Raw genomic sequence first — 54,280 nt, 5'->3', positions numbered from 1 at the left:
GTGCCCCATGCCGGACGGCGTCTACCGCCGCTCCCGCGTCGTCCAGGAACAGCTCACTGCCAAGGGCGAGCACCGCAGCGCGGGCCCCGTCGATCTCCTCGTGGCCGCCGCCGCCGAGGAAGCGGGGCTCACGCTGCTCCACTGCGACCGTGACTTCGACACCATCGCCCGCACGACGGGACAGCCGGTCCGCATGATCGACCTCAGGCAGTAGAGCCTCCACAGCCACACAGACGGAAAGCGGTCCCCGCGGCGTGCCGCGCCAGACGAACGGCAGCAGTCCTGCCGCCAGGACGATTCTGAGAGTGTCGGTGATGAGGAACGGGGTGGCCCTGCGGCAATGGCCTGTCGAGGACTCACCGAAGCCCGGCTGCCCGAGCCGGCGAAATGGCTGGCGAGCCAGGGGACTCACGCGTGGCCCGTACCGTTCGTCAACCGTGCTCGCGGTTCCGGTTGGCCGAGGACGGGCACTCCGGACGCGTGCCGGGTACCCGTGGCGCTGGGCCCACACCGCACACTCTGCCCTGAGGTGACCTCGACGGCAGGCGTCGCGATACCTGCGTCCTCGCAGTGTCCTCAATTTCGCCCCGGCGCCTCGTCGACGGCCTCTGTCGAGTCTCTCCCGCACCCCGCTCCCGCCGCATTCGCGCAGGTCAGCACAACGCCCACCGTCATCCGTCAACTCGCCGCCGAACTCGCGAGCAGCGGGTTCAGTCCGATGAGCCCGAGTTCATGTTCCGACACCTCAGAAGAGACGTTTCCGCAGGTCAGGGCCCTGCACTGGTGGGGCGGGTGGGACTCGAACCCACGGCCGACGGATTATGAGTCCTTGCGGGTGTTTCGCTCCCGTCCGGATTCCTTCCCTTACCTTCCTGTTTGTGCAGGTCACAAGGGTGGCGACTGCCGCTTCCTGCTCCGGTCTTCCTGATCGTTACCGGTCCTTCCGTCCACTGCGTGTCCACTACGGGCCCACCATGCAGCCCTCCGCACGGCTACGGTTCCCGCAACCGGTCCCTCTCCGGCTTCTCCATCTGCCGCACGGCGACGACTTTGTGTGGGGAGAGAGACCCGGTGCGGCCCTGTCCGCGAATCTCTGACGACGGCCCTGCGGCACCCGCCGGATGCGCCATGCTTGGAGGCCGTATGGCACGGCGCGTCTCGCCCGGCCTGTGGGCGCGAAGCGTGGCGTTTCCCTTCAACGAGGTGCACTGATCAGTGAAGTCCGGTAAGTCGACCCTCGCAGCATGGCTCCACCGCCTCAGCGCCGAACACTTGGAGCGGGTACTCGCGGCACGGCAGGATGCCGTGTCCCCGCCGGAGCCCCGCTCGGTGAGCGAGTTGGCCGATCGCCTGCAACGCCCGGGCTCGGTCGCGCTCGCGCTGCCCCGGCTCCCGCTGCCCGCCCTGCAGGCAGCCGAGGCGCTGGCGGCACTGGGTGCGCCGACCTCTCGGGACGTCCTGGCGGACCTGCTGGACGCGACGGAGGGCCGGGCCGCACGCGGTCTGGAAACGGCGCTCCAGACGCTGTCCACGCATGCGCTGGTCTGGCCGGACCGCGAGGGAGCACTGCGCATGGCCGCTCCCCTGCGGCAGGCGTGGGACACGCCGCTCGGGCTGGACCAGCCGCTGGCGGCGCTGTCGAAGGACACGACCTCCGAGGAGTTGCGCCGCATGCTCACAGCTCTGGGCGTGCGGCCTCCCGGCACCAAACCGCAGCGCCTCGCGTCGCTCGTGGAGCACCACAGCGACCCGGCACGTGTCGCCGCGGTGGTAGCCCAGGCACCGGCCGACACCCGGAAACTGCTGAAACGCAGGGCGGACCCCGCGTACCGACCCCAGGCATTCGTCCTCTTCGGGAGCCAGCCCGCTTCTGAACCGGGTGCGCGCTGGGCGCTGGAGCGGGGGCTGCTGGTCCAGGGCCGATACGGCTACGGCCCTGTGCGGATGCCCGCCGAGGTGGCGCTCGCGCTGCGCGGGCCAGGCTGGCATGCTCCGTTCGACCCCGCGCCGCCCGTCACACCTCTGGTGCCCGTCTCCCCGGTGGAGGTCGACAGTGAGGCGTCCGCCGCGGCCACGGCGTTCGCCGCCCACGCCGCGTCGGTCCTGTCGGTGTGTGCGACGGCTCCGCCCGCCCGGCTGAAGTCCGGCGGCGTCGGAGCACGCGAACTGGCCAGGATCGGCAAGGCAGCACGCTGCGAGGAGACCGTCGTACGTCTCACCCTCGAGACGGCGTACGAAGCCGGTCTCATGGCCCGTGACGGCGACCGGGTCGCGACGACGGACGCCTACGACACCTGGGCCGAGTCGGAGCCCGCAGAGCGACTTCCGGTATTGCTGCACGCCTGGTGGACACTTGGGCTCACCCCCTCGCAGGCCCGCGACAACGACAACAAGGTGCTGCCCGCCCTGGCCGGGACCCCGTCCTGCGCCGGCTGTCTCCAGGCCCGGAAGGGGCTGCTCACCGCCGCTTCCCGGCTTCCGGCCGGGCAAGGCGCGAAGAACGCAGCCGAACTGGGTCCTCTCGCCCACTGGTCACGGCCACTCGCCGAGATGCTGCCACAGGACGCGACGCCGTTCGCCACCGTGGTCCGGGAAGCGGAGCTGCTCGGTGTCCTCGCTCGCGGTGCGCTGTCCCCGATCGGCGCCGCTCTGCTGGCCGACAGCACCGAGGAACTGGCCGCCGCCTGCCACCGCTTGCTTCCCGCCGCCACCGCGACGGCCCGCTTCGGCAGCGACCTGACCGCTGTCGTCACCGGCACGCCCGCCGCGCGGCTGGTCACGCTGCTGGACTCGGTCGCCGACCGGGAGACCAGCGGCACGGCCTCGCTGTGGCGGTTCAGCCCGGCGAGCGTCCGCCGCGCCCTGGACGCCGGCCATAGCCCGGACTCCATCGAGGCCGACTTGGGTGCCGTCGCCGCCAACCCGGTGCCCCAGCCCCTGTCCTACCTGATCACGGACACGGCACGCAGCCACGGCCGGATCCGCATCGCCTCGGCCGCCTGCGTCATCCACGGCGAGGAACCCGCCCTCCTCACCGAGATCGCCGCCCACCGCAAACTCTCCAGACTGGGCCTGCGGCACCTTGCCCCGACCGTCCTCGTCAGCCGCACCCCGCTGGAGAAAACCCTCGCCGCACTGCGGATCGAGGGATACGCGCCGGTCGCGGAGACAGCCGACGGAACCGTGCGCGTCGAACGACCCGGCAGCCCCGGGGCGACCGCGCCGGTACCGCCTCCGCGCAGAGCGGTCAGCAGGCCCAGCACCCCATCCCGCACGACCGCCGCCCCGAAGCGGGCCGAGCTGGCCGCTCTGGCCACCCGACTCGCGGGCGCCCCACTGGCCCATCCCGCCCCCGACCCCTGCAACGGCATCCCCTTCGCCACCGATACCGAAGAAATCATCGCCGGATACGCGACCCAGATCCCCTACGCCGATGTCCGCCAACTCGCCCACGCCGTCGACAGTGGGACGGCGGTCACCATCGAGTACGTCGCCACCACGGGCAGCCGCACGATCCGCACCATCAGCGGCCTCGACCTCGACCCTCCGTATCTGTATGCCTGGTGTCATCTACGCGATGCGGAGCGGGTGTTCACCCTGTCGCGGATCCACGGGGTGATGCCCCCGGCATAACGCCCGGGCGATGGGCCCGGGCGTGCGAGGCTGCCGTACCCATCCCGGAGGGTCGTCGGCACTCGCGTTCCGGCCGTTCCGCTGGGATACCGAATGAGCGGCACCGTCCGTCGCCGACAGCCTAGGGTAGTAACATGTACTACATGGAGACCACTGCCCGCGAGTTCAACCAGAAGTCCTCGCAGATCCTTGCCGCCGCGGCCCGTGGCGAGACCGTCACGGTCACCAAGAACGGCACCCCGGTGGCTCGGGTCGTACCGATAAGCGACACCGACATCCCCCCGTACCCGACCGACCCCATGGGGGACCTCGACCTGCCCGACCTCGGCCTGCCCGATCTCACCGACGACGAGATCGAGGACACGCTCAAGGGGATGGGCGCGTGACGATGATCGCCATCGCCGACACCAACGGCCTGTACCGCCTGCTCGATCCGAACCTCACCGGACACCAGGAGCACAGGAAGGCACTGGCAGCGACCAGCCACCTGGTCATCTCCCCCCTGGTTCTGGCCGAGTTGGATTACCTGATCGCGACACGCGCCGGAGCCCGCAAGGCTCTGGCGGCGGCCCGGTTCATCGAACGCAATGTAGCGACGCGCCGATTCGAGGTGCCGCCTGTCAGCACGCACCTGAGTGCGGCGATCGCGGTCGCAGAGGGGTATGCCGACGCCGACGGCGGCAAAGGCATCGGACTGACCGACGCCATGAACGTCGCCCTGGCCGCCGCCTACCGCACCGACGCCCTGCTCACCACCGACCATCACTTCCGCATGGTCCGCCCCCTGACCGGCCATCCTGCCTTCCGGCTCCTGCCCGACGACCTGTAGCCCGCACCGCTGGCGCGACACCCAGCACCAGCACCAGCCGATCACGTCGGTGCGGCGTGCTCCTGGCACAGCCGCTTCCGTCAGATCGCGGCGAAGACAGTCGGCCAGCGTGCGACCTCGCCGTTGGTCAGCACGAGCAGGGCGCGCTACAGCGTGATCCCAAGCCGGGGCAGCGGAGGCCGCGCGGGGCCTCGTGTCCACTCAAACTCAGGTACAGGCAGCAATGACGCCTGCTGCGTGCCGCCTGCCGGCGCGCTCGGTCAGGGCTGTCTACAACGGCGGTGGCCACCGCCCTGTTGTGCCGCCTGGGCGGCAGCTGGCATACGTGATGCTTGCAAGCCAACCGCGTTGCATGGAGGACCAGATGCCTTCCGGGGTGGAGGTCGGGTGTGCGGGGCGGCACGTAGTACACGGTAGCCACGTCCGGGGTGGCGCCTCACTCACCCGCGGCTTTCATGGATCCGCTATGACCGAAGCGGCTCTTGAACTCGGACAACCGCCCCGACGATCCTCTTCTTCCTCGAACCGGCCATGCCGCTCTCCAACCAGCTCCACGCCCTCGCGTCCACTGTGCGTCCACTGGATCCTGGATCACAGAGCCGCCAGGCGGCCTCCAGTACACCTGAACGCTCGCGTCACTGCAGGTCAGAGCCCTGCCAGGATCAGCCAGGCGATCCTCTGCAGCTTCGGACCGTACCCCTGAGCAGCGGATTCTCTCCGTTGGGCCGGAGTCCATGATCCCTCTACCAGGAAGGGACGTTTCCGCAGGTCAGAAGCCTGCACTGGTGGGGCGGGTGGGACTCGAACCCACGGCCGACGGATTATGAGTCTCCGGTAGCACTGATACGCCTGATTCCGCCCTGTGTCGACTCCTGCCGGACAGGTTCGAAAAGTGCTGGTCACGGCAGGGGTGCGCGTCACCCTCGCCTCTCTCTGATGCCGCCTTATGCCGCCTTCAATCGGCTACTTCCGGAGCGTTCGGGCCAGCAGCGGGCCAGCAAGAAGGCCCCCGCCACCTGCGATGACGAGGGCCTTGCTGTCCACTCCCAGAGTACCGCTCACGCCCCCGCAGGGGCAGTCTCGTCGCGCGGCTTCCGGGCCCGCGGCACGAGCGCGGCCGCCTTCTCCGCGATCTCCAGATCGACCTCCTTGAGCAAGGAGGTGTAGGTGTCGGACGCCAGCTTGATCGTGGAGTGCCGCAACGTCTCCTTGATCGCATGCAGGTCTCCCCCGCCCGCATGGATCAGGGTGGCCGCACAGTGCCTGAGATCCCGGAGATTGATCGGAGGCAGGTCGGCCCGCCAGCAGATGCGGCGGAACTCGTCAGAGACCTTCTCCGGGTGCAGCCACGCCCCGTCGATGTCCGTGAAGACCTTGCCCGTGTCGACCCAGTCCGCGGTGTCCTTGCCCTGGGCACGCTCCTCGGCCGCGTGCCGGTTCCACGCCTCCCGCTCCTGCTCCTGGCGCTCGCGGTGGGCGCGGAGGACGGCCACGTTGACGCTGTCGAGTGCGATCGTGGCGGCCGACCCGTCGGTCTTCGGGTCGTCCTCGATGGGCGTCCAGCCGTCGACCACGATCTCTTTGGCGATGGTGATGGCGTGCCCGTCGAGGTCGACGTTCACCCAGTCCTGGCCGACGCCCTCGCCGCGGCGCAGCCCCCGGAAGGCGATCAGGTGGAAGAACGCGTACAGGCGGGACGACTCGGCCTCGTCGAGGAACGCGCCGATCTGCGGCGGCGTCCACACCATCACCGCGCTCGGCTTCTCCCCCGCCTTCCGCCAGTGCGCCACGTGCTGGTCGGTCCACAGCACGGCCTTGGGCCGCTTCCCGGAGGCCAGCTCGACGTGCGCGGCCGGGTTGAAGGTAATGAGCTGCCGCTTGATCGCCGCGTTGAGCGCGGTCCGCAGCGTCGCCCGTATCCGCTGCTTCGTCGCCGGGCCGGTGATGGTCCGGTACGGGGGCATCGCGGCGAGCTTCTCCCGCTCGCGCGCCAGGCGCTCGGACTCGGCGGCCGGCGGACGGGAGTTCTTGCCCCACTTCGCTCGTGCTTCCTGCTCGCGGCGGGCCTGGTTCTCGGCGCGCACGACTTCGTTCTGCTCGTCGATGCGGTCGAAGAACTCCTGGACGTGGCCGACGTTGAAGCGGTCCAGGCGGTAGTGGCCGACGCCGGGCTTCAGGTGGACGCGGATGTGGGAGCGGTAGCCGTTCGTCGTGGTCGTCTTCGTCTTCTTCGAGGAGACCCAGGTGTCGAGCCACTCCCCTACGGTCATCGCGCCGTCGAGGGGGACGCCGACGCCGATGCGCCGGGACACCTCGGCGGCCTCCGGGATCGGGGCCCGGTCGCGCATGACGTTCTGGAGGAGGTCGCCGACGCGGCGGGCGGCGTCCTCGTCGTCGCCGGGGAGGTCGAGGATGGCCTGCAGCTTGGTGAGGTCGGCTTGCGCGTCGGTGACCTTGGTGTAGCCGGTGCGGCGGAAGGTGCGCCGCTTGCCCTCGGCGGTGGGGGGGAGTTCCTGGCGGATGAACGGTGCACCGTGGTTCTTCTTCGGCAGTTGCGGGCACGCCTTGCCGAGCAGCTTGCCGTCCGGGCCGCGGCACTCGCAGCGTTTACTGATGCCGCCAGCGCGGCGAGGTGCAGGCATTCCTATGCGCTCCCATCTGCGAGACTTGCCGAATAGCTGCGCCCAATTTCGTCTGGGGAGACACCAACAGCGCGGGCGAAGGCCCGAAGGTAAGCTTCAACCTGCTCAACCTTCTTGCCTTTCAGATACTCGCCAGATTCGATTTCTTCCACCGCCCGCGGGCGCGCCATGATCGATTCGGCCACATCATCGATGGACATGCCAGCGGTGAGTCGTGCAGCTCGTAGTGAAGCGCCAATGTCTTCCAAGGCTTTGGCTGCCTTACTCTGCTCCACATTGAATCGCTGAACCTGGCCCTCGCGGCGACGTTGCCGCAGTTCCAGGCCACCCCTAACACTGGCATTCACTGTCCACTCGCGCAATTGCTCAGGATCATTCCAAATGGTAGCCAACTGGCCAAAAACGCCGTCCAGTTCCGGCCACACGCGCAATGCCTCCGCCTCAAGTTCCGCAGTCAGGTCACGGGTGATGTGCCCCTTGGCGCTCTGGAGGGCGCGCCCCTGCAAGCCCTCCCGCTGGGCCGCCCGCTCGTCTCTCTCGGCCTCCAGCGACTGCCCCCACAAGGCCCTGGAGAGAACGTTTACGATCCCCCAACTCGGCGGACCATCGTTAGGAAGAGTGAGGCGCTTAGCGACCTTTGCCACTAGCTCCAGATCCTTCCCGAGGTTCATCCCGTGGGCCACGTCTCGAAAGTTGAGCTCTGGGTAGACGCGTGAACAGAAAAGCTTCCACGCGGTCTCTTCGGCATGCCGCTGATAGGAGTACAGATCTTGGTCCGGCGAGGCATCTTCCTGCGTAGCGCCCCGGATACCGTAGCTGCTTTCACTCAAAGGGCTTTTTTCCGTGAGCGACGCCGTCTCTGACGTCAAGCCGTTAGCGAGCACCGGGATATACATTCCCTGGATGCCGCTCTTCGATGTAAGAGCGATATCAGCATCGTCTGGAACCAGGGGCTTGTCCCATCCGCCGAGTTCTCCCATGACGAGCGGTAGCATTAGCGCTTCTTCGATCGACAGATTCCGGCTGCCGCCCTCCAGGGCGGCCACGCTGGAGCGCGCCCACGGCAGTCCCCACTCTGCGGCAGCGGCCGCCACATCGGCCTGACGGAGACCACGCTCTTGCCGGAAGAGCTTGAGCCTCTCACCAATGATCACCGCTAGTGGCCGTTCCTTGTCATCGTTCGCCATGCCCTCAAGGTACGGGCCGTGCAGCGTCGGACGCCAGACGCTGGAGGATGCAGAGTTTGAAATGAAACGCTTGACGCGGCTGATGCGCGCGTGCTGGAGTTGCAGCGTCAGAGACCAAACTCTGGAGGACGGCAACTGATGCCAACCAAGGAGAGGGCCCGCGCTGCCGTGCGGCACGGGGCCTGCGATCACACCTGGGTGTCCGTCGACGACCTCGCCGACGAACTCCAGATCCCCAAGTCCACGATCTACGGCTGGAAGACCCGCGGCCTCGGCCCGACCTGGGTCCGCGTCGGAAAGCACCTCCGGGCTCGCCGGACGGATGTCGACTCCTGGCTCGACAGCCTCGCCAAGGTGTCGGCATGACCACGCGCACCGCAGTCCGCCGCAAGGCGCTATCCGTGGCCGAGGTTCTCGCCCTTCCCGCCATGCCCGACGCCTGGCCCGACGGCGCCGGCGCCTGCGGCGGCATCAGCCGCACCGTCTGGTACGAGCTCATCGCCAAGGGCGAGACGCCCGTGCCCGTGATCCGCATCGGCAGGTCCCTCAAGGTCCGCCGCAGCGATCTCCTGAACTTCCTCGGTCTTCAGGACCAGGCCGCCGCCGAGGTCGAGTCGGCAGCGGCCGCAGAGGAAAACGGCGACGCCCCGGGGGTCGAGCCCGGGGCGCCTGTCGAGCACGCAATCGCACCTACCAGCAAGTAGAGAGAAGCGCATCGACATGACCAGCGTAATCCCCGAGGCGTCAACGGCGACGCCGGACACCAGAGAACAGCGCACTGGCGTCACCGTCGCTATCGGCGCCACTTACGGCCCCTCCACCGAGAGGGCGGCCCTCGACCTCTGGGCCACCCCGGACACGGACGCCTACGCCTACGAGGCCATCTACGACCCGGCCCGAATCTCCCTCGCCGACGCCGAGGCCAGCATCCGCACCCAGCTCGCCGAGTTCAGCGTGCACGTCGCCGGGTTCCTCAACGAGGACGGCCCGCTCACCGCCGCCCAGCGCGGCCCCGCCTGGATCGCCCGCTACGGCTGCAACCCCGAGTGCGGGCTCGACCACGCTGGCGCCGACGGCGAACCCGGCTGGCACTCCACCACGCCGATCGAAACCGAGCTGCGCAACATCGACGACAACTACAGCACCGCCGAAAACGCCAAGGTGCCCTTCCTCGGTGCCCAGGTCGTCGTGGACAACTACCGGTCCCAGGCATACGGCCGCCGCACCCTCGTGTGGCTGCACTTCGGCACCAGCACCGGCACACTCACGCCCGCCAAGGCCCGCGACGCGCTGACCGCGATGCGCGGCTTCGTCGCCGAGTTCGAGGCCGTGGTCGACCAGGCGGCGGCGACCGCCGCCGACGACTTCGAGGGCGACCCCGAGGTCGCGCGGCTCGACCGTGAGGCCGAGGACCGCCGCATCGCCGCCGTCTCCAAGGCGCACGCCGAGGCACGGGCGTGACCGCCCCGACGAACACCGTGGCGGCCGGGGGTGTGCAGCTCGTGGACACTCCCGGCCGCCCGGCCGTCTCGTTCCACGACCCCCAGGACCGGAGGGCAGCAGCGTGACGCGCACCCCACAGGACACGTTCCTGTCCGACCAGGCCCTCGCCACCGCGCGCGACGCCGCCACGGATCCGGACACCGTGCCGGTCGCGGTCACCGCCGCGAACGACGAGCAGTGCACGTGGTGCGACTGCCCCGACGGCCCCGGCTCCCCGCACAACCAGGCCGGCTACCGCTGCCCCGGCTGCCCGACCACGGCGAAGTACGTCGTCAGCACGTTCGCCGGGCCCAACCTTCGGTACGACTTCCCCGCCTGCGACCGGCACCACGCGGACATCGTGGCCGCCGTCGCCCGGACCGTGGCAGGTGCCCGATGACCCAGCCCCGCCCTGGCCAGTGGCCGGTCGACAACCCCGTCGACCTCGACCCGACGCCCCCCGCCGTCGACGACGAGCTGTACATGCGGCGGGCCGCCGAGAAGGCGCTGCACGAGATGGTCCTCGACTCCATCCGGCACGACCTGGAGCAGCAGCCCAGCCCGCTGTCCGTTTTCACCGCCGCCCGCAACTGGTGCACCCGCATCACCGCGGCCGCCGAGGACATCGCACGCGAGAAGCGGAAGGCCGCCTGAGCCGCGGGCGGGCGCCGTACCTCCCCCGCGGCGCCCGCCCGCACCCACGAACCACCCGATCCAGCTCGTAGAAGAGAGCAAGTTCGTGACCGTCGGCCTCCGTATCCCCGCCAAGCTCCCGGCCGCCGCCGAGACCTACGCTGCGGCGGGCATCAAGGTCTTCCGCGTCCGCCGGAACAAGACCCCCTACGCCAACTGCCCCCGCTGCGACCGGCAGAGCAGCCTGTACGTCAAGCACCGCCCCGAGGAATGCCAGTGCGGCGTCCCCACCTGCCACGGCTTCCACGCCGCCACCACCGACATCGACCTCGTCCGGCGCTGGTGGCGTGAGGAACCCGACGCCAACATCGGCGCGCCCTGCAAGCTCAACGGCTGGGCCGTTATCGACATCGACCCCCGCAACGGCGGCCGGGAGTCCCTGCAGCTGCTGGAGAAGCGCGTGGGAGTGCTCCCCGGCACCACGATGCAGATCACCGGCGGCGACGGCCTGCACATCCTGTACCGCTCACCCGACTTCGACCTGCCCGGCCTGGGCGGGCCCGGAATCGACTTCAAGCACAACGGCTACATCCTGCTCGCCCCCTCCGTGCACTCCTCCGGTGGCCGCTACCAGTGGGCAGGCGTTGGGACGTACATCGCGCCGACCGTCGACTGGCCTGCCGCGCTGCTGCCCCGCAAGCAGCGCCGGCCGGTCCCCGTGCCCCGGCCCGCACCGCGCTACCGCTTCCCCCCGCAGGAGCACGGCCGGCAGCGGCCGGGCGGCGGCCGGATGTGGACCGTCGCAGACCTGGTCCAGCACGTCATGGACGCGCACGAGGGCGCCCGCAACAACGCCCTGTACTTCGCCGCGTGCCGCGCGCACGAACTCGCCGAGCAGAACCTCATCGACCTCGCCGAGGCCGAGCTCGGGCTGCTCTCCGCGGCCTCCGCAGTGGGCCTCACCGACTCCGAGGCCCGCGCCTCCTTCGACAGCGCGTCCACCCGGCCCAGCGACCGGGGGTGGGTGGCGTGACGACCGACTTCGACCAGACCATGGACGCCTACTTCGGCCCGGACGGCGACGAGCCACCCGTCGACTGGGGAGACGTGGACGCGGCCCCGGCGTCTGCCACGGCAGACGCGAGGGAACCCGCGCCGCGCACCTGGGGCGCCCAAGACCTGCGGTCGGTCCTCGACGGCTCGTACCGTCCACCGCAGCCCACCGTCGGCCGCCGGGACGACGGTGTCGGCCTGTTCTACCCGGGGCGCATGAACAGCGTGGCGAGCGAGTCCGAGGCGGGCAAGACGTGGTTCGCCCTCATCGCCTGCCTCCAGGAGATCAACGACGGCAACCACGTCCTCTACCTCGACTTCGAGGACGACGCGGGCGGGGTCGTCGGCCGGCTCCTCTGCCTCGGCGCACGCCCCGACGACATCCTGGAGCGCTTCCACTACGTCCGCCCCGAGAACCAGCCCAGCGACATCGACCTCATCGACCTCGCAATGGTGCTGGAGCACAGCCCCACGCTGGCCATCGTCGACGGCGTCACCGAGGGCATGAGCCTGTTCGGCCTGGAGCTCAAGGACAACACCGACATCGCCAAGTTTGGCCGCACTCTGCTGCGCCCGCTCATGAACTCCGGGGCCGCCGTCGTCACCCTCGACCACGTCGTGAAGTCCTCGGAGAACCGCGGTCGGTACAGCATCGGCGGCGTCCACAAGCTCAACGGGCTCAACGGCGTGATGTACATGCTGGAGAATCGGCGCCCCTTCGGCATCGGCGTCACCGGCAAGTCCACGGTCCGTGTCGCCAAGGACCGTCCCGGCCAGATCCGCCGCAACGGCCTGTCGCACTCCAGCGGCATGCACTGGTACGCCGACCTCGTCGTCAAGTCCGAGACTCAGGAGTACGCCGAGGCCCACCTGTACGCGCCCACCCAGCGCGACGAGGAGGACCGCGAGGCCGACGAGGAGCAGCGGCGCCTCAACGCCCTCAAGCGCAAGGTGCTGGACGCCCTGTCGGGCGCCCGCGAGCCGCTCACCGGCAAGGGCATCGAGGACCGTGTGAGCGGGCGCGCCGCGGACATCCGGCAGGCCGTCGCCGCCCTCGTCGACGAGGGCCGGATCAACACCGAGAGAGGCGCACGCGGCGCCACCCTCCACAGCCTCCCGACGTCGAGCACAGAAGCGGACAACTCACCCGAACCGGAGGCCGCTTGACCTCGTCCCGGGCATGGGACGAGGTCGATTGCCTGGCTTTGTCCACCTTTGGCTACCGGCCGTGATCCACAACCCCCGTAAATGACCTCGTCCGACCTCGTCCCACCTCGTCCCGGACGAGGTCGTGTGACCTCGTCCCTCGTCCCACTTCTTTAGGTGGGACGAGGACGAGGACACGCAACAAGCCCCCGAGGCGGCAAGCCGCCGGGACGAGGTGAACCACCAGTCACAGGAGCGCGCTCAATGCCCGTCCTCAACACCAACGGAGCCGCACGGTGAACGTCGACGACGTCGTGGCCGAGAAGATCGCCGCCGCCCGCGCCCGCGCCGAAGCAGCCAAGCGCCGGCGCGCCGCCCTTGCCGCGGCGCGGCAGCGCGGCCTCGCCGCCCGCCACGCAGCCAAGCTCCGCAACCTGCGTGGTGCAGAGCCCCACGCAGGTGCGAGCCAGCCGCCCACAACCGTGACCGAGACGGTCACGGTTCAACCTGAGAAGGAGACCCCCTGATGTCCGGAGAGACCGTCATCACCGTCGTCGGGAGTGCGTCGTTCTGGCAGCGCGTCGACGCTGCGGCGCCCTGCTGGGTCTGGGGCGGGAAGCGCCACCCGCGCGGCTATGGGATCTACAACTGGGCCCGCGGCAAGGAGATGCTCGCCCACCGGTACGCCTGGCTGTCGCTGGTCGGAACGATCCCGAGCGGTCGCACGCTGGACCATCTCTGCAAGAACCGGCTGTGCGTGAACCCCGACCACCTCGAACCGGTGACGGTCGGCGAGAACACCCGGCGCGGCTGGCGCAACAACAAGACCCACTGCAAGCAGGGCCACCTACTCGACGACGCCAACACCTACACCTACGGCCCCGGCTACCGGCGTTGCCGTACCTGCAACCGTCTGAACAAGAAGAGGAGCGCTGCCTGATGGCTTGCGAAACTGTGATCACTGTCGTGGGCAATCTCGTGGACGACCCCGAACTCCGCTTCACCCCGGCCGGCGCCGCCGTCGCCAAGTTCCGCATCGCCTCCACCCCGCGCCGCTTCAACAAGACCACCAACGAGTGGGAGGACGGCGACAGCCTGTTCCTCACCTGCTCCGTGTGGCGGCAGGCCGCCGAGAACGTCGCCGAGTCCCTCACCAAGGGCATGCGGGTCATCGTCCAGGGCCGGTTGAAGCAGCGCTCCTACGAGGACCGCGAGGGCGTCAAGCGCACCGTGTTCGAGCTCGACGTCGACGAGGTCGGGACGTCCCTCGCCCGCGCCACCGCCAAGGTCGAGAGGAACCCGGCGGGCGGCGGCCAGCGCGCGGCGTCCGCGCCCCCCAACGGCCAGCAGCAGGGCGGATGGGGTGCCGCGCAACAACTGCAGCCCTCGGCCCAGGGCGCCGGCTACTCCGACGAACCCCCGTTCTGATCAAGGAAGGAGACACGGCCATGTCCGACAACGACATCTCGATGCTGGCCATCGGCGTCACCCTCGGCGCCTACCTGATGCTCGCCGTCCAGATGGTGTTCCAGGCCCTCGACGACCGCCGCGACCGCAGGATCGCGCACGCCGCCCAGGCCAAGCTGAAGGCCGCACGCGACAGGGCCGGCGCATGAGCGCCTCGTGCGGGCTATGCGACCGCGACCTGGTCGACGGCTACCTCTGCCCTGGGGACACGCTCGCCCTCGCCGGACGCCTGGAGCGCATGCCGAAGCTGTACGCGGCGCTGGCCGGGTTCCTCACCCCGGCCGCCCACGGCGGCGCCGAACGCGTCTCCACCGGCCACACTGCCGCTGCCCTGCCCGTCGACGAGACCGTCCTCGACCTCCGGTACGGCGGCATCGCCCTCGTCCTGGAGGCGTGGCGCTCGGACGTGCAGCGCGTGCGCGGCTGGGGTGAGCCCGCCATCGTCGGCGACGTCGAGGAGCGGGTACGCCGCGCGGCCCGCTGGCTGGGCATGGATCTGCCGTGGATCGCCGCGAGCTACCCGGCTGCCGGTGATCTGGCGCGGGAGGTCCGGGAGGTGGAGGGTGCGGCACTGTCGATCGTCGGGGCTCTGCCCGAGCGGGGCCGCGTCGTGGGCCAGTGCGTGGCGGTCGACTCCTCGGGCGTCGTGTGCGGGGCCGTGATCCGGCACCAGGCCGGGCAGACCAGGCTAGTGTGCGACTGGTGTCACTGCGTGTACGCGACTGAGCAGGACTGGCTGCTACTCCTGCACTACCAGCCGAAATACCCTGTCGATGCTGCCAGTTGATAGCGCGTCACTACCTGGCAGTGATACGCTCCTCGTGATGAACACGAAGCCCTGGCGGCAACGTGTACGCGAGGAGGAAGAGCTGCTGGAACAGCTCCGAACCCAAGTGTCCGAGGCAGCCAAACGACGGGCGGCAGCCCTCGCCGAGGGCGTCGCCGAACTCGGCACCGTGGCCGCGGTCGCGAAGGACCTCGGCAAGCCGTGGACCACCGTGGACCAGGCCATCAAGAAACACGGGCCCGCTGGAACCGGCCCCGACACAACCGAATAGGCAGCGAGGGCCGGACAGCAGCTCTCCACGGTGCTGGAACACCGAGGAGGCGCGCGCGCCGCCCGACCCTCTACCGAACATCCTGACCTAACCAGGAGTCGGCATGACCGATCATTTCGCGTGCCCGAACAGGCCCGCAAGTTCCACGCTGGCCGAGCCCAGCGACCTCACCGTCGCCATCCGCGTCGCCCGGCGCCTCCTCGCCGACTACAGCGACAGCAGCCGCGACGGGTTCTCCTACCCCGAGGCGTACGGCGCCCTCCGCGAAAGCCTGCGCCTCGTCCTCCGCGCCCACGGCGCCGACCCCGTCGACGAGGACGAGCGCGCCCGCCACTTCCCCCACACCACCGCGCTCCTCACCCCCGAGCGGGGTGAGCACCAGTGAGCACCGAACCCCGCACCGTCACCCTCGCCACCCAGGACTTCGGCCCCGTCACCCTCCCCGAACCGTCCTGGTGCAAGGGCCACGCGCGCCACCGGCCCGACAGCTACCGCTGCGACCTCACGCACTACAGCGCGGAGACCGTCCTCGCCTACCAGGGCGACGAACTGTTCCGCGTCATGGTCACCGAGTCCCCGTACGCCACCAGGCCCGAGGAGCGGCCCGTGTGCGCCTACATCGAGGACGGCGGCTTCACCGGCAACTTCAGCCCGGCCGGCCTGTACGACCTGGCCGCCACCCTCGACGCACACGCCGACCGGCTCCGCGAGTACGCCGACAAGCTCGCCGACCTGGAAGCCGGGGGTGAGGGCCGGTGAGCACCAAGCCCACCCCGGCCGCGTCCGAGGCCAGTCTGCGCGCGCTGCTGGAGACCGTCGTCACCGCGCTCACCCTGCCGTACGACGACCCGGACTACGACCGGCGGATCCTCGACCGGGCCGCGCTCGCCCGCATCGTCGCCCGCGAGACCCTCGCCGAGGACGACGAGAACCGTGCCCAGAGCATCGGCTACCTGCAGCGCAAGCTCGCCCAGGAGGAGGAGAACGCCGCCGAGCGGGAGCGCCAGCGGTGCCGCCGCTGCCGCGCCGATTTTGACCCCGCCGACACGGCGTTCGACGGCCGCGCCCGCCACAGGGACACGCCCTGGTGCCGGCGCTGCGTCGACAACTGTCACGAGGGCGGCACCGAGCACGTGTGCGTCATCTGTGAGCCCCAGCGGTACGGGGGTGAGGGCCGGTGAGCACCCCACAGCCGTACGACGCCCTCTACACCCCGGGCAAGGACCGCACGCCGGACGCCTACGACGTCGACTTCGCGCTGCGCAGCGCGCGTGCGTCCCTGGACCGCTGCGCCAGCAGCAACATCCACTCCTACGGAGCGATGTTTACGGCCGCGGTTGAGCTCGACTGGGCACTGCGCCAGCTCGTCACCGCGCTGGACGCCAAGCGGGGTGAGAGCCGGTGAAGCGGGACCCGCTGCTGTGGGCCGCGCTCGCCGCGGTCCTCGTCGTCCTCGCCTCCGCCGAGTACGAGCTGGCAGTCGCGTGCGGCTTCGGCCAGTACGTCGCCGCCGGCGTCCCCGCCGCCCTCGACGTGTACGCCCTCGCCGCACTCCGCGCCCGCCGCGACGTGTTCGCCGTCGTCCTCACCCTGATCGCCGTCAACGCGGCCAGCCACCTCGTCGAAGTCGGCCTGCTGCCCGTCTCCGTGCCCCTCGTCGTCTCCGTGTCGGCAGTCGCCCCGCTCGTCCTCTGGCGCGTGCACCGGCTCTCCGAGGAGCGAGCGGAACCAGCGCCGGAACCGAGTACCGCCCCGGCGGAACCGGCGGAACCGATCACCGTCAAGCGGGCGCCCGAGCCGGTCGACGCGGCCCCCGCCGGACCCGTCCTCGGCCCGTGGACCCCAGTGGCGGAACTCGCTGGCGGAACCGGCGGAACTGCCCTCGGCCTGCGGCTACCCGAGGGGTACCCACTGGCGGGTACCCCTGCCGGAACCGAGGCGGAACCGGCACCGGAACCAGTTCCGCCCGCAGTTCCGCCCACCGGAACCGGCGCCGCCGACATCGTCTCCGAGGACACCGCCAACACCACCTTCGCCAAACGCGTCACCGCCGTCCGGAACTGGCTCCAGACGGAACCGGAACTCACCGGAACCGACATCGGAACCCGCCTCGACGTCTCCGACGGCTACGGCCGGCGCCTCCTCCGCGCCGCCCGAGGCGACTCGTGATCCTCGCCGTGCTCTTCCCGCTCGCCGCGCTCGCGGCCCTGCTCGGCCTCGCCCTGGTCGACACCCGCACCGTCCCGCCCATCAGCGGGACGTGCGCCCTCATCCTCACCCTCGCGGCCCTCACGGTCGCCGTGCTCCGCTGAAGGACCACCCGTGAACTACGTGACATACGGCGGTGTCACCGTCGGCCTCTGCCTCCTCGCCCACCAACTAGTCACCTGGTGGCCCGGCCGCAAGCCCCTGACCAAGGACCCGCTCCGACAACTCGCCCGACTCCTGCCGTTCCTGCTCGGCTGGGTGTACGGCTGCCTCACCACCCTCGGCGTCGGCGGCCTGGTCGGCCTCATCTCCGGCACCGTCCTCGGCCTGTCCAACTGGCTCGGCGACGCCGCCCTCGTCTGGGGCGTCGGCGGACCGGGCGGCCAGTCCGCCACCACGGCGACGTTCCGTCCCCTGTCCGGGCCCGGGCTCGGCGTCGTGCTGATCATCACGGTGGCGTTCATCGCCGCGGTGAAGAAGTCCGGGTCCGGGCCGGAGCTGAAGCGGGGCGCCTGGTGCGGCATCACCCTCGGCACCTCGGCCGGGGTCGCCGGGTTCGCCGCGGTCCCGCTCGCCCAGGCCGCGACCCTGCTCGGCGACCGCGTGTACGGGGTGCTGTGATGGCGGCCGCCGAAACGCCGTCGCGCGCGGCCGGCGCCGTCGTCCTTGTCGTCCTCGGCGGGGTCGTCGTCGCCGTGGCCTACGCGGTCGACGAGGCCGCAGGCACGCTCACCGTGGTCGCCGCCGGGACCGTCGCCCTGTGGCGAGCCGCACGCCGGATGCCCGATTCGTCCGCCACTCCCCCACCGCAGCAGAAGCGCCCCTCCTGCCGTGAATGCGCAGGTCACGAGCTTCTCAGCGTGACCCCTCTCGAAGGTCAGAAGGGGATGTTGATCTACACCAGTGCCCCGCCAGGACAGTCGAACTACACCCACATCCACGTCGCCGAGGGGGTGACAGAGCAATGATCCGCCGCCTCCTCACCCGCGTGCACGAGTACTGCGCCGACTGCGGATGGTGGGTGCAGAACTGCCCCCACAAGAACTGAACCCAACCTGCCACGCCCAAGGTGGCCGCCTTTGTGAACTAGGGGTTTCAACCCCAGACCACCCCCTTACCCTTGAGAGGAAACGGCCGCGCCTTGCGTCGCGTGATCGCGAAGCGAAGCGCGGCCGTGACCACAACTGAACAACAACAGAAGATCGGATACGTCAATGACCGACCCCGTCGAGCGGAAGCGCATCATCGCTCCGGTATGCAAGTGGATCGCCCGCGAGTCCTTCCGCCTCCTCGCACGACTCGTGATGGATCAGGACAGCCCATACATGGAACTGATCAAGGCCACCCTGCGCTGGTTCCACCTCGACTCGTGAGCGCCACCAACGCAGCCTGAGGCACGATGGACCAGTGGAATCACAGCTGATCCGCCCAGGCCACCTCACCGCCCACCAGACCGCCCGAGCCCTCGGCATCACCCTCGGCGGCGTCCGCCAGCTCGTTCGCCGCGGCAGGCTCCAGCGGTCTGGTGGCAGCCCCCGCCAACCGTGGTACGCCGCCGAGGAGGTCACCGCCCTGATCGTCGAGCGACAGCAAGCCAAGGCGGCTTGACCGCAGGTCAGACACCGTGTCACGATCTCGGTGTACAGCTGTGCCCTCAGGAAGCCCCTGAGGGCATCGTCGTATCAGCCCGTCACAGGCTCGTCACAGCGCCTCCACACCCCCCACGCACCCCAGATGATGGCCCCTCAGCCACACATCCCAGGGGGGACCATGCGCATCCGTACCACCGCCATCACGGCCGCCATCATCCTCGGCGCCACACTCACCGCCTGCAGCAGCAGCCCCGAACCCGACGCCACGGCCACGCCGACAGCCTCGGCGCTCACCGACGAGCAGAAGGCAGCCATCCGCGAGGCCGCCGGCCTCCCGCCCACGCCCCAACCGGCCGAGTGGTCCGCCTACATCAAGGCCCTGAACGCCATCGACACCGACATCGTCCACGGCAAGGAAGAGAAGGCGGTCAGGCGCGGCATCGACACCTGCAGCGGCATCAAGCGGTACCCGGACGACACCGCCAAGCAGATCGCGACCACGGGGTCACGCTTTTCGTCGCCGACCCATCCTGAGGGACGCCCGAGGGCGACTGCCGAGAAGATCCTGGAAGCTGCCCACAAGTACATCTGCCCCGACTTCTGACCGGGGCCCAGCGCCACCACACGCGGCCCTCGTACTCACCATGTGCGAGGGCCGTGCGCATGCGTGGAGGTGACCATGCCCCGCAAGGCCCTCCAGGTGTGCCCCACACCGGGGTGTCCGACCCTCACCCCAGGGGGCAAGTGCCCGCCCTGCGCAGCCAAGGCCAGGGCCGCCCGGCCCACGCCCAGCAGGCGCGGCTACAACACGGCCTGGCGCAAGGCCAGCACCGCATACCTGCAAGACCATCCCTGGTGCGAATGCTCCGAGTGCTCGGCTCTTCCCCTGCTGCAGCGTGACCTCGCCACCGAGGTCGACCACATCGACGGCCTCGGCCCGCTCGGCCCCCGCGGCTTCGACCCGGCCAACTGGCAGGCGATGAGCAAGAGGCACCACAGCGCGAAGACGGCGAGGGAGACGTTCGGGACGTGACCGATCGTGACCGGACCCTGGGGGGTGACCCCCGGCTGGCCTGGGGGGACAGAGCGCGGGGGAGGGCGCTGGATGGTCTGTCAGGTTCAAAGGGTCGACCGCTGTCACGCAAGGTGACGGCACTGAGGGCCGCGCAATGCGGCACGCAGGAGGGAGTCCGTCATGGCCCGTGGAGGAGCCCGCGTCGTCTCCGGACCGGCCCCCGATCCGATGGCGCTGCGCCGCAACCGGCCCTCGGACAAGGCTGGCTGGACGCTGCTGCCCGCCGACGGGCGTCAGGGCGAGCCGCCCGAGTGGCCGCTGACCGAGGCGGCCGAGCGTGAGTGGGAGCTGTGGGGTGAGCTGTGGGAGCGGCCACAGGCGGTGATGTGGGAGGAGCTCGGGCAGTACTTCGAGGTGGCGCTGTTCGTCCGCACGCTCGTCGAGGCCGAGCAGCGTGAGGCGAAGGTCGACGTCCGCAAGCTGGTGCGCCAGTACCTCGACAGTCTCGGCCTGTCGGTGCAGGGCATGCTCCGCAACCGGTGGAAGATCTCCCCGGGCGCCGAGTCGACGGCGGCCGCCGAGGAGGGCGAGCTCGAGATGCCGGCGCCGCGGCGGAAGTCCGCGCGCGACCGTATGAATGTGATTCCGTTCCGTGGCCCGGGGGCGTGAGCCGGAGGCCGCCGAGTTCGCCGAGTTCGTCGTCGACTTCCCCACGCTGTGGGTGGTGCCGGACTGGATTGAGGCGCACTGCCCGGTCCCGGACGGGTTCCGCGCGGGCGAGGACCTGGAGCTGTATCCGTGGCAGCTGTGGTGCACGGTCAACCACTACCGGGTGCGCCCGGAGGCGCGCGTCGGGCAGATGGCGCCCGCGTTCCACTACCGCCGCTCGCAGGTCGTCGCGCCGCAGAAGACGGGCAAGGGCCCGTGGTCGGCGACGATTGTCCTCGCTGAGGCCGCGGGGCCGGTCGTCTTCAACGGCTGGGCGCGGGGCGGGGAGCGGTTCTCCTGCTCGGACCACGACTGCGGGTGCGGCTGGTGGTACGAGTACGAGGCGGGCGAGCCGATGGGCAGGCCGTGGCCGACACCGCTGATCCAGTTGACGGCCACCTCGGAGGACCAGGTCGCCAACGTCTACCGGCCGCTGCAGAGCATGGTGAAGAAGGGCCCGCTCGCGGAGCGGATGCGGGTGGGCGAGGAGTTCACCCGCATCGGCGAGGACGGCCTGATCGACACCGTCACCTCCTCGGCGATGAGCCGTCTCGGCAACCCGATCATCTTCGCGATGCAGGACGAGACCGGCCTGTACACGAAGGAGAACAAGCTGCGCCGCGTCGCCGAGACGCAGCGCCGCGGCGCCGCCGGCATGGGCGGCCGCTCGATGGAGACGACGAACGCCTGGGATCCGGGTGAGAAGTCGGTCGCGCAGACGACGAGCGAGTCCAAGCGGCGGGACATCTTCAAGTACCACCCGCAGGCGCCGAAGTCCCTGTCGTTCAAGGACAAGCGGCAGCGGCGCCGGATCTTCCGGCACGTGTACGCCGGCTCGGCTCACGTCGACCTCGACGCGATCGAGGCCGAGTGCGCCGAGATCATGGAGCTCGACCCGGCGCAGGCCGAACGCTTCTACGGCAACCGGTGCGTGGCCGGTTCCGACGCGTGGCTGGACGTGGCGAAGTGGGCGGCGAAGGCGAAGAAGCGTCGGGTGCCGCCGGGCACGCGCATCGTCCTGGGGTTCGACGGCTCCGACGTCGACGACTGGACGGCGATCCGGGCGGAGACGATGGACGGCTATCAGTTCACGCCGCTGTACGGGCCGAACGACGAGCCGACCATCTGGAACCCCGCCGACTACGACGGCCAGGTCCCGCGCGCCGAGGTGTGCGCGGCTGTCGACCAGCTGATGCGCCGCTACGACGTGGTCCGCATGTACGGGGACCCGCCGTACTGGGAGACCGAGATGGACGACTGGGTCGACAAGTACGGCGAGGAGCGTGTCATCCGCTGGCACACCCGGCGGATCATCGCGATGCACGCGGCGGCGCAGCGACTCAAGACCGACGTGCTGAAGCGGAACGCCGGCACCGGCACCGACTTCACGCACGACGGATGCCCGACCACCTACGAGCACATCGGGCACACGCGGGCGGCCGCGCGCCCGGCCGACCGGTACGTGCTGAAGAAGGCCGGCCCGGCTCAGAAGATCGACGCGGCTGTGACCTCGATCCTCGCCCATGAGGCGCTCGGTGACGTGATCGCCGCGGGCCTGGCCGAGCCGGAGACGTCCTACTACTACGGCAGCTGAGATGGGGGTGGGGTTGGTGGCGACGGAGGCTCAGGCGCTGCAGCTGGTCAGTCTGCTGGAGAACGAGCTGATCCGCAGGCGCGGGAAGATCGACCTGTACAACGACTACTACCGGGGCAAGCACCCGCTGAAGTTCGCCAGTTCGGAGTTCGCGAAGTTCCACGGCCAGCGGTACCGGGACTTCGCCGACAACTGGGTGCAGGTGGTGGCCGACAGTCCGGTGGAGCGGCTGACGGTGACGGGGTTCCTCGCCGACGGGGAGACGACGGCGGACCGGGATCTGTGGCGGGTGTGGCAGGTCAACGGCCTGGACGCAGACTCCCAGCTGGGGTTCCTCGGCGCGGTCACCGGCGCGCGGTGCTTCGTGCTGGTGTGGGGCGACCCTGACGACCCCGACATGCCGGTCGTGACGTTCGAGGACGCATCGCAGTGCATCGTCGACTACGAGCCCGGTTCGCGCCGGCTGCGGCGGGCCGCCTTGAAGCGGTGGCAGGACGGCAATCAGGACTACGCCACCCTGTACCTGAAGGACGAGGTGTGGAAGTTCTCGAGGCCGCTGCAGCAGCAGGACAAGTCTCCGCAGATGGCCGACGTCGACGAGGAGTTCAAGCGGTGGCAGCCGCGCGACCCTGAGGAGCTGAGGGAGCCGAACCCGCAGCCCAACCCCATGGGCGTGGTGCCGATGGTGGAGCTCCCCAACAAGCCGATGCTGGTCAAGGACCCCATCTCGGATGTGGCCGGTGTGGTGGCCATGCAGGACGCCATCAACCTGCTGTGGGCGCAGCTGTTCACCGCGTCGGATTATGCGTCGTTCCCGCAGCGCGTCGTCCTGGGCGCCGAGCGGCCGATGATCCCGAAGCTGAACAGCGCTGGGGAGATCGTCGGGAAGCAGCCCGTCGACCTGGACAAGTTCATGGTCGACCGGGTCGCGTGGATCACCGGCAAGGACGCCAAGATCGCCGAGTGGCAGGCCGCCAACCTTGCGATGTACACCAGCATCATTGAGGTCGCCGTCGGTCACCTCGCCGCGCAGACGCGCACGCCGCAGCACTATCTGATCGGGAAGATGGCCAACCTTGCCGAGGGTGCCCTGCTTGCCGCGGAGACCGGTCTGGTCAAGCGGTGCGACGAGAAGATCCTGTGGTACGGGCAGGGCCTGCGTGAGGTGGGGCGGCTGATCGCGCTGGCCAAGGGCGAGTACGGCAAGGCGCAGGCTCTCAGGTCCGGGCGCGTTTTGTGGGCGGACACCGAGTCCCGCAGCCACGCGCAGATGGCGGATGCGCTGCTGAAGCTCAAGGCGCTCGGGTTCCCCTTCGAGTGGCTCGCCCTGCGCTACGGCCTCACCCCGACCGAGGTCGCGGACGTCGTGGCGATGCGGCAGGCGGAGGCGGAGATGGATCCGGTGGCGGAGATCTCCCGCATGATGGCCGAACGCCCCTCCCCGCCCGAGGGCCGGGGCGACGGCGAGGACGACGGCCAGGACGACGCCGACGAGGACGGGTCGGCGGAGGCTGCGGCATGAGCCCGTCGCCCGCCGCGGAGAAGCACAACGATGCCCGACTGCGGCTGGCCGCAGCCGCCTCCCGGGCGGCGCGCAGCATCTGGCTGCGGACCGACCGGGACAACCTGCTGTCGTCTTGGACCGGGCTGCTCGCCGGTGTCCTCGCCCTCGTCGCCGCGAGCCAGCTCACCGCGGCGCAGCAGTCGGAGCCGTGGCTTGAGCAGCTGCTCGGCGACGACGCCGACCGGGCGCAGGATGACCGGCTGGACCCCGCCTCGCTGGTCGGTGTCGACGGGACAGGGCGGCCGCTGGCCGGTGTGCTGATGGCGCCGGTGTGGTCGGCGCTGCGCCTGGTGACCGCCGGGGCGCCGATGGTGCAGGCGATGGCGCGCGGGCAGCTGCTGCTCGACGCGATCGTGCGCACGGCGATCGCCGACACGGGGCGGGCCGCGGACTCGGTGGCGATGATCAGCCGCCCGGCCATCACCTCCTACATCCGCGTGGTCGAGGGCGGCGCGTGCTCGCGGTGCCTGATCCTGGCCGGCCGGGAGTACGGCGTCAGCACCGCGTTTGCGCGGCATCCGCGCTGTCACTGCGGGATGGAGCCCGTCACCCGCACTCACCGCCCGACGGCGCAGGACCCGAAGCGCGTGTTCGAGGAGATGAGCGAGCAGCAGCGGCGCCGCGTGTTCGGCGAGGCCGGCGCGCGGGCGATCGCCGAGGGCGCCGACCCGGCGCAGGTGGTCAACGCCCGCCGCGGCATGACCTCGGCGACCGTCGAGGGACAACGGCTGCGGGCCACCACGGAGGGCACGGTGCGCGGCGAGTTCCGCCGCCAGGAGTTCCGCCGTCTGCAGGGCGAGGGTGTCATCCCCCGCAGCCAGTCGATCCGCGGGTTCCGCCCCGAGCGGCCGCGCCTGATGCCGGAGGAGATCTTCCGGATCGCCGATGACCGTGCGCACGCCCTGCGGCTGCTGCGCCTGCACGGCTACCTGTACTGACCGCGCGCAACGCCCGGTCCACCACCCCGCAATGGGAGACACCACCATGCACACCTCCACCCTGCCCACCCACCCGGTCACCGGCGCCCGCGCGCTGGGCTGGCGCAAGGCCCGCCCCGGCGAGGACGAGGACGGGCTGTATCCGGTCTGGCCCATCCTCGGCGCCGCCGACGATGACGATGACGGCCAGGACGACGACACCGACGACAGCGACGACGACCAGGACGACGACGCCGGCGACGGAGGGGACGACAGCGACGACGACCAGGGCGACGGCACCGGCGACGACGGTGGCGGCCAGGACGACGACGCCGACGAGGAAGGCGCCGACGCCCTCGGCGACAAGGGCAAGCGCGCACTGGCCTCCATGAAGGGCAAGTGGCGCACCGAGCGCGACAAGCGCCGCGAGCTCGAGCGGCGCCTGGCGGAGAAGGACGCCGGCAACGGCGGAGCGAACGACGCGGACACGATCCGCAGGCAGGCGGAGGCGGCCGCAACGGTCAAGGCCAACGCCCGCATCATCCGCTCGGAAGTGCGCGCCGCGGCGGCCGGCAAGCTCGCCGACCCCAAGGACGCGCTGACCTTCCTCGACCTCGGACAGTTCGAGGTGAACGAGGACGGCGAGGTCGACGCCGACGAGATCTCCGAAGCGATCGACGACCTGATCAAGTCCAAGCCCTACCTGGCAGCAGCGCAAGGCAGCCGCCCGAGGTTCCAGGGCACCGGCGACGGCGGAGCGGCGCGCAAGGCGTCCCGGCCCAAGCAGCTCACCGAGCAAGACCTCAAGACCATGACCCCCGAGGAGATCGACAAGGCCGCCGAAGACGGCCGCCTCGACACCCTCCTCAAGGGCGGCTGACCCAGCTAGGAGGGCCACACGATGGCTATCACCAACTTCAAGCCGCAGATCTGGAGCGCCCGGCTCCTGGTCGCGTGGCGCAAGGCACTGGTCTACGGCGGGCCCATGGTGGTCAACCGGGACTACGAGGGCGACATCGCCGAGGCCGGAGACGTCGTCAAGATCACGTCGATCTCGGACCCGACGATCTCGGACTACAACGCGAACTCCACGGTGATCACGCCGGAGGAGCTCACCGACGCCCAGCGCAACCTGCCCATCGACCAGTCGAAGTACTGGGCGTTCAAGGTCGACGACATCGACAAGCGGCAGGCCAAGGGCAACGTCATCCCCGAGGCCATGAGCCGGGCCGCGTACCGGCTGGCCGACACCGCCGACCAGTACATCGCCGGCCTCTACACCGGGGTCGCCGCGGCCAACGACCTCGGCACCGTGTCCGTCGTGGCAGGTACCCCGACCGACGCCTACGACGACGTCCTGATCCCGCTGAAGGTTCTCCTCGACGAGGCCGACGTGCCCAAGCAGGGCCGCTACTGCGTGGTCCCGCCGTGGTTCGAGGGCCGCCTGCTGCGCGACGACCGGTTCATCCGGGCGGACGCCTCCGGCACGACCGACGGCCTGCGCAACGGCATGGCCGGCCGCGCCGCAGGCTTCACGATCATGGTGTCGAACAACTGCCCCAACCCGGCTGGTGACGACTACGTCGTCCAGGCCGGCGTCAACGCCGCGATCTCCTTCGCCGAGCAGATCAACAAGACCGAGGCGTACCGGCCGGAGAACTCCTTCGCGGACGCGGTCAAGGGCCTGGCCCTGTACGGGGCGAAGCTGATCCGCCCGGACGGCATCGCCATCGCCACCGCCTCCCAGACCTGAGCCGAGAAAGGACACCAAGCCCATGGCAACCACTGCCGTGCCGTACAGCGATCTCGTCGCCAACGGCAACCTCGCCCAGCCCGCCGGTACGACGCTGGTCGTCGCTCCGACGAACAACATGCAGATCTCCGACGCGCTGCCCGAGCAGACCGTGCTGCGCGTGGTGAACACCGGCGTCGAGCAGGACATCACCATCAAGGCCGGGGACAACCCGCCCGCGCTGGCGGCCGGGCAGGGCGACCTCGTGGTCACCGTCGCCGCGACCACCGGCGTGCAGTTCATCGGCCCGTTCGAGTCGGGCCGGTTCCTGCAGTCGGACGGCTCGATGCTCATCGAGGCCGAGACCGTCGACGGCACGATCACCGCCTTCAAGGTCCCGAGGTACACCTGATGAGCAACGAGATCTCCCTGCCCGACGGCATCACCGCCGAGGACCTGGCGGCCGCCCTGGAGGTGGTCCGCCAGAACAAGGCCCGCAACCCCGGCCGCCCGCGTGCGCGCGGCCGCGACGACGGCGAAGAGACCATCTTCGTGCGCGGGGAAGGGGGCGCCGTCTTCGAGATGGCGCCCTCCCGCATGACCGCCGACATGCGCCGGCGCATGCAGATGGGCCGCCTGCGCCGCGTCACCCCCGACGGCCGCCCCTACCGCCCGGTGTACGACACCCCCGCACCCGCGGCCGCGCCCGAGGACCCGGGCGCGGGCGGCGGGCACAGCGACCTGACCGGCGGGCGGGTGCCACGCCCGGCCAAGTCCGCGCCCAAGAAGGACTGGGTGCTGTACGCGGTCGCCGAGCTCCGCCTGGACGAGGAGACCGCGCTCGGCATGACCCGCCAGGAGCTCATCGAGCTGCCCGTCGACCACGCCGACCACGCCGACCTGCCGCCCGGCGCCCCGCTGCCGGCAGCGGCCGGGGGCGGGCGGCCGGACGAGGACGCGCCGAAAGCCGCGTGGATCGACTACGTCGCCCGGCAGGGTCTGCTCTCCCGGGACGACGCCGAGGTCTACACCCGCGAGGACCTGATCGCGATGGTCTCCTGACCAGAGAAGGGGGGTCCCCGCTGTGGCGCTCGCAGCCCTGGCGACCACCGCCGACCTCGCCGCCCGCGGCCTGACCGTTGAGGCAGGTACGGAGACCACCGTCGCCACCACCTATCTCGACGTCGCCTCCACCGCCGTGAGGGAGGCGGCCGGGGTGCCCATCTCGCAGACCACCTCGACCGTCAGCCTGGAAGGGCCGGCCTCCCAGTGGCTGACACTGCCCGGACTGCCGATCATCTCGGTGGCGTCCGTCAGCATCGACGGGGAGGCCGTCACCGACTGGCGGCTGCGCTCGCACCGGCTGTGGCGGGCGTGCGGCTGGTCGCCCGGCTGCGAGCCGTCCGACGTCGAGGTGGTCCAGACGCACGGCCTGGACCCGGTGCCCTCCGACATCGTCGACCTGGTGTGCCAGATGACGGCCACCGCACTGGCCGACTACCGCGCCGACCCCGACGGCACCGCCGGCATGGGGGCCGGCGATATCCGCTCCGAGCGGATCGGCGACTACGCCGTCACCTACGGCAGTCACGGTCTGATCACCAGCATGGAGCTGCCCGACTACCTGTGCGAGCGGCTCGCCGCACGGTTCGGCGGGGGCGTCGCGGTGGTGAAGTCGCGGTGAGGGGCCGGGGCCGCGCCGGTATCGGCCGCTACCTCAACCGGCAACTTCAGGTGTGGCGGCCGACCACCGTGCCGGACGGGTACGGCGGGCAGACCGTCACCTTGGTGCTGCAGGGCAGCGTGCGCGCGAAGGTCGACCAGCCCTCGCCGACCGAGCGTCTCGTCGCCGCGCAGACGACGTCCCGCCACTCCCACAACGTCTACCTGCTGCCCGGCGCGGATGTGCGCCGCGGCGACGAGCTGCGCGGCACCGACCCGCTCGGCACCAACCAGGTGTTCCGGGTGCAGGCCGTCGTGCAGCCGTCCACCCCCGTCTACTCCAAAGCTCTCGTCGAGCTGACCCAAGGCGAAGGAGAAGGAGCCTGACATGGCTGACCTCAGCCTCACCACCGTGCCCATCGACACCGGCATCGCCGACGTCGCCGCCCAGGCCGTCGCCGCGGCAGGCGGCGGGGACACCGCACCGGTCGGCCCGTACCGGTTCCTCTACGTCAACAACGCCGACGCGTCCAGCCACACGGTCACGCTCGCCACTCCGGGCACCGTCAAGGGCCTGGCCATCAGCGACGGAGGGGTGACCGTGGCCGCGGGCGACCACGCGCTGATCCCCCTTGCCAACGTGTATCGCGGCGCCAACGGGCGCGCGGCGATCACCTACGACGACGTCACCAGCCTGACCGTGGCCGCGTTCGAGCTGGAGTCCTGATGGCCCAACAGGACCCCCGCACCCTGCCGAAATACGGTCCGCAGGAATGCCGCGCCCGAGCGGAAGAGATGCTCGCCGTGGAAGCCAAGTCGTCGACTGGACCGCCCGCCCTCGTCTGGGCCCTGCTCGCCATCGCGGGCGAACTGCACGAGATCCGCACTGCCATCAAGAAGAGGTGACCGGGTGGCCAGACGCGGGCGCGCACGCGTGGAGATCGTCGGCCTGGACCGGCTGCAGCGGCGTCTCGCCGAGCTGCTGCCGGAGCTGCAGGAAGCCGCCCGGGCAGCGGTCGAGGAAGCGGGGCAGGCGATGGTCGCGGACGTGAAACGCAACGTGCGCCGCGACACCGGCAACCTGCACGACAGCGTCAAGGACACCTACCAGAAGAACGGCCTGCAGGTGTCGGTCGGCTGGCGCGACCGCGACGACCTGTACGCCGTCTTCCACGAGCGCGGCGCCCGCCGCACCCCGGCCAATCCCACGCTGATCCCGGCGCTGGAGCGGGAGGGCACGCAGCTGGTGGCGAAGCTGCGTGACGAGGTGAGGAGGCGGCTGTGAGCATGCCCGTCTCCGCGTCCGTCCTGCTGCCCCTGCAGGGGGCCGTCATCAGCCTCCTGGAGGCCGACGACGTGCTGATGGACCTGATCCAGGGCGTGTTCGACTTCGTCGAGGAGAAGCAGCCCTACCCCTACGTCCAGTACGGCGAGGCGGTGGAGACGGCCGACAACACGCACGACAGCCACGGCTCGAACACCGTCATCACGCTGCACGTGTGGTCGCAGTTCCGCGGCTACTCGCAGGCCCTGGCCATCGCGACACGGCTGCGGGCCCTGCTCGAACACCGGCCCCTGACCATCGCCGGTCACCGGCACGTCGCCACCTACTTCGTGTCGCAGCAGACCCTGACCGACCCCGAACCACCCGGCGACATCCGGCACGTGCCCTGCTCGTTCCGGGTGCTCACCGAGGTCGTCAACAGCTAAGCCCCACGAGGGGTGCACACCAGGAAGGAAGGTGACCGGACATGGCCGGTGAGGACGCAACCGGGACCCAGCTCAAGCGCGACAGCACGGGCGGCGGGGTGTTCGTGACCATCGCGAGCGTGGAGGACCTGACAGCCCCCTCCCGCTCCCGCAACATGATCGACGTCTCCGCGCACGACTCGCCGGACAAGTACCGGGAGTACACCAAGGGCATGAAGGACGGCGGCGAGGTGACCGCCACCATCAACTACCGGCCGGGCGAGACCACCCACCAGGCGCTGGACGCCGACTTCGAAGAGGACACCCTGCGCGACTACCAGCTGGTCATGCTGCCCGGCGACCCGGACGAGCACACGTGGACGTTCACCGCCGGCATCAGCGACCTGTCCGACAGCTTCCCGCTCGACGACAAGATGGGCCGCGAGGTCACCTTCAAGATCTCCGGCAAGCCGACGCTGGCCGCGACCGGCGCGTAACCCACCCACCCGCAAGAGGAGTCCACCGCTGTGGCCAGCATCAAGGAAGCCATCCGCGCCGCCCAGGACATCGCCACCCAGCCGGACGTCGAGATCCCCGAGTGGGGTGTCACCGTCGAGGTGCGCGGCCTGCCCTCGGGGATCTGGGAGGCGTACCAGAACAAGCTGAACAAGCTCCGCTTCGCCGAGGGCAAGGGCGGCGCGGAGATGAACGTCCGCTCCAACCGGGCGGAGATCGTCGCCCGGTGCCTGTACGACCAGGACACTGGCGAGCCCGTCTTCCCCGACGTCACCGAGGGCGCCGTCATCCTGAGCAAGAAGGCGCCCGGCATCGTCGACGGCCTGTTCAAGCTCTGCCGTCACCTGTCCGGTGAGGACCGCGACTTCGAGCAGAAGGTCAAGGACGCCGAGGGAAACTCCGGCGGCGACCAGAACTGAGGCTCCTCTACGACCTGTCCGTCGCCTACCAGAAGGCCCCGGCCGAGGTGATGGCGCAGTTCACCGACGAGGACCTCATCCACCTGGTCGCGTACCAGAACCTCTACGGGCCCATCACCCCGGCCCGCCTCGACGTCGTCGCCGCGCGGCTCGGCATGGACATCGCCGCCCCGCACATGAAGCGCGGCCGGCGCCCCCGCCTGCGGGACCACGTCATGGTGTGGTCCCGCTCGGCACGCCCACCCCGCACCGGGCGGGAGATCCTCGCCACCGTCAAGGACATCCAGGCCGCCTACGACGCGGCCGACGACGAGCACGAGCAGCGGGCCGGGCGGATCCGGCGCACACGCAGGGAGGTGACCCATGTCGGTCCTCGATGAGCTCCTGGTCCGCCTCGGCGTCGACATGACGGACGCCGAGGACGAGATCGACCGCGGCGGCCGGGGCATCGAGGACCGGCTGAACGGACTGACCGTGGCCGGCGGGGTCGCGGCCGCCGGTCTCGGAGCCGCGTTCGTCATGGGCCTTGAGTCCGCGATGGACATCTCCTCGGTGACCACCCAGCTGCAGAACCAGCTCGGCCTCACCGACGAGGAAGCAGCCCGCGCCGGCAGCATCGCCGGTGACGTGTTCTCCGCCGGGTTCGGCGAGTCGATGGGTGATGTCGGCGAGGCCCTCGACTCGGTCGCCTCGTCGATGCACGAGTTCGGGTCCATCTCCGACGCCGAGATGACCCAGCTCACCAAGGAGGCCCTCGCCCTGGGGAAGTCGCTGCAGTTCGACGTCGGTGAGGCCGCCGTCGGCGCAGGCAACCTGATCAAGGCCGGGCTGGCCAAGGACGGCACCGAGGCATTTGATCTCATGGCCGCGGCCGCGCAGCAGATGCCCAAGGCGATGCGTGAGGAACTTCCGGCCGTCACCAAGGAGTACAGCGAGTTCTTCGCCCAGCTGGGCGCGACGGGCCCGGAGATGATGGGCGCGCTCGCCGCCGCGGCGGAGAACCCGCTGTTCGAGATCGACAAGCTCGGTGACGCGGTGAAGGAGTTCACGCTGCGGATCTCCGAGACCGACGCGGTCAAGGAGCCGCTGGAGGAGCTCGGCCTGGACGTCGGCAAGATCCAAGCCATGGTGAACAAGGGGCAGGGCACCAAGGCGTTCGATGAGATCACCAAGGCGCTGGCCGAGGTGGAGGACCAGACCGACCGGACGAGGCTGGCGGCCGCGCTGATGGGCGGCCCGGGTGAGGACGCCCAGGCATCGCTGAAGGCATTCGGTGAGGCTGGCGGCTTCGCCGCCAACAAGCTCGAAGGTGTCGCCGGGAAGGCCGCGGAGATGGCGCAGGCGATGGAGAACTCGCCCGCGCAGCAGTGGGACAGCGTCATGCGTACCCTGTCCACCACCATCGGTACAGCGCTGCTGCCCGTCCTGCAGGTCGTGTCCAACTTCATGAAGGACCACCCCGGCCTGGTCCAGGTCCTCATCCCCGTGGTCCTCGCCCTGGCCGCCGCTCTCGCTGTCGCGGCGGCCGCCCAGTGGGTCCTCAACAGCGCGCTGCTCGCCAACCCCATCGGGCTGATCATCTTGGCGATCGTCGGCCTGGTCGCCGCGGTGGTCGTCCTGTGGAAGAAGAACGAGGCGTTCCGGGATTTCGTGACCGCGGCGTGGGATGTGATCTGGGGTGCGATCAAGAAGGTGTGGGACTGGGTCAAGAACAACTGGCCGCTCGTCCTCGGCATCTTGACGGGTCCGATCGGGATCGCCGTCGGTGTGATCGTCAACTACTGGGACTCGATCGTGAAGTTCGTCTCGGGGCTGCCCGGCCGGATCAGCAGCGCGGCCTCCGGCATGTGGAACGGGATCGTGTCCGGCTTCAAGAGCGCGGTGAACGCGATCATCTACGCGTGGAACCGGCTCAGCTTCACGATCGGCGGCGGGTCGGTCATGGGCGTGTCCATCCCGTCGGTGACGCTGAACACCCCGGACATCCCCTACCTCGCGGCCGGCGGCATCGCGACCGGGCCGACGCTGGCGATGGTCGGTGAGGGCCGGGAGAAGGAAGCGATCCTGCCGCTGTCGCGCCTGGACCAGATGCTCAACCAGCCGGCCATGGCGCCGTCGACAGCGAAGATCCAGCCGCTAGGAGCCCGGATCACCTTCGAGGACAGCGGAGAGCCCTTCATGGACTGGCTCAAGAACCGCATCCGGATCGACTTCGACGGAGACGTCACCAACCTGAACGGGACCGCCTGATGCCTTCCCTGCCGCCCACCATGTGGGGTCAGATCCTCGTCGACGGCGCCTGGCAGGACCTGACCGGGGTCGACGTGAACGCGCCCATGACGGCCTCCCGGGGCCGCAGCGGAGAGCGCAGCAGCGCGGGCCCGAACCAGGGCTCCATGAAGCTGATCAACACCGGCGCCCGGTACTCGCGACGCAACCCGAATTCGCCGCTGTATGAGCTGATCGGGCTGAACACGCCCTGCCGGTACGGCGTCGCCGAGGGCTCCCCGTGGGTGGTCATGTCCGGGGCTGATGACCCGGACGCCTACCTGTCCACCCCGTCCAGCACGGCCCTGGACATCACCGGCGACCTGGACGTGCGCGTCGAGTTCACGATGGACGACCCGGTGAACCTCCCCGCCAGCCTCGCCAATCGCTACGGGACGGCCGGGAACCGCTCCTGGCTGCTCGCGGTGGCGGCGGACTCGTTCCCCGCACTGGTGTGGTCCACGGACGGCACAGCCGCGTCCCTGGTCGTCAGCACCGTCCCCCTGCCCGCCATGCCCGGCCGTCGCATGGCGCTGCGCGCCGTCCTGGACGTCGACAACGGCGCCGGCGGGTACACGGTGTCCTTCTACACGGCGAAGCGAGCCGACGCCGCGGGCGAGGACTGGCGGCTCCTCGGCGAGCCGACCGTCACCGACGCCGGCACCACCTCGGTGTTCAACCCGGTGGAGGACGTGCGGGTCGGCGGGTCCGACTCGGTCGTCACCGTGCCCTGCCTCAACGGCAACCTGTACCGCTGCCAGCTGCACGACTCGGGCGGGCTCATCGCCGACCTGGACACCTCGGCCGCGAGCCCGGGCGCGTCGTCGTTCACCGACTCCCGCGGCCTGGTGTGGACGCTGAACGGCAACAGTGAGCTGACGAACCGGTATCCGCTGATGTACGGGGAGATCTCGTCGTGGGAGCCGGAGCGGAACAAGGCGGGCGCCGGCGGGCGGGTGACGATCGCGCCTGCGGGAATCTCGCAGCGCCTGAACCAGGGCGACAAGCCGCTCAGGTCGCCGCTGCACCGGGCGGTCACTGATCCGGCCCGCACCTCGGTGGTCGCGTACTGGCCGTGCGAGGACGGCACGGACGCGGAGAGCGTCGCCTCCGGGATCGGGCAGGCGGCCATGACGGTCACCGGCACGCCGACGTTCGCCAGCGACAGCACGTGGCTGGGCTCGGCCCCGCTGCCCGTCATGAAGGACGGCACCTTCACCGCGACCGTGGCGAGCTACTCGGTGACCGGGCAGACCGCGTTCCGTGTCTTCGCGGTGATCCCCGCCGGCGGGGTCTCGGCGGAGACGTCGCTGTACCGGCTGAGCACGACGGGCACGGCCAGGACGTGGGATGCCCTGCTGCAGACCGATGGTGACCTGAGGCTGCGCGTGTTCGACGCCGATGGCGGGTCGCTGGCCAACAGCCTGATCAACTTCAACGCGACCGGGTTCACGTGCGCGATCGTGCTGGACCTGACGCAGGACGGCGCGGACATCGACTGGGAAGTGTCGGTCGTCAACTACACCGGCGTCAGGACCATCTTCGACTCGCTGGGCAGCCAGGCCCTCGCCGGCACGATCGCCGGGCGGACTGTCGGCCGGGTTACGGGCGTCACCATCGGCCGCGGCGGCGGCCTGCAAGACGTCGTCGTGGGGCACGCCACCCTGTCCAACAGCCTGGGCGCTTTCACCGGCATCGCCAGCTCCGCTCTGGGCTGGAACGGCGAAGGCGCGCGGGCGCGCTTCAACCGGCTGTGCGACGAGGAGGGCATCACCGGCACGGCCGCCATCGACACCAGCAGCGAACCGTCCATGGGTATCCAGCGGTCGGCGAAGCTGTTCGACCTGTTGCGCCAGGTCGAGACCGTCGAGGGCGGCATCCTCGGCGAGGACCGGGCCACCCCCGCGCTCGCCTACCGCGGTGCTTCCACGATGTGGGCACAGGCGCCGGTGGTGACCCTGGACCACAGTGCGGGGCTCATCGACGCGATCACGGTGAAGGACGACACTCGGGCGTCGTTCAACGAGGTCACGGCGAAACGGATCGGCGGGAGCGAGGCCACCTACGCCAAGGAGACCGGCACCAACTCGGTGGCTGCGATCGGCCGGACGAACACCGGGGTGAACCTGTCGCTGCTCGCCGACGACGACCTGCCCGCCCACGCGCACTGGCGGGTGCAACAGGCCACGGTGGATGAGATGCGGTTCCCGCAGATCACCGTCGACCTCGCCAACGAGCGCGTCTTCGCGATGATCGACACGCTGTACGCGGTCGACCTCGGCGACCTGATCCGCCTGGGCAGCATCCCCGACGACTACGGCGCCGGCGACGTCGACCTCATCGTGGTCGGCATCAAGGACACGGTGAGCGCCACGGCGTGGAAGCGGACCTTCATCTGCGTCCCCGGAAGCATCTGGAACGCCGGTATCGTCTCCCCCTCGCCCGAGGTGGTGTTCGAGGACTTCGAGGACACCAGCCTCAACATCACCATCACCGACAGCGGTGCACTGCCCTGGCTGCGCACGAACGCCCAGGCGCACACCGGCAGCTGGTCGCTGCGGTCCGGGGCGATCACCAACAACCAGACCTCGGTCGCCACAGTGACGGTGCCGACGGGGGCGACGCTCCTGGCGTTCTGGTACCGCACCTCATCCGAAGAGCCGGGCCCGGGCTTCGAGGGAGACCGGCTCACCGTCACCGTGGACGGCACCCAGGTGCTGCGCGCGCAGGGGGAGACCGGCTGGACGCCGTTCGTCGTCGACGTCGCCGGCGCATCCTCGGTCGCCTTCACCTACGCCAAGGACAACAGCGCGGCCTCCGGGGAGGACGCCGTCTACATCGACGACGTCCGCTTCACCACCCCCGCCGACGCGCCGACCGAGGCGCGCATCGACAGTGACGGGCTGACGCTCACCAGCGCCATCACGGCTACGGACACCTCGTTCAGCGTCACATCCGCCGGCACACCGTGCATCGACTCGGCCACGTCCGCGGCTGACTTCCCCGTCGACGTGAGCATCGGCGGGGAGATCATGACCGTCACGGCCATCACCGGAACCACGTCACCGCAGACCTTCACCGTGGTGCGGTCAGCCAACGGCGTGGTCAAGGCGCACGACGCCGGGACCAGGGTGTCCCTGGCCCAGCCGGACCACGTCAGCGCGTAAGGAGACAGACACGATGTCCACCGATCTGTGGTTCCCGCTCCAGCGGATCACCGACGACTCCATGAACGACGCCGACCTCATCGGCCGCATGGTCTTCCGTGCCCGCCAGTCGACCTCGGCACAGAACATCACCAGCGGTGGAGACACCGCCGCGAACGCCATCCAGTGGCAGGACATCGACCTTGATCTGCTGGGCGGCTGGAACGGCGGCCAGCCGACGCGCTGGACCGCGCCCCGGGCCGGCTGGTGGGAGCTGTCCGGCGGCGTCTCCTTCGCGGGCAGCACCGCCGGGCAGATCCGCGAATGCGTCTGGTACGTCGGCGGGTCCGCGATCTCCGGCGGCCGGGGGCGCCCGACCCCCAATAGCGCCATCACGGCGTCCGCCCTGACGGCTGAGGCCAGGACCATCCCTGTGCAGCTCGGCGTCGGTGGCTACGTGGAGCTGATCGCCGCGCAGAACTCAGGCGGCAACCTGGCAACCTTCACCGGCTCCTACAGCCCGTACATCTCCATCACCTACGCCGGACCCTCCACGTAACCGGCCCCCTTGCCCCATCCCCGCAGCCCCGCGCCATCTCCGGCCCGGGGCTTTTTCACGCCCTGAGGAGGGCCCATGGCCGATCCACTGACCGCCGACCGCCTGGTCGCCGCGCTGCGCGCCGAGGGCGTCCGCGTCGTCGAGCACACCGGCTGGCGCACCCACAACCGCAACCACAAGGGCCCCTGGGGCCCGGTCAACGGGGTGATGATCCACCACACCGTCAGTTCCGGCACGGCCCACAGCGTGGCCATGTGCCGCGACGGGTACGCCAGCCTGCCCGGCCCGCTGTGTCACGGTGTCATCCCGAAGGACGGCACCGTGCACCTGGTGGGCTACGGCCGCGCCAACCACGCCGGTCTCGGGGATCCGGACGTGCTCCAGGCCGTCGTCGCCGAGCGTGCCGTGCCGGCCGACGACGAGGCCACCGTGGACGGCAACCGGCACTTCTACGGCTTCGAGTGCGTCAACCTCGGCGACGACAAGGACCCGTGGCCCGAGGCGCAGGTGGAGGGGATCGTCCGGGCGGCGGCGGCGATCTGCCGTCACCACGGATGGACGGCGCGCAGCGTGATCCGTCACCTGGACTGGCAGCCCGGCAAGGTCGACCCGCGCGGCCCGGGAATGAACTGGTCGGACGTCGAGGCACGGATCGCGGCCCGCCTCGGCAGCAAGGTGCCGGCGGCTCCTCGCCCGGCGCCGCGGCGGCCGGTCGTCGACCTGTCGCAGCTGCGAAACGCGGCCCGCTCGAACCCGGCGGCCGCCGGGACGCCGGTCACCTACAGCGGGGTCCGGACCGTCGAGGCCGCCCTCGTCGACGAGGGCCTCCTCGTGCGCCGCTACTCCGACGGCCACTTCGGCAGCGCCACGGTGTCCGCCTACGCGGCCTGGCAGCGGCGCCTCGGCTACGCGGGCCGAGACGCGGACGGCATCCCCGGCAAGACGTCGCTGGCCCGGCTCGGGCAGCGGCACGGCTTCGATGTGAAGGACTGACCCATGGCCAACCTCAACCTGCCCAGCGGCGAGACCGTCGTGAAGACCGCCGCCACCTACGGCCGCGACCTCCTCGAACGCGTCCTCGCCACGTTCCTGCAGGCGTTCATCGGCGGCATCATCGTCACCCAGCCCCTCGACGCCAGCATGTGGCACGCCGCCGCTGTGGGCGGCATCGGCGCCGTCCTCGCCCTCGCCAAGGGACTGGTCGCCCGCTGGAGGGACGTCACCAACTCGGCGTCGCTCGCCAGAGGCGTGTGATGGCCACGCCCGACCCGGGCGTGTACATCAGCACCGCCCAGATGTACCAGGAGGTGAGGGACCTGGCTCAGACGGTCGGCCGCATCGAGAACAAGGTCGACAGCTTTCTCGACGAGGCGAAGGACATCCGCGCGGACGTCCACGACCACGAGATCAGGATCCGCACCCTCGAACGCGCGCGCTGGCCGCTGCCCACGATCGGCGTCCTCGCCGGTGTGGCCGGCGCCGCCACGGGCGCCGTCGCCCTCTTCGCCCGCTGACCACTCAGCCCCCTCTCGCCTTCGGGCGGGAGGGGGCCTTTCGTCATGTCCGGGGTGGATAGGCTCGCCCGCATGACTGACTTCGTGCAGGTATCCACAGCAACGGAAACCCGCGACCAGGCGGTCGAGTTGGCCCGGTCGATCGTGCAGGACAAGCTCGCTGCCGGTGCACAGATCATCGGCCCGGTGATCTCCGCCTTCTGGCATGACGGCGAGTTCGGGACCGGTGAGGAATGGCAGCTTCTGCTGAAGACGACCCGAGCCCGGTACCCAGAACTGGAGGCCCACCTGGTGGAGCACCACCCGTGGCAGAACCCCGAGATCGCAGCCGTCCCGATCGAGGCCGGGGCGACGGGCTGCCTCAACTGGATCGCCGCGAGCACCGCCCCCGCCAAGTAGCTCAGCTGCGGGCCCGCTCCAGGACGTCGGCGACGGCGGGCAGCGCCTGGTGCTCTCCGAGCCGCTGGAGAACGGGCGCCAGGCGTTCCCGTGGCCGCACCGACGCCACTCCTGACGACAGGTCGAGTACGCGGCCCGTGACCGTGGCCGCCTGCTCGACCTCCCCGGCGGTCAGATACGAGTCGGCGAGCCACGCCAGGTACAGGGCCTTGTCCCGTGCGTGCGAGTCGTCGAAGTGGGCGAGAGCGTTCTCGAGAACAGGCACGGCTCGGAGCGGGCGGCGCAATTCGGTCCAGCAGCGTCCCGTCATGATCTGCAGCTCGGTCTCGTCGACCCACGCCGCCCAGTCCGGTTGTGGTGTGTCGTCGACCTCCGCGAGCGCGCCCTGGGCGGCCTCCAAGGCGCGCTCGGTCTCGTCGGCATGACCCGCTACTGCGCGCGCCCACGCGAGCCGCTCGTACAGCAGCGCACGCACTCCTGGCGCGGCATCGGGCCCGGCGGTGGCGCACGACCGGGCAGCGGTCTGCACGGCGCCCTGCCGGTCGCCCCGCAGCCCCTGGTACGCCAGGAAGGCGAGTGCGTTCCCGGCGAGTGCGGCATCCCCCGCGTCCACCGCCGCCGCGTGGCTCGCCTTGTACAGGCCACGGGCCTCGGCGTGCCGGCCGCCGTCGAATGCCGCCCAACCGGCCTGCTGCGCCTGCTCGGCGAGCACCGACAGCAGGGCGCGGCCCGTCTCCTCCGTGTAGGAGCGGTGGCGCAGCAGCGACCTTGTGGCCTGGTACTCGCCGAGATAGGTGCGGTAGGTGTCGCCGCCACCGAGGACATCATCGAGGCGCCGCAGCCGGGCCGTGCGCTGCCGCAGCTTCTCGGGGAGATCCCTGTCGACCCGGCCGCCCTCCGTGGGACGGGCTATCTCTGGGAGGCCGACGGCGAGACTCGCCGCCGCAGAGGTCTTGAGGAAATCGCGGCGCGGCGGCGCGGCGGGTTCGCGGGGTGTCTCCCACGGCCGCGGGGCAAGCCCCACCATGTGGCCGGGCACCCGTAGCGCGTCGGCGACGCGAACGATCTTCTCGAACGACGTCACCTTGCCGTGGCCCTTGGCCAGCGTCCCCACGCGCTCCGGCTTGATACCGCACTCGGCCGCGATCATCGAGTAGCTGATGCCCTCCTCGGCGCGGGCGAGGTGGAACACCGTGCCGAAGTCATGGCTGGCGAGCGCGGCTCGTACCTCGGGGCGCTCAAGGAACTCGCGGGATAGCGCGGTTGGCGGTTCGTGACCGGTCATGAGGTGCCCCGTCGCGCGTGGTGATGGCGTGGTCTGACGTGAGGGTACCCATGATGGGTACCCCTCGGCGGGAAGTCAGAAGTCTTGGTCGCTCGCAAGCTGGAAGCGTTCAAACCCCGGCGAGTTGAGGGCTCCCGGGGCGTGGCCGACGCTGCGAAGGAGCGCCAACACCATGAAAGCTACCGCGCCACCGCCCGCGCGCACACCGGGCTCCGGCATGACCATCCGCGTCTACACCGTGGACCGGTACGGCACGGTCACCACCGACCGGGGCACGCGCACCGTGCCGTGCGAGGCCGACGCCTTCCCTGAGCTGATGAACACCCAGTACCCGCCGTGCGCCTGCCCGCGCCACCGTGCGGGGGTGACCCGGTGAGCATCACCATGGAGATCACGCCGGAGGTCCTCGCGGTGCTGGGCCTGCCCGCGCGGGAGACGCTGGACGATGAGCAGCAGCGCGGCGCCGCGTGCGTGTGGTGCAACCACGAGTTGAACGCCGAGTCGGCCATCGACCTCGGCGAGCAGGCGCCGCCTGACCGGTGGTTCCCGCGCGCCTGCCGGCCCTGCGTCGGCGTCCGCGCGTGGCCGGGGGTCCTCAGCCACGCCATGGCCTGCACGTCGACTTGCGGTGGCCAGTCGGGGCACCTGTGCGACACGGGCCGCCTGCTGTACCGGCTGAGCACACGCCACTGGGTCCACTGCGAGCGCTGCGGCCAGCGGATCGAGCCCGGCCAGGAGTACGACGAGTACGTCCCCGAGTCCGGCACCGGCTTCCCGCCCACGGTGTACACGCACCGGGAGCCGTGCGAGCGACCGCCGCGCAGGTGGCCGTGAAAGCCGTTGTCGGTCTGTCCTTGTATGTGGCAGCCGTGACTGGCCCGGTCCTCGCCCTGGTGCTGGCGCGGACCGAATCCTGACGCACCCCCGTGGCACCCCATGGACGCCCGCCCGTCGTGTCCCGCAAGACGCGGCGGGCGGGACCCTGCGGCCCCGGCCGGCGCTCCCCCGTCGCCGACCGGGGCCGCTCCATGTCAGTGGCCACCCGTAGGCTGGCCGCATCCCATATCCACGCTGCTGGCTGCGGCGCGGCTACTCGAAGCACGGCCCGGATCCTGAGGCAGATCCGGGCCGTGCCGCGTCTCCAGCCCCCCGACCCGGCTCTCAACGACTTGATCGTTTACCTTTCGGGCCAGCAGCGGGCCAGCTAACGATCTTCAGAGACGACGAAGGCCCCTCCGTCAGGAAGGGGCCAATGCTGTGCTGCTGGTCAGATCGATTCTGCCCGCGTAGCGAGTGGTGGGGCGGGTGGGACTCGAACCCACGGCCGACGGATTATGAGTCCGCTGCTCTAACCGGCTGAGCTACCGCCCCATAGCGGCGTGTCGCGTACACGTGTGCGCGCCGTCTGCCGCAGCATAGCCGCTCATACGATCTCCTGCTTCGTATGGTCGACTTCGCATGTCCTGAAGGACTCCGCCGTGACCTGCGCGGTTCCCGGGACAGCGGGTGCGACATGAAAAAGGACCCCGGCGGGGTCCTCGTTCACCATGCTCCCCCGACTGGACTCGAACCAGTAACCTGCCGGTTAACAGCCGGCTGCTCTGCCAATTGAGCTACGGAGGACCGAGCTCCCCCGACTGGACTCGAACCAGTAACCTGCCGGTTAACAGCCGGCTGCTCTGCCAATTGAGCTACGGAGGAATGCCTCGTTGCATCGAACGCACCTACCTGGGTATTCGCCAGGGGGCGCGCGCTCGCTGCGACACATACATTAGCGCAAGCGGGGGGGTGCTTTGCCAATCGGTGTCCCCGGACGCAAGGGAAGGGTGGCCGTCATGCGCTACCGGCTCACGTTCGTCGTCGGTCTCGCCCTGGGTTACGTGCTGGGCACGAGGGCCGGACGCGAGCGCTACGAGCAGCTGAAGAAGTCAGCCCAGCAGATCGCGCAGAACCCCGCCGTGCGCAACACCGCGGAGACGGCCGCCCAGCAGGGCCGCCAGTTCGCGGGCAGGGCGTACCACGCGGTGAGCGACCGGGTCGGCGACCGGATGCCGGACTCGGTGGCCCAGCGCGTGCGGACACTGCGCGAGCGCTCCGCGCACAACGGCGGTGAGGACGACTGGGGCACCAGCAACACCTAGCCGCCCCTACCTCTTCGCACCCCGAGCGCACAGGGCCGTTCGACTCTGCACGCCCACCTCTCGTGGTACGGCAGAATTTTCCGTATGGGGATAGTCGCCGGGTTGGACAGTTCGCCCGATTTCACTCGTATCGTCGTCTGCGACACGGACACGGGGGCCGTGCTCAGGCAGGGGTATGCCCCCCATCCGGTCGAAGGCCCGGAGGGTTCCGGCGGCCGTCCCTCCGACGTGGATCCGCAGGCGTGGCTGCTGTCCCTCGGCGAGGCCGCGGGGGGTGGCCTGCTGGAGGGCGTGCAGGCGATCGGCGTGTCCGCGCAGCAGAACGCGGTCGTGCCGCTGGACGCCCAGGGCGGCACCGTACGGCCCGCGATGGTCGGCGGGGACAAGCGGGCGCAGGTCGCGGCCGCCGATCTGGTCGACGCGCTCGGCGGGCGGGAGGCATGGGCGCAGGCCGTGGGGTGTGTGCCGCAGGCCGCGCAGCCGGTGACCAAGCTGCGCTGGCTGGCGAGGACCGAGCCCGAGGCCGCCGCCCGTACGGCCGTGCTGCTGCAGGCCCACGACTGGCTGGTGTGGCAGCTGCTGGGGCGGCCGGTGCGGCGGACCACGGATCGCGGCGGGGCGTCCGGCACCGGGTACTGGTCGGCGGCGACCGGCGGCTACCGGCCCGATCTGGTCGAGCTGGCGCTGGGCCACCAGGCGATGCTGCCCGAGGTGATCGGCCCGTCCGACGCGGCGGGTACGACGCCGGAGGGGCTGCTGATCTCGGCGGGCACCGGCGAGACCATGGCCGCCGCGCTGGGCCTGGGCATCGGGCACGGGGACGCGGTGGTGTCGCTGGGCGCCTCGGGTTCCGTGATGGCCGTGCATCCGGAGGCGCTGGTCGACAGCACCGGGATGATCACCTCGCTCGCCGACGCGACCGGCATGCACCTGCCCGTCGTCACCACCCTCAACGCCGTACGGACCCTGCGCGGCACCGCCGAACTGCTCGGGCTGCCCGACCTGGAGACGTTGTCCGAGCTGGCCATGAAGTCCACGCCGGGCTCCCACGGGCTGGTGCTGCTCCCCTATCTGGAGGGCGAGCGGACACCGCAGCTGCCGCACACCGCCGGGACGCTGGCGGGGCTGCGGCGCGAGTCGATGAAGCCGGAGCATCTGGCGCGGGCCGCCTTCGAGGGCATGCTGTGCGGGCTCGCCGACGCGCTGGACGTGCTGCGGGGGCGGGGTGTGGAGGTGCGGCGGGTGTTCCTGCTGGGCGCCGCCGCCGAACTGCCCGCGGTGCAGTCCGCCGCGCCCGCGCTGTTCGGCGCGCAGGTCGTCGTACCGCAGCCCGCCGACTACGCGGCGATCGGCGCCGCCCGGCAGGCCGCCTGGGCGCTCGGTGTGACACAGGGCACGCTGGACCCGCGTACCCCGCCGGCCTGGCAGGGCGCGGCCGCGCAGGTCCTGGACCCGGGCGAGGAGCTGGCGGTGGGGCAGGCGGTGCGCCAGCAGTACGTGTCGGTGCGCGAGCAGACCCACCCGGGGGCCTTCCGCTGAGCCCTCCGTGCCGGCCGGGGACCCCTCCGTGCCGGCCCAGGACCCCGCCTGTTGGCTTAATCGGTTGAGGTAACGCCGGTGGAGTGTTCGACGATAGGGGCCAAGGGCAACCAACCGCCCCCGCCGTCGACTCCGAGAGACCAGTGTGCTCATACGACTTCTTAGGGCCTACCTCAGGCCCTACAGGAAACCCATCGCCCTGCTCCTCCTCCTGCAGTTCCTGCAGACCTGCGCCACCCTCTACCTGCCCACACTGAACGCGGACATCATCGACAACGGCGTCGTCAACGGCGACACCGGCTACATCCTCGCGTACGGCGGCCTGATGATCGGGATCTCGCTGGCGCAGGTCGTGTGCAACATCGGCGCCGTGTACTACGGCGCGCGCACCGCGGCCGCGCTCGGCCGGGACGTGCGGGCCGCCGTCTTCGACCGGGTGCAGTCCTTCTCCGCGCGGGAGGTCGGCCAGTTCGGCGCGCCCTCGCTCATCACCCGTACGACGAACGACGTCCAGCAGATCCAGATGCTGGCCCTGATGGCGTTCACCCTGATGGCGTCGGCGCCCATCATGTGCGTGGGCGGCATCGTCATGGCCCTGGGCCTGGACGTGCCGCTGTCCGGGGTGCTGGTCGCCGTGGTGCCCGTGCTGGGCATCTGCGTGACGCTGATCGTACGGCGGCTGCGGCCGCTGTTCCGGGCCATGCAGGAGCGGCTGGACACGGTGAACCGGGTGCTGCGCGAGCAGATCACCGGCAACCGCGTCATCCGCGCCTTCGTCCGCGACGAGTACGAGCAGCAGCGCTTCCGCAAGGCCAACGCCGACCTCACCGAGGTGTCGCTGGGCACCGGCAACCTGCTGGCGCTGATGTTCCCGGTCGTCATGACCACGGTGAACCTGTCGTCGATCGCGGTGGTGTGGTTCGGCGCGCACCGCATCGACAGCGGCGGGATGCAGATCGGCGGCCTGACGGCGTTCCTCGCCTATCTGATGCAGATCGTGATGGCCGTGATGATGGCCACCTTCATGTTCATGATGGTGCCGCGCGCGGAGGTGTGCGCCGAGCGCATCCAGGAGGTCCTGGACACCTCGTCGAGCGTGGTCCCGCCGTCGGCGCCTGTCACCGAGCTGCGCCGGCACGGCCATCTGGAGATCCGGGGCGCGGGCTTCCGCTATCCGGGTGCCGAGGAGCCCGTCCTCAAGGCCATCGATCTGGTCGCCCGCCCCGGCGAGACCACCGCGGTCATCGGCTCGACGGGCAGCGGCAAGTCGACCCTGCTCGGTCTGGTCCCCCGGCTGTTCGACGCGACCGACGGGGAGGTCCTCGTCGACGGGGTCGCGGTCGCGGAGATCGACCCGAAGGTGCTCGCGAAGGCCGTGAGCCTGGTGCCGCAGAAGCCGTATCTGTTCGCGGGGACGGTCGCGACCAACCTGCGCTACGGCAACCCGGACGCCACCGACGAGGAGCTGTGGCACGCGCTGGAGGTGGCGCAGGCCAAGGACTTCGTCCAGCAGCTGGAGGGCGGGCTGAACGCGCCGATCGCGCAGGGCGGCACCAACGTCTCCGGCGGCCAGCGCCAGCGGCTCGCCATCGCCCGTACGCTCGTGCAGCGCCCGGAGATCTACCTGTTCGACGACTCCTTCTCCGCCCTCGACTACGCCACCGACGCGGCACTGCGCGCGGCGCTCGGCCGGGAGACCGCCGAGGCGACCGTGGTGATCGTCGCGCAGCGGGTGGCGACCATCCGGGACGCCGACCGGATCGTCGTCCTCGACGAGGGCCGCGTCGTCGGCACCGGCACCCACCGCGAGCTGATGGCGGACAACGAGACCTACCGGGAGATCGTGCTCTCCCAGCTGACGGAAGCGGAGGCTGCCTGATGGCCGGGCCGATGGCACGGATGATGGGCCAGGGCGGCGGTCCCGACAGCCGTTCGCTGGACTTCAAGGTGTCGGTCCGGCGGCTGATGGCCCGGTTCCGGCCGGAGCGGGTCACCCTGTACACGCTGCTGCTGTGCGTGGTCGTCAGCGTCGGCCTGAACGTCGTAGGGCCGAAGATCCTCGGCCGGGCCACCGACCTGGTCTTCGCGGGCATCGTCGGGCGGCAGATGGAGGAGGGCGGCACCAAGCAGCAGGCCCTCGACGCGATGCGGGAGCGCGGCGACGGCGAGGTCGCCGACATGCTGCGCAGCACCGACTTCACCCCCGGCCAGGGCATCGACTTCGCGGCCGTCGGCCGGGTGCTGCTGCTCGCACTGGGCGTGTTCGTCGTCGCGGGTCTGCTGATGGCCGTGGCGACGCGGCTGGTGAACCGGGCCGTCAACCGCACGATGTTCCGGATGCGTGAGGACGTGCAGACGAAGCTGTCGCGGCTGCCGCTGTCGTACTTCGACAAACGGCAGCGCGGTGAGGTCCTGTCCCGGGCGACGAACGACATCGACAACATCGGGCAGACGCTGCAGCAGTCGATGGGCCAGCTCATCAACTCGCTGCTGACGATCATCGGCGTGCTGGCGATGATGTTCTACGTCTCCTGGATCCTGGCGCTGGTAGCGCTGGTGACCGTGCCGCTGTCGTTCGTCGTCGCCACCCGCGTCGGCAAGCGGTCGCAGCCGCACTTCGTGCAGCAGTGGCGGTCGACGGGCACGCTGAACGCGCACATCGAGGAGATGTACACCGGGCACACCCTGGTGAAGGTGTTCGGGCGTCAGGAGGAGTCGGCGAAGCAGTTCGCCGAGCAGAACTCGGCGCTGTACGAGGCCGGGTTCAAGGCGCAGTTCAACAGCGGCATCATGCAGCCGCTGATGATGTTCGTGTCGAACCTCAACTACGTGCTCGTCGCGGTCGTCGGCGGGCTGCGGGTCGCCTCGGGCTCGCTGTCGATCGGTGACGTGCAGGCGTTCATCCAGTACTCACGCCAGTTCTCCATGCCGCTGACGCAGGTCGCGTCCATGGCGAACCTGGTGCAGTCCGGCGTGGCCTCCGCCGAGCGGATCTTCGAGCTGCTGGACGCGGAGGAGCAGCAGGCGGATCCGGTGCCGGGCGTACGGCCAAAGGAACTGCGCGGGCGGGTGGCGCTGGAGGGGGTTTCCTTCCGGTACGACCCCGAGAAGCCGCTGATCGAGGACCTGTCGCTGACGGTCGAGCCGGGCCACACGGTCGCGATCGTCGGGCCGACGGGTGCCGGCAAGACGACGCTCGTCAATCTGCTGATGCGGTTCTACGACGTCTCGTCCGGGCGCATCACCCTCGACGGGGTGGACATCGCGACCATGTCCCGGGACGAACTGCGCGCCGGGATCGGCATGGTGCTGCAGGACACCTGGCTGTTCGGCGGGACCATCGCGGAGAACATCGCGTACGGCGCCTCGCGGGAGGTAACCCGGGGAGAGATCGAGGAGGCGGCGCGGGCGGCCCACGCGGACCGGTTCATCCGTACGCTGCCCGACGGGTACGACACGGTGATCGACGACGAGGGGGCGGGGGTCAGCGCGGGTGAAAAGCAGCTCATCACGATCGCCCGGGCGTTCCTGTCCGACCCGGTGATCCTGGTGCTGGACGAGGCGACGTCGTCGGTCGACACGCGTACCGAGGTGTTGATCCAGAAGGCGATGGCGAAGCTGGCGCACGGGCGGACGTCGTTCGTGATCGCGCACCGGCTGTCGACGATCCGGGACGCGGACACGATTCTTGTGATGGAGAACGGGTCGATCGTCGAGCAGGGCACGCATCTGACGCTGCTGGCGGCCGGTGGTGCCTATGCGCGGCTGTACCGGGCGCAGTTCGCGGAGGCGGTGGCCGAGGTGGACTGAACTGTGCCCCTAGGTGCAACCCGCCTAGGGGCGCGGGGAACTGCGCGACCAGCCCCCACCGGCCCGCAGACGACTCAATCGAGGTAGCCCCGTAGTTGGTCGGCGAAGGCGTGGTCCCTCAGTTTGCTCAGGGTCTTGGACTCTATTTGGCGTATGCGTTCGCGGGTCACGCCGAAGAGGCGGCCGATCTCCTCCAGGGTGCGGGGGCGGCCGTCGGCGAGGCCGTAGCGGAGTTGGACGACCTTGCGTTCGCGTTCGCCGAGGGTGGAGAGGACGGCCTCCAGGTGTTCGCGCAGGAGGAGGAACGCGGCCGACTCGACGGGGCTGGCCGCGTCGCCGTCCTCGATGAGGTCGCCGAGGGCGACGTCGTCCTCCTCGCCCACCGGCGCGTGCAGGGAGACCGGTTCCTGGGCGAGCCTGAGCACCTCGCTGACCCGCTCGGGCGGCAGTTCGAGGTGGGCGGCGACCTCGTCGGGGGTCGGTTCGTAGCCGCGTTCCTGGAGCATGCGGCGCTGGACGCGGACGACCCGGTTGATGAGTTCGACGACATGGACCGGGACGCGGATGGTGCGGGCCTGGTCGGCGAGCGCGCGGGACATGGCCTGGCGGATCCACCAGGTGGCGTACGTGGAGAACTTGTAGCCGCGGGCGTAGTCGAACTTCTCGACGGCGCGGATGAGGCCCAGGTTGCCCTCCTGGACGAGGTCGAGCATGGTCAGCCCGCGCCCGACGTACCGCTTCGCGACAGAGACGACGAGCCGCAGGTTGGCCTCGATGAGCCGCCGCTTGGCCATCCGGCCCATCACGACCAGCCGGTCCAGGTCGACGGCAAGCTCACTGTCCAGGTCGGGGGTGAGGCGGAGTTTCTCCTCGGCGAACAGCCCGGCCTCGACCCGGCGGGCCAGTTCGACCTCCTCGGCGGCGGTCAGCAGCGGGATACGGCCGATCTCACGCAGGTACTGGCGGAACAGGTCGGCGGAGGGGCCGCCGGTCTCGGTACGGGTGCGGACCGGCTCGGGGGGCTCAGCGGGCTCGGCGACCTCGGGGGCCTCTTCCAGCGCCTCGGGCGGCGGGCCCTCCGGTTCGGCTTCCGGGTGGTGCGCTGCGCGGCCCTGCGCGGGCACCGCGACCAGGACGTCCGTCTCGGCGTCCTGGTCGGTGCTGTCAGCGCCGCTGGTACTGCTCTCGGTCTGGGTGAGGGTCTGGGTCTGCACGGGGGCGACCTCCAGGATGATCGCTGCCGAGGCGGGCGGCAGCGGTACTTCGGGGGCGGAGTCGACGGCCTCGCCGCTGTCCGTCCCGTACGCGTTGAGCGCGCCCGCGGGGATCTGGGACCCGTGGGGGACGGTTCGGCCGCGCTCCGAGGACTCAGGCACCGCAACCCAGTGTGGGGTACGACACATCGCCGCCACGAGGGGCGTGCGATGACTTTTTGAGTCCGGCCCGTGACCGAACGTTCAACCGAACACTCAGAGCGCGGCGGCGCCGTGCGCCTTCAGGGCCTGGTCGTACTGCTGCAGAACCCACAACTCGTTCTTCGCAGCAGCCAGCTGGGCCGGGTCGCCGCCTGCTTCCAAGCGCTTGACGGTGATCTGAATCTCATTGATGCGGCGCTGCACCGCGCGGCGGCGGACTGTGACGAGCTGTTCGCCGGCGTAGTTCTCGTCGACGGTCCTGCGCATGATCGCCTCGACCGCCAGCTCCGTGACCATCGCGCGGGCTGTGTCGTCCAGGGCCGACTCACGGACGCGGACCAGGTACTCCTGCGAGTCCTTGACGCCGTACTCGGCGCCGCCCGCGTCCATGATCGCCTGGCGTACGGCGGCGTAGGGCGGGGCGGTGAACTCGTCGACGCCGTACGCGTCGAACGCCGGGGAGACCAGCTCGGGGCGTTGCAGGGCGAGTTTGAGCAGTTCGCGTTCGGTGGCGTAGACGGGGTTGCGCAGGGTCAGGGCCGGGCCGGAGGGGGCGGTGCGGGCAGGGGCGGCCCACTGCTGCTGGGGTGTCTGGGGAGGCTGGGGGCCGCGGCCGCCGCGCTCGCGGGCCCAACGGGCCAGCTGGGCGACCCGCTTGACCACGAACTGGGTGTCGAGGATGCCGAGCATGCCGGCGAGCTGGACGGCGACCTCGTGCTGGGCGCCGCTGTTCTTGATGCGGGCGACGATGGGCGCGGCCTCGTCCAGGGCCGCCGCGCGTCCGGCCGGGGTGTCGAGGTCGTAGCGGACGACGATCTGGCGCAGGGCGAACTCGAAGAGCGGGGTGCGGGGTTCGACCAGGTCGGCGACCGCCTCGTCGCCCTTGGCGAGGCGCAGCTCGCAGGGGTCCATGCCGTCGGGGGCGATGGCGATGTAGGTCTCGGCGGCGAACTTCTGGTCGTCCTCGAAGGCGCGCAGGGCCGCCTTCTGGCCGGCCGCGTCACCGTCGAAGGTGAAGATCACGCGGGCCGAGCCATTGTCCATCAGCAGCCGGCGCAGGATCTTGATGTGGTCGCCGCCGAAGGCGGTGCCGCAGGTCGCGATGGCGGTGGTGACGCCCGCGAGGTGGCAGGCCATGACGTCGGTGTAGCCCTCGACGACGACCGCGCGGGACGCCTTGGCGATGTCCTTCTTCGCGAGGTCGATGCCGTAGAGGACGTGCGACTTCTTGTAGATCGCGGTGTCGGGGGTGTTCAGGTACTTGGGGCCGTTGTCCGCCTCGTACAGCTTGCGGGCGCCGAAGCCGACGACGTCGCCGCCGATGTCGCGGATGGGCCACATGAGCCGTCCCCGGAAGCGGTCGATGGGGCCTCGGCGGCCCTCCTGGGCCAGCCCGGAGAGGAGCAGTTCCTTGTCGGTGAAGCCCTTGCCGCGCAGGTAGCGGGTGAGGTGGTCCCAGCCCTGGGGGCTGTAGCCGACGCCGAAGTGCACGGCGGCGGCCTGGTCGAAGCCGCGCTCGGCGAGGAAGATCCGGCCGGTGTCGGCCTCGGGGCTGGTGGCGAGCTGCTCGGCGTAGAACTCGGCGGCGATCTTGTGGGCCTCGACCAGCCGGATCCGCTCGCCGCGCTGGTGGGCGGGGTTGTACCCGCCCTCCTCGTACCGCAGGGTGATGCCGGCCTGGGCGGCGAGCCGCTCGACCGCCTCGGAGAAGGTGAGGTGGTCGATCTTCATCACGAACGTGATGGTGTCGCCGCCCTCCTGGCAGCCGAAGCAGTGGAAGAGCCCCTTGCTCGGGCTGACCTGGAAGGAGGGCGACTTCTCGTCGTGGAAGGGGCAGAGGCCCTTGAGGTTGCCGCCGCCCGCGCCCCGCAGCTGGAGGTACTCGGACACGACGGCGTCGATCGGGACCGCGTCCCGTACCGCCTTCACGTCCTCGTCGTTGATCCGTCCTGCCACGTGGTGATTCTACGGGGGCGCGCTGAGACTCAGGATGTGAGGCTTTCCAGCGGTACGTGCGGGTCGGCCAGCGCCTCGGTGTTCACCTGGGCCCGGGAGCGGATCAGCTTCTGGATCGGCTCTGTGACGTCCCACACGTTCACGTTCATCCCGGCGAGCACCCTGCCCTCCTTCACCCAGAACGCGATGAACTCCCGCTTCCCCGCGTCCCCGCGGATCACCACCTGGTCGTACGATCCGGGCGGCGCCCACCCGCTGTACTCCATCCCGAGGTCGTACTGGTCGGAGAAGAAGTACGGCACCCGGTCGTAGGTCAGGTCCTTGCCGAGCATCGAGCGGGCGGCCGCCGGGCCGCCGTTCAGCGCGTTCGCCCAGTGCTCGACGCGCAGCCGGGTGTGGAACAGGCCATGCGGGAACGACGCCGCGTCACCGGCCGCGTAGATGTCGGGGTCGGAGGTGCGCAGCCGCTCGTCGACGAGGACGCCCCCGCCGTGCTCCCGGCCGGCGATCTCCAGCCCCGCCGCCTCCGCGAGAGCGATCCGCGGCGCTGCTCCGATCGCGGCGAGGACGTCGTGCGCCGGGTGCTCCTCGCCGTCGTCGGTGCGGGCGGCGAGGACCATGCCGTCCTGGCCGACGATCTCGGTGAGCCGGACCCCGAAGTGGAAGCGGACGCCGTGGTCGCGGTGCAGCTCGGCGAAGAGCTCGCCCAGCTCGGGGCCGAGGACACCGTGCAGCGGGGTCGGCTCCGGCTCGACGACGGTGACCTCCGCGCCGTACTCGCGGGCCGCAGCCGCGACCTCCAGTCCGATCCAGCCGGCGCCGGCGATCATCAGGTGGCCGTTGTCCCGGCCGAGGGCGGCCAGGACGCCCTTGAGGCGCTCGGCGTGCGCCAGGCGGCGCAGATGGTGCACGCCCGCCAGGTCCGTGCCGGGGATGTCGAGGCGGCGGGGCTCGGCACCCGTGACGAGGAGCAGCTTGTCGTACTGGACGAGGGTGCCGTCGTCGCCGAAGCGGACGGTCCTGGCCGTACGGTCGATCGCGTCGACCGTCTGGCCCAGGTGCAGCTCGATGTCGTGCTGCGCGTACCAGGCGGGCTCGTGCACGAAGACGCTCTCGCGGGACTCCTTGCCGAGCAGATAGCCCTTGGAGAGCGGCGGGCGCTCGTACGGGTGGTCGCGTTCGTCGCCGATCAGTATCACGCGGCCGGTGAAGCCCTCCGCCCGGAGCGTCTCGGCCGCCTTGGCGCCGGCCAGGCCGCCTCCGACGATGACGAATGTCTGATCCGCGTCGACCACTTGATGCCTCCTCGTGAGCGTGCCGCCACATGCGAGCGTCCCGCACGCAGCGTGATGGGGGAAGAGGGAGTGGCCCGATCAGGCCACGGAGTGTCACCTACGGGTCAGTCGTGCCCGTCAGTGTCGTCCGGTCAGTCTCGCGTGCAGCGAGCGCGCCGACGCGTCGGTGAGGGAGGCGATCTGGTCGACGATCACCCGCTTGCGGGCCCGGTCGTCGGGCGCCCGGTCGAACAGCGCGCGGAACTGCGGATCGAGACCGTCGGGCGCGCGGGCGGTGAGCGCCTCGGCCAGCTCGCTGATCACCACGCGCTGGTCCGCGCGCAGCCGCTCCTGTTCGGCGCGCTGCATGACGTACAGGTCGGCGACCGCCTTGAGGACCGCGCACTCCAGGCGGGTCTCGTACGGCACCACCAGCTCGGCCGTGTACCGGGTGAGCCGCCCGCTGCCTCCCCCAGTGCCTGAACGGCCTGGGCGGTGCCCCCATCGCTCGCGGGTGGCGCCCTCGGCGGCCAGGCAGAAGCGGCCGATGAGCTGGCTGGTGGCGTCCTTCAGGCGGGCCTGGGCGGCCGCCGTGCCGTCGTAGCCGTGCGGCCACCACGGCTCGTCCTGGAGGCGGTCGAGGGCGGCGGCGAGTTCGGCGGGGTCGGTGCCGGCGGGGACGTAGCGGCCGACGGCGACCACGAAGACCTCCTGGCGTTCCGGCTCGGCGTGCAGGCAGTTGGGGTCGATGTGGCCGGCGTGCAGGCCGTCCTCCACGTCGTGCACCGAGTACGCGACGTCGTCGGACCAGTCCATGACCTGGGCCTCGAAGCAGGTGCGGGTGCCGGGGGCCTCTTTTCTGACCCAGTCGAAGACGGGGCGGTCGTCCTCGTAGACGCCGAACTTGGGGGACGCCGGGGTGGTGGGGTGGGCGCCCCTCGGCCAGGGGTACTTCATCGCGGCGTCCAGGGTGGCGCGGGTGAGGTTGAGGCCGACGGAGCCCTCCGGGGTGAAGCGCTTGGGTTCGATGCGGGTGAGGAGCCTCAGCGACTGGGCGTTGCCCTCGAAGCCGCCACAGTCCTGGGCGAAGTCGTTGAGGGCCTGCTCGCCGTTGTGGCCGAAGGGAGGGTGGCCGAGGTCGTGGGAGAGGCAGGCGGCCTCCACCAGGTCGGGGTCACAGCCGAGGGCCGCGCCCAGCTCTCGGCCTACCTGGGCGCATTCCAGGGAGTGGGTGAGACGGGTCCGGTGGGCGCTGGGCTGGCCTGGCGTGACGACCTGTGTCTTGCCGGCGAGTCTTCTCAGGGCGGCGGAGTGGAGGATGCGGGCGCGGTCGCGTTGGAAGGCGGTGCGGCCGGGGCGCTTCTCGGGCTCGGGGGCGAATCGTTCGGTGGCGGTGTCGTCGTACGGGGTGCCCATGGGTTGACGGTACGGCGCCTACTGGGGTGGTGCGTACTGTTTGATCGCGAGTTCCGGCCGTGTGTGGCTGGTCGCGCCCACGCGGCGGAGCCGCATCCGAGACAGCCCCGCGCCCCTGGCTACGCCGCCCTCGCGCCCACCGACAACGCTTGGTCGTACCTGTGGAGGACCAGGTTGGCCATCGACTCGTTGGCTCCCAACGGCTCCGACGCGATCCACGGCGCCTGCTCCGCGCACTGCGTCGCGAAGCGGCCCGGGGCCGTGAAGTACGACGCCACCGCCACCCTGCGGCGGCCCCTTGCCGCCAGGGCGCGCAGGGCCTCGGGGACCGTCGGGGTCGCCGCCGAGGCATAGGCCGGGAGGACCGGGATGCCGCCCAGCCGGTCGGACAGGAGCTGGGCCGTGCGGCGGGTGTCGGCCGCGTTGTCCGGGTCGCGGGAGCCGGCCGCCGCCAGGACCACGGCGGTTTCGCCGCGCTCGGCGTCGGTCGCGGGGGTGTGCCAGCCGGCCTCGACCAGGCGGGTGTGGAGGGTGTCGACCAGGAGGGGGTGCGGGCCGAGGGGGGCCGCCACGCGCGTGCGTACCCGGGCCGTGGCCGCCATCTCGGGGATGTCCCGCTTCACGTGGTAGCCGCGGCCCAGCAGCAGCGGGACCAGCACCGCGTCGGTGGTGCCGCGGGCGTCGAGGTCGGCGAGGGTGCCGGTCAGCAGGGGCTCGTTGAGCTCGATGTGGCCGAGGTGGACCGGCAGGCCGGGGCGCAGCGCGCGGACGCGGTCCAGCAGGGCACGGACGGTGTGCAGGGCGCGGGGGTC

The 54,280-nt window shown here is 70.5% G+C and carries 67 protein-coding genes and 3 tRNA genes (2 of these 70 cut by a window edge); 59 read left to right on the top strand and 11 right to left on the bottom strand.

Annotated features, from left to right (window positions below; genetic code table 11):
- The 4 genes from ACH5AC_RS11810 to ACH5AC_RS11795 all read left to right on the top strand — a co-directional run.
- Positions 1-214, top strand: partial view of a PIN domain nuclease gene (locus ACH5AC_RS11810; protein WP_398861558.1) — the 3' portion only. The gene continues 200 nt to the left of window position 1, outside the view; only the last 214 of its 414 coding nucleotides appear in the window; its start codon lies beyond the left edge, outside the window; the stop codon is at positions 212-214.
- A 1,001-nt stretch (positions 215-1,215) separates the two neighbouring features.
- Positions 1,216-3,633 (top strand): helicase C-terminal domain-containing protein, encoded by a 2,418-nt coding sequence (locus tag ACH5AC_RS11805; RefSeq protein WP_398861557.1) that lies wholly within the window; start codon positions 1,216-1,218, stop codon positions 3,631-3,633.
- A 143-nt stretch (positions 3,634-3,776) separates the two neighbouring features.
- On the top strand, positions 3,777-4,019 hold the full coding sequence (locus ACH5AC_RS11800) for a type II toxin-antitoxin system Phd/YefM family antitoxin (protein ID WP_097222963.1): 243 nt from the start codon (positions 3,777-3,779) through the stop codon (positions 4,017-4,019).
- Positions 4,016-4,462, top strand: coding sequence for a PIN domain-containing protein (locus ACH5AC_RS11795; protein WP_398861556.1), 447 nt, complete (start codon positions 4,016-4,018; stop codon positions 4,460-4,462). The genes ACH5AC_RS11800 and ACH5AC_RS11795 overlap by 4 nt, the downstream gene beginning before the upstream one ends.
- A 1,058-nt stretch (positions 4,463-5,520) precedes the next feature.
- Here the strand turns inward: ACH5AC_RS11795 and xerC are convergent.
- Both xerC and ACH5AC_RS11785 read right to left on the bottom strand, forming a co-directional pair.
- Complete coding sequence (xerC, locus tag ACH5AC_RS11790; protein WP_398861555.1) at positions 5,521-7,104, bottom strand: tyrosine recombinase XerC; 1,584 nt, start codon at positions 7,102-7,104, stop codon at positions 5,521-5,523.
- Positions 7,105-7,106: 2 nt separating this feature from the next.
- On the bottom strand, positions 7,107-8,291 hold the full coding sequence (locus tag ACH5AC_RS11785; RefSeq protein WP_398861554.1) for a helix-turn-helix domain-containing protein: 1,185 nt from the start codon (positions 8,289-8,291) through the stop codon (positions 7,107-7,109).
- 138 nt (positions 8,292-8,429) lie between these two features.
- Here ACH5AC_RS11785 and ACH5AC_RS11780 point away from each other — a divergent pair, with 138 nt between their 5' ends.
- The 49 genes from ACH5AC_RS11780 to cutA all read left to right on the top strand — a co-directional run bounded on the left by ACH5AC_RS11780 (position 8,430) and on the right by cutA (position 38,632).
- Positions 8,430-8,657, top strand: coding sequence for a helix-turn-helix transcriptional regulator (locus tag ACH5AC_RS11780; RefSeq protein WP_398861553.1), 228 nt, complete (start codon positions 8,430-8,432; stop codon positions 8,655-8,657).
- The gene (locus ACH5AC_RS11775) at positions 8,654-8,995 is read left to right on the top strand and encodes a helix-turn-helix domain-containing protein (RefSeq protein ID WP_398861552.1); all 342 of its coding nucleotides are present in this window, start codon (positions 8,654-8,656) and stop codon (positions 8,993-8,995) included. The genes ACH5AC_RS11780 and ACH5AC_RS11775 overlap by 4 nt, the downstream gene beginning before the upstream one ends.
- Positions 8,996-9,011: 16 nt before the next feature.
- A complete protein-coding gene (locus ACH5AC_RS11770) occupies positions 9,012-9,752 on the top strand; it encodes a hypothetical protein (protein WP_398861551.1) in 741 nt (246 codons plus the stop codon).
- Between the two features lie 103 nt (positions 9,753-9,855).
- Positions 9,856-10,173, top strand: a complete 318-nt coding sequence (locus ACH5AC_RS11765; protein WP_398861550.1) for a hypothetical protein — start codon at positions 9,856-9,858, stop codon at positions 10,171-10,173.
- The gene (locus ACH5AC_RS11760; protein ID WP_398861549.1) at positions 10,170-10,427 is read left to right on the top strand and encodes a hypothetical protein; all 258 of its coding nucleotides are present in this window, start codon (positions 10,170-10,172) and stop codon (positions 10,425-10,427) included. The genes ACH5AC_RS11765 and ACH5AC_RS11760 overlap by 4 nt, the downstream gene beginning before the upstream one ends.
- 85 nt (positions 10,428-10,512) lie before the next feature.
- Positions 10,513-11,439: a bifunctional DNA primase/polymerase gene (locus ACH5AC_RS11755; protein ID WP_398861548.1), complete on the top strand. Its 927-nt coding sequence runs from the start codon at positions 10,513-10,515 to the stop codon at positions 11,437-11,439.
- On the top strand, positions 11,436-12,626 hold the full coding sequence (locus ACH5AC_RS11750) for a DNA primase (RefSeq protein ID WP_398861547.1): 1,191 nt from the start codon (positions 11,436-11,438) through the stop codon (positions 12,624-12,626). The genes ACH5AC_RS11755 and ACH5AC_RS11750 overlap by 4 nt, the downstream gene beginning before the upstream one ends.
- A 275-nt stretch (positions 12,627-12,901) precedes the next feature.
- On the top strand, positions 12,902-13,132 hold the full coding sequence (locus ACH5AC_RS11745; protein WP_398861546.1) for a hypothetical protein: 231 nt from the start codon (positions 12,902-12,904) through the stop codon (positions 13,130-13,132).
- The gene (locus tag ACH5AC_RS11740; protein ID WP_398861545.1) at positions 13,132-13,545 is read left to right on the top strand and encodes an HNH endonuclease signature motif containing protein; all 414 of its coding nucleotides are present in this window, start codon (positions 13,132-13,134) and stop codon (positions 13,543-13,545) included. Before ACH5AC_RS11745 ends, ACH5AC_RS11740 begins: the two co-directional genes overlap by 1 nt.
- Entirely contained in the window at positions 13,545-14,033 is a 489-nt protein-coding gene (locus ACH5AC_RS11735) for a single-stranded DNA-binding protein (RefSeq protein WP_398861544.1), read from the top strand. The genes ACH5AC_RS11740 and ACH5AC_RS11735 overlap by 1 nt, the downstream gene beginning before the upstream one ends.
- Before the next feature lie 20 nt (positions 14,034-14,053).
- Positions 14,054-14,221 carry a hypothetical protein gene (locus ACH5AC_RS11730; RefSeq protein ID WP_398861543.1) on the top strand — a complete coding sequence of 56 codons (168 nt, stop codon included), beginning with the start codon at positions 14,054-14,056 and terminating at the stop codon, positions 14,219-14,221.
- Complete coding sequence (locus ACH5AC_RS11725) at positions 14,218-14,859, top strand: hypothetical protein (RefSeq protein ID WP_398861542.1); 642 nt, start codon at positions 14,218-14,220, stop codon at positions 14,857-14,859. Before ACH5AC_RS11730 ends, ACH5AC_RS11725 begins: the two co-directional genes overlap by 4 nt.
- 37 nt (positions 14,860-14,896) lie before the next feature.
- The gene (locus ACH5AC_RS11720) at positions 14,897-15,130 is read left to right on the top strand and encodes a hypothetical protein (protein WP_398861541.1); all 234 of its coding nucleotides are present in this window, start codon (positions 14,897-14,899) and stop codon (positions 15,128-15,130) included.
- Between the two features lie 103 nt (positions 15,131-15,233).
- Positions 15,234-15,515, top strand: a complete 282-nt coding sequence (locus ACH5AC_RS11715; RefSeq protein WP_398861540.1) for a hypothetical protein — start codon at positions 15,234-15,236, stop codon at positions 15,513-15,515.
- Positions 15,512-15,889, top strand: a complete 378-nt coding sequence (locus ACH5AC_RS11710) for a DUF6907 domain-containing protein (protein ID WP_398861539.1) — start codon at positions 15,512-15,514, stop codon at positions 15,887-15,889. The genes ACH5AC_RS11715 and ACH5AC_RS11710 overlap by 4 nt, the downstream gene beginning before the upstream one ends.
- Positions 15,886-16,311, top strand: coding sequence for a hypothetical protein (locus ACH5AC_RS11705; RefSeq protein ID WP_398861538.1), 426 nt, complete (start codon positions 15,886-15,888; stop codon positions 16,309-16,311). The genes ACH5AC_RS11710 and ACH5AC_RS11705 overlap by 4 nt, the downstream gene beginning before the upstream one ends.
- Positions 16,308-16,535, top strand: a complete 228-nt coding sequence (locus ACH5AC_RS11700; protein WP_398861537.1) for a hypothetical protein — start codon at positions 16,308-16,310, stop codon at positions 16,533-16,535. The genes ACH5AC_RS11705 and ACH5AC_RS11700 overlap by 4 nt, the downstream gene beginning before the upstream one ends.
- On the top strand, positions 16,532-17,299 hold the full coding sequence (locus ACH5AC_RS11695) for a hypothetical protein (RefSeq protein ID WP_398861536.1): 768 nt from the start codon (positions 16,532-16,534) through the stop codon (positions 17,297-17,299). The genes ACH5AC_RS11700 and ACH5AC_RS11695 overlap by 4 nt, the downstream gene beginning before the upstream one ends.
- Entirely contained in the window at positions 17,296-17,442 is a 147-nt protein-coding gene (locus tag ACH5AC_RS11690) for a hypothetical protein (RefSeq protein ID WP_398861535.1), read from the top strand. Before ACH5AC_RS11695 ends, ACH5AC_RS11690 begins: the two co-directional genes overlap by 4 nt.
- A gap of 10 nt (positions 17,443-17,452) precedes the next feature.
- Complete coding sequence (locus ACH5AC_RS11685) at positions 17,453-17,959, top strand: hypothetical protein (protein WP_398861534.1); 507 nt, start codon at positions 17,453-17,455, stop codon at positions 17,957-17,959.
- A complete protein-coding gene (locus ACH5AC_RS11680) occupies positions 17,959-18,306 on the top strand; it encodes a hypothetical protein (protein ID WP_398861533.1) in 348 nt (115 codons plus the stop codon). Before ACH5AC_RS11685 ends, ACH5AC_RS11680 begins: the two co-directional genes overlap by 1 nt.
- 246 nt (positions 18,307-18,552) lie before the next feature.
- Positions 18,553-18,711 carry a hypothetical protein gene (locus tag ACH5AC_RS11675; protein WP_398861532.1) on the top strand — a complete coding sequence of 53 codons (159 nt, stop codon included), beginning with the start codon at positions 18,553-18,555 and terminating at the stop codon, positions 18,709-18,711.
- A 34-nt stretch (positions 18,712-18,745) separates the two neighbouring features.
- Positions 18,746-18,946, top strand: coding sequence for a hypothetical protein (locus tag ACH5AC_RS11670; protein ID WP_398861531.1), 201 nt, complete (start codon positions 18,746-18,748; stop codon positions 18,944-18,946).
- A 162-nt stretch (positions 18,947-19,108) separates the two neighbouring features.
- A complete protein-coding gene (locus ACH5AC_RS11665) occupies positions 19,109-19,534 on the top strand; it encodes a hypothetical protein (RefSeq protein ID WP_398861530.1) in 426 nt (141 codons plus the stop codon).
- Positions 19,535-19,609: 75 nt separating this feature from the next.
- Complete coding sequence (locus tag ACH5AC_RS11660) at positions 19,610-19,963, top strand: HNH endonuclease signature motif containing protein (protein ID WP_398861529.1); 354 nt, start codon at positions 19,610-19,612, stop codon at positions 19,961-19,963.
- Between the two features lie 162 nt (positions 19,964-20,125).
- Positions 20,126-20,614 (top strand): hypothetical protein, encoded by a 489-nt coding sequence (locus ACH5AC_RS11655; RefSeq protein WP_398861528.1) that lies wholly within the window; start codon positions 20,126-20,128, stop codon positions 20,612-20,614.
- Positions 20,598-22,247, top strand: coding sequence for a hypothetical protein (locus ACH5AC_RS11650; protein WP_398861527.1), 1,650 nt, complete (start codon positions 20,598-20,600; stop codon positions 22,245-22,247). Before ACH5AC_RS11655 ends, ACH5AC_RS11650 begins: the two co-directional genes overlap by 17 nt.
- Before the next feature lie 16 nt (positions 22,248-22,263).
- Positions 22,264-23,769, top strand: a complete 1,506-nt coding sequence (locus ACH5AC_RS11645) for a phage portal protein (RefSeq protein WP_398861526.1) — start codon at positions 22,264-22,266, stop codon at positions 23,767-23,769.
- On the top strand, positions 23,766-24,749 hold the full coding sequence (locus tag ACH5AC_RS11640; RefSeq protein ID WP_398861525.1) for a hypothetical protein: 984 nt from the start codon (positions 23,766-23,768) through the stop codon (positions 24,747-24,749). The genes ACH5AC_RS11645 and ACH5AC_RS11640 overlap by 4 nt, the downstream gene beginning before the upstream one ends.
- 31 nt (positions 24,750-24,780) lie before the next feature.
- On the top strand, positions 24,781-25,608 hold the full coding sequence (locus ACH5AC_RS11635) for a hypothetical protein (protein ID WP_398861524.1): 828 nt from the start codon (positions 24,781-24,783) through the stop codon (positions 25,606-25,608).
- Between the two features lie 21 nt (positions 25,609-25,629).
- The gene (locus tag ACH5AC_RS11630; protein ID WP_398861523.1) at positions 25,630-26,481 is read left to right on the top strand and encodes a P22 coat protein - protein 5 domain protein; all 852 of its coding nucleotides are present in this window, start codon (positions 25,630-25,632) and stop codon (positions 26,479-26,481) included.
- A gap of 22 nt (positions 26,482-26,503) precedes the next feature.
- On the top strand, positions 26,504-26,872 hold the full coding sequence (locus ACH5AC_RS11625; protein ID WP_398861522.1) for a hypothetical protein: 369 nt from the start codon (positions 26,504-26,506) through the stop codon (positions 26,870-26,872).
- Complete coding sequence (locus ACH5AC_RS11620) at positions 26,872-27,522, top strand: hypothetical protein (protein ID WP_398861521.1); 651 nt, start codon at positions 26,872-26,874, stop codon at positions 27,520-27,522. The genes ACH5AC_RS11625 and ACH5AC_RS11620 overlap by 1 nt, the downstream gene beginning before the upstream one ends.
- A 22-nt stretch (positions 27,523-27,544) precedes the next feature.
- The gene (locus ACH5AC_RS11615) at positions 27,545-28,144 is read left to right on the top strand and encodes a hypothetical protein (protein WP_398861520.1); all 600 of its coding nucleotides are present in this window, start codon (positions 27,545-27,547) and stop codon (positions 28,142-28,144) included.
- On the top strand, positions 28,141-28,509 hold the full coding sequence (locus tag ACH5AC_RS11610; protein WP_398861519.1) for a head-tail adaptor protein: 369 nt from the start codon (positions 28,141-28,143) through the stop codon (positions 28,507-28,509). Before ACH5AC_RS11615 ends, ACH5AC_RS11610 begins: the two co-directional genes overlap by 4 nt.
- Before the next feature lies 1 nt (position 28,510).
- Complete coding sequence (locus tag ACH5AC_RS11605; protein WP_398861518.1) at positions 28,511-28,849, top strand: hypothetical protein; 339 nt, start codon at positions 28,511-28,513, stop codon at positions 28,847-28,849.
- The gene (locus tag ACH5AC_RS11600) at positions 28,849-29,028 is read left to right on the top strand and encodes a hypothetical protein (protein WP_398861517.1); all 180 of its coding nucleotides are present in this window, start codon (positions 28,849-28,851) and stop codon (positions 29,026-29,028) included. Before ACH5AC_RS11605 ends, ACH5AC_RS11600 begins: the two co-directional genes overlap by 1 nt.
- A gap of 4 nt (positions 29,029-29,032) precedes the next feature.
- Positions 29,033-29,407, top strand: coding sequence for an HK97-gp10 family putative phage morphogenesis protein (locus tag ACH5AC_RS11595; RefSeq protein ID WP_398861516.1), 375 nt, complete (start codon positions 29,033-29,035; stop codon positions 29,405-29,407).
- A gap of 2 nt (positions 29,408-29,409) precedes the next feature.
- Positions 29,410-29,832 carry a DUF3168 domain-containing protein gene (locus ACH5AC_RS11590; RefSeq protein WP_398861645.1) on the top strand — a complete coding sequence of 141 codons (423 nt, stop codon included), beginning with the start codon at positions 29,410-29,412 and terminating at the stop codon, positions 29,830-29,832.
- Between the two features lie 41 nt (positions 29,833-29,873).
- Positions 29,874-30,308 (top strand): phage tail tube protein, encoded by a 435-nt coding sequence (locus tag ACH5AC_RS11585; RefSeq protein WP_398861515.1) that lies wholly within the window; start codon positions 29,874-29,876, stop codon positions 30,306-30,308.
- A gap of 30 nt (positions 30,309-30,338) precedes the next feature.
- Positions 30,339-30,746, top strand: a complete 408-nt coding sequence (locus ACH5AC_RS11580; protein WP_398861514.1) for a hypothetical protein — start codon at positions 30,339-30,341, stop codon at positions 30,744-30,746.
- Positions 30,747-30,796: 50 nt separating this feature from the next.
- Positions 30,797-31,126, top strand: a complete 330-nt coding sequence (locus tag ACH5AC_RS11575) for a hypothetical protein (protein ID WP_398861513.1) — start codon at positions 30,797-30,799, stop codon at positions 31,124-31,126.
- On the top strand, positions 31,110-32,996 hold the full coding sequence (locus ACH5AC_RS11570; RefSeq protein ID WP_398861512.1) for a phage tail tape measure protein: 1,887 nt from the start codon (positions 31,110-31,112) through the stop codon (positions 32,994-32,996). The genes ACH5AC_RS11575 and ACH5AC_RS11570 overlap by 17 nt, the downstream gene beginning before the upstream one ends.
- Positions 32,996-36,181 (top strand): hypothetical protein, encoded by a 3,186-nt coding sequence (locus ACH5AC_RS11565; protein ID WP_398861511.1) that lies wholly within the window; start codon positions 32,996-32,998, stop codon positions 36,179-36,181. Before ACH5AC_RS11570 ends, ACH5AC_RS11565 begins: the two co-directional genes overlap by 1 nt.
- A gap of 13 nt (positions 36,182-36,194) precedes the next feature.
- Entirely contained in the window at positions 36,195-36,719 is a 525-nt protein-coding gene (locus ACH5AC_RS11560; protein WP_398861510.1) for a hypothetical protein, read from the top strand.
- A 75-nt stretch (positions 36,720-36,794) separates the two neighbouring features.
- Positions 36,795-37,712, top strand: a complete 918-nt coding sequence (locus ACH5AC_RS11555) for an N-acetylmuramoyl-L-alanine amidase (RefSeq protein ID WP_398861509.1) — start codon at positions 36,795-36,797, stop codon at positions 37,710-37,712.
- Positions 37,713-37,715: 3 nt separating this feature from the next.
- On the top strand, positions 37,716-37,973 hold the full coding sequence (locus ACH5AC_RS11550; RefSeq protein WP_398861508.1) for a hypothetical protein: 258 nt from the start codon (positions 37,716-37,718) through the stop codon (positions 37,971-37,973).
- A complete protein-coding gene (locus ACH5AC_RS11545; RefSeq protein ID WP_398861507.1) occupies positions 37,973-38,233 on the top strand; it encodes a hypothetical protein in 261 nt (86 codons plus the stop codon). The genes ACH5AC_RS11550 and ACH5AC_RS11545 overlap by 1 nt, the downstream gene beginning before the upstream one ends.
- Positions 38,234-38,305: 72 nt before the next feature.
- Positions 38,306-38,632, top strand: a complete 327-nt coding sequence (gene cutA / locus ACH5AC_RS11540; RefSeq protein ID WP_398861506.1) for a divalent-cation tolerance protein CutA — start codon at positions 38,306-38,308, stop codon at positions 38,630-38,632.
- Position 38,633: 1 nt separating this feature from the next.
- Here cutA and ACH5AC_RS11535 read toward each other — a convergent pair whose 3' ends face one another.
- A complete protein-coding gene (locus ACH5AC_RS11535; RefSeq protein ID WP_398861505.1) occupies positions 38,634-39,917 on the bottom strand; it encodes a twin-arginine translocation signal domain-containing protein in 1,284 nt (427 codons plus the stop codon).
- 172 nt (positions 39,918-40,089) lie between these two features.
- On the opposite strand from ACH5AC_RS11535, the gene ACH5AC_RS11530 reads away from it, so the two are divergent.
- Both ACH5AC_RS11530 and ACH5AC_RS11525 read left to right on the top strand, forming a co-directional pair.
- Positions 40,090-40,293, top strand: a complete 204-nt coding sequence (locus ACH5AC_RS11530; protein ID WP_398861504.1) for a hypothetical protein — start codon at positions 40,090-40,092, stop codon at positions 40,291-40,293.
- A complete protein-coding gene (locus tag ACH5AC_RS11525) occupies positions 40,290-40,751 on the top strand; it encodes a hypothetical protein (RefSeq protein WP_398861503.1) in 462 nt (153 codons plus the stop codon). Before ACH5AC_RS11530 ends, ACH5AC_RS11525 begins: the two co-directional genes overlap by 4 nt.
- Before the next feature lie 460 nt (positions 40,752-41,211).
- On the opposite strand, the gene ACH5AC_RS11520 is transcribed toward ACH5AC_RS11525, so the two are convergent.
- From ACH5AC_RS11520 to ACH5AC_RS11510, 3 genes are all read right to left on the bottom strand, one after another.
- Positions 41,212-41,288: transfer RNA gene (locus ACH5AC_RS11520), tRNA-Ile, on the bottom strand.
- A 179-nt stretch (positions 41,289-41,467) separates the two neighbouring features.
- A tRNA-Asn gene (locus ACH5AC_RS11515) sits at positions 41,468-41,540 on the bottom strand.
- Between the two features lie 5 nt (positions 41,541-41,545).
- Positions 41,546-41,618: transfer RNA gene (locus ACH5AC_RS11510), tRNA-Asn, on the bottom strand.
- 134 nt (positions 41,619-41,752) lie between these two features.
- On the opposite strand from ACH5AC_RS11510, the gene ACH5AC_RS11505 reads away from it, so the two are divergent.
- From ACH5AC_RS11505 to ACH5AC_RS11490, 4 genes are all read left to right on the top strand, one after another.
- Positions 41,753-42,058 carry a YtxH domain-containing protein gene (locus tag ACH5AC_RS11505; RefSeq protein ID WP_398861502.1) on the top strand — a complete coding sequence of 102 codons (306 nt, stop codon included), beginning with the start codon at positions 41,753-41,755 and terminating at the stop codon, positions 42,056-42,058.
- A gap of 84 nt (positions 42,059-42,142) precedes the next feature.
- Complete coding sequence (locus ACH5AC_RS11500) at positions 42,143-43,597, top strand: FGGY-family carbohydrate kinase (RefSeq protein ID WP_398861501.1); 1,455 nt, start codon at positions 42,143-42,145, stop codon at positions 43,595-43,597.
- Between the two features lie 145 nt (positions 43,598-43,742).
- Positions 43,743-45,476 (top strand): ABC transporter ATP-binding protein, encoded by a 1,734-nt coding sequence (locus tag ACH5AC_RS11495; protein WP_398861500.1) that lies wholly within the window; start codon positions 43,743-43,745, stop codon positions 45,474-45,476.
- Entirely contained in the window at positions 45,476-47,407 is a 1,932-nt protein-coding gene (locus tag ACH5AC_RS11490) for an ABC transporter ATP-binding protein (protein ID WP_398861499.1), read from the top strand. Before ACH5AC_RS11495 ends, ACH5AC_RS11490 begins: the two co-directional genes overlap by 1 nt.
- Positions 47,408-47,481: 74 nt before the next feature.
- Here ACH5AC_RS11490 and ACH5AC_RS11485 read toward each other — a convergent pair whose 3' ends face one another.
- From ACH5AC_RS11485 to ACH5AC_RS11465, 5 genes are all read right to left on the bottom strand, one after another.
- Complete coding sequence (locus ACH5AC_RS11485; RefSeq protein WP_398861498.1) at positions 47,482-48,783, bottom strand: RNA polymerase sigma factor; 1,302 nt, start codon at positions 48,781-48,783, stop codon at positions 47,482-47,484.
- A gap of 93 nt (positions 48,784-48,876) precedes the next feature.
- A complete protein-coding gene (gene dnaG, locus ACH5AC_RS11480) occupies positions 48,877-50,778 on the bottom strand; it encodes a DNA primase (protein ID WP_398861497.1) in 1,902 nt (633 codons plus the stop codon).
- A 29-nt stretch (positions 50,779-50,807) separates the two neighbouring features.
- Positions 50,808-52,073, bottom strand: a complete 1,266-nt coding sequence (locus tag ACH5AC_RS11475; protein ID WP_398861496.1) for an NAD(P)/FAD-dependent oxidoreductase — start codon at positions 52,071-52,073, stop codon at positions 50,808-50,810.
- A 117-nt stretch (positions 52,074-52,190) separates the two neighbouring features.
- Positions 52,191-53,468 (bottom strand): deoxyguanosinetriphosphate triphosphohydrolase, encoded by a 1,278-nt coding sequence (locus ACH5AC_RS11470; protein WP_398861495.1) that lies wholly within the window; start codon positions 53,466-53,468, stop codon positions 52,191-52,193.
- A 119-nt stretch (positions 53,469-53,587) separates the two neighbouring features.
- On the bottom strand, positions 53,588-54,280 hold the 3' portion of the coding sequence (locus tag ACH5AC_RS11465; RefSeq protein WP_398861494.1) for a sirohydrochlorin chelatase. 126 nt of this gene lie beyond the right edge of the window; only the last 693 of its 819 coding nucleotides appear in the window; the start codon falls outside the window, past its right edge; its stop codon occupies positions 53,588-53,590.

Source organism: Streptomyces sp. NPDC018693 (assembly GCF_044391385.1).
Lineage (GTDB): Bacteria > Actinomycetota > Actinomycetes > Streptomycetales > Streptomycetaceae > Streptomyces.
This window is presented reverse-complemented; position numbering and strand designations above follow the sequence as displayed.

Excerpts from the sequence above, each read along its gene's own strand:
- ACH5AC_RS11800 (WP_097222963.1), top strand. The coding sequence starts at position 3,777 with ATGGAGACCACTGCCCGCGAGTTCAACCAGAAGTCCTCGCAGATCCTT.
- xerC (WP_398861555.1), bottom strand. The coding sequence starts at position 7,104 with ATGCCTGCACCTCGCCGCGCTGGCGGCATCAGTAAACGCTGCGAGTGC.
- ACH5AC_RS11785 (WP_398861554.1), bottom strand. The coding sequence starts at position 8,291 with ATGGCGAACGATGACAAGGAACGGCCACTAGCGGTGATCATTGGTGAG.
- ACH5AC_RS11780 (WP_398861553.1), top strand. The coding sequence starts at position 8,430 with ATGCCAACCAAGGAGAGGGCCCGCGCTGCCGTGCGGCACGGGGCCTGC.
- ACH5AC_RS11775 (WP_398861552.1), top strand. The coding sequence starts at position 8,654 with ATGACCACGCGCACCGCAGTCCGCCGCAAGGCGCTATCCGTGGCCGAG.
- ACH5AC_RS11770 (WP_398861551.1), top strand. The coding sequence starts at position 9,012 with ATGACCAGCGTAATCCCCGAGGCGTCAACGGCGACGCCGGACACCAGA.
- ACH5AC_RS11760 (WP_398861549.1), top strand. The coding sequence starts at position 10,170 with ATGACCCAGCCCCGCCCTGGCCAGTGGCCGGTCGACAACCCCGTCGAC.
- ACH5AC_RS11740 (WP_398861545.1), top strand. The coding sequence starts at position 13,132 with ATGTCCGGAGAGACCGTCATCACCGTCGTCGGGAGTGCGTCGTTCTGG.
- ACH5AC_RS11735 (WP_398861544.1), top strand. The coding sequence starts at position 13,545 with ATGGCTTGCGAAACTGTGATCACTGTCGTGGGCAATCTCGTGGACGAC.
- ACH5AC_RS11730 (WP_398861543.1), top strand. The coding sequence starts at position 14,054 with ATGTCCGACAACGACATCTCGATGCTGGCCATCGGCGTCACCCTCGGC.
- ACH5AC_RS11725 (WP_398861542.1), top strand. The coding sequence starts at position 14,218 with ATGAGCGCCTCGTGCGGGCTATGCGACCGCGACCTGGTCGACGGCTAC.
- ACH5AC_RS11720 (WP_398861541.1), top strand. The coding sequence starts at position 14,897 with ATGAACACGAAGCCCTGGCGGCAACGTGTACGCGAGGAGGAAGAGCTG.
- ACH5AC_RS11715 (WP_398861540.1), top strand. The coding sequence starts at position 15,234 with ATGACCGATCATTTCGCGTGCCCGAACAGGCCCGCAAGTTCCACGCTG.
- ACH5AC_RS11680 (WP_398861533.1), top strand. The coding sequence starts at position 17,959 with ATGGCGGCCGCCGAAACGCCGTCGCGCGCGGCCGGCGCCGTCGTCCTT.
- ACH5AC_RS11675 (WP_398861532.1), top strand. The coding sequence starts at position 18,553 with ATGACCGACCCCGTCGAGCGGAAGCGCATCATCGCTCCGGTATGCAAG.
- ACH5AC_RS11665 (WP_398861530.1), top strand. The coding sequence starts at position 19,109 with ATGCGCATCCGTACCACCGCCATCACGGCCGCCATCATCCTCGGCGCC.
- ACH5AC_RS11660 (WP_398861529.1), top strand. The coding sequence starts at position 19,610 with ATGCCCCGCAAGGCCCTCCAGGTGTGCCCCACACCGGGGTGTCCGACC.
- ACH5AC_RS11655 (WP_398861528.1), top strand. The coding sequence starts at position 20,126 with ATGGCCCGTGGAGGAGCCCGCGTCGTCTCCGGACCGGCCCCCGATCCG.
- ACH5AC_RS11640 (WP_398861525.1), top strand. The coding sequence starts at position 23,766 with ATGAGCCCGTCGCCCGCCGCGGAGAAGCACAACGATGCCCGACTGCGG.
- ACH5AC_RS11635 (WP_398861524.1), top strand. The coding sequence starts at position 24,781 with ATGGGAGACACCACCATGCACACCTCCACCCTGCCCACCCACCCGGTC.
- ACH5AC_RS11630 (WP_398861523.1), top strand. The coding sequence starts at position 25,630 with ATGGCTATCACCAACTTCAAGCCGCAGATCTGGAGCGCCCGGCTCCTG.
- ACH5AC_RS11625 (WP_398861522.1), top strand. The coding sequence starts at position 26,504 with ATGGCAACCACTGCCGTGCCGTACAGCGATCTCGTCGCCAACGGCAAC.
- ACH5AC_RS11620 (WP_398861521.1), top strand. The coding sequence starts at position 26,872 with ATGAGCAACGAGATCTCCCTGCCCGACGGCATCACCGCCGAGGACCTG.
- ACH5AC_RS11605 (WP_398861518.1), top strand. The coding sequence starts at position 28,511 with ATGGCTGACCTCAGCCTCACCACCGTGCCCATCGACACCGGCATCGCC.
- ACH5AC_RS11600 (WP_398861517.1), top strand. The coding sequence starts at position 28,849 with ATGGCCCAACAGGACCCCCGCACCCTGCCGAAATACGGTCCGCAGGAA.
- ACH5AC_RS11590 (WP_398861645.1), top strand. The coding sequence starts at position 29,410 with ATGCCCGTCTCCGCGTCCGTCCTGCTGCCCCTGCAGGGGGCCGTCATC.
- ACH5AC_RS11585 (WP_398861515.1), top strand. The coding sequence starts at position 29,874 with ATGGCCGGTGAGGACGCAACCGGGACCCAGCTCAAGCGCGACAGCACG.
- ACH5AC_RS11575 (WP_398861513.1), top strand. The coding sequence starts at position 30,797 with ATGGCGCAGTTCACCGACGAGGACCTCATCCACCTGGTCGCGTACCAG.
- ACH5AC_RS11570 (WP_398861512.1), top strand. The coding sequence starts at position 31,110 with ATGTCGGTCCTCGATGAGCTCCTGGTCCGCCTCGGCGTCGACATGACG.
- ACH5AC_RS11565 (WP_398861511.1), top strand. The coding sequence starts at position 32,996 with ATGCCTTCCCTGCCGCCCACCATGTGGGGTCAGATCCTCGTCGACGGC.
- ACH5AC_RS11560 (WP_398861510.1), top strand. The coding sequence starts at position 36,195 with ATGTCCACCGATCTGTGGTTCCCGCTCCAGCGGATCACCGACGACTCC.
- ACH5AC_RS11555 (WP_398861509.1), top strand. The coding sequence starts at position 36,795 with ATGGCCGATCCACTGACCGCCGACCGCCTGGTCGCCGCGCTGCGCGCC.
- ACH5AC_RS11550 (WP_398861508.1), top strand. The coding sequence starts at position 37,716 with ATGGCCAACCTCAACCTGCCCAGCGGCGAGACCGTCGTGAAGACCGCC.
- ACH5AC_RS11545 (WP_398861507.1), top strand. The coding sequence starts at position 37,973 with ATGGCCACGCCCGACCCGGGCGTGTACATCAGCACCGCCCAGATGTAC.
- cutA (WP_398861506.1), top strand. The coding sequence starts at position 38,306 with ATGACTGACTTCGTGCAGGTATCCACAGCAACGGAAACCCGCGACCAG.
- ACH5AC_RS11535 (WP_398861505.1), bottom strand. The coding sequence starts at position 39,917 with ATGACCGGTCACGAACCGCCAACCGCGCTATCCCGCGAGTTCCTTGAG.
- ACH5AC_RS11530 (WP_398861504.1), top strand. The coding sequence starts at position 40,090 with ATGAAAGCTACCGCGCCACCGCCCGCGCGCACACCGGGCTCCGGCATG.
- ACH5AC_RS11505 (WP_398861502.1), top strand. The coding sequence starts at position 41,753 with ATGCGCTACCGGCTCACGTTCGTCGTCGGTCTCGCCCTGGGTTACGTG.
- ACH5AC_RS11500 (WP_398861501.1), top strand. The coding sequence starts at position 42,143 with ATGGGGATAGTCGCCGGGTTGGACAGTTCGCCCGATTTCACTCGTATC.
- ACH5AC_RS11490 (WP_398861499.1), top strand. The coding sequence starts at position 45,476 with ATGGCCGGGCCGATGGCACGGATGATGGGCCAGGGCGGCGGTCCCGAC.
- ACH5AC_RS11470 (WP_398861495.1), bottom strand. The coding sequence starts at position 53,468 with ATGGGCACCCCGTACGACGACACCGCCACCGAACGATTCGCCCCCGAG.